The sequence below is a fragment of the Pseudomonas cedrina subsp. cedrina genome (assembly GCF_001983175.1).
Classification (GTDB): domain Bacteria; phylum Pseudomonadota; class Gammaproteobacteria; order Pseudomonadales; family Pseudomonadaceae; genus Aquipseudomonas; species Aquipseudomonas cedrina.
Genome location: NZ_MNPW01000003.1, coordinates 170,975 through 227,165 on the forward strand (window position 1 = coordinate 170,975; position 56,191 = coordinate 227,165).

Genomic DNA, 56,191 nt, shown 5'->3' on the forward strand with positions numbered 1-56,191 from the left:
TGGTGGTGTCGGCCCTGGGCCAGCCGCAGTGGCTGATGGAAATTGATGTGATCGCCGTTATTCCCGAGTAAGGAGTTGCACATGACCTTTTCAATTGTCGGCCGTTGCGCCGAAACCGGCCAATTGGGCATCGCCATCAGTTCCTCGAGCATTGCCGTGGGCGCCCGTTGCCCGTGGCTGCGGCCCGGTGTGGGTGCGGTGTCGACGCAGAACATCACGCTGCCGACGCTGGGCCCGGATGTGCTGGATTTGCTGGAACAGGGCCTCGCGCCCGCCGACGCTATCGACAAGGCCCTGACCCGCAACGGCTACAGCCAGTACCGGCAACTGACGGCGATCGATCACTTGGGCCGCAGCGTGCATTTCAGTGGCAGCGAAACCCTCGGCACCCACAACGCGGTGTCGGGCGAACAGTGCGTGGCGGCGGGCAATATGCTTGCCGACCGCGCGGTAGTCGAGGCGATGGTCGCGGCTTTTGAAAAAGGCGAAGGCCAATTGGCGGATCGCCTGCTGGCCGCGATGCACGCCGCCATCGCCGCCGGCGGCGAAGCCGGCCCGGTGCATTCCGCCGCGCTGGTGGTGGTGGGCGAGCTGACGTGGCCGATCATCAACCTGCGCGTGGACTGGGCCGATGACCAGCCTATCCGTGAACTGCAAAAACTCTGGGACGCCTACCGCCCGCAAGTGCAGGACTACGTCGACCGCGCGCTCGCCCCGGACCGCTCGCCCGGCTACGGCGTGGCCGGAGACGAGCGATGAGCAGCAGCCGCGAACTGCTGCGCATGCTGGTGGGGTTTGACACCACCAGCCGCGAATCCAACCTGCAATTGATCGAGTTTGTGCGCGATTATCTGGCGGAGTTCGGGGTGGCCAGCGAGTTGGTGTTCAACGCCGAACGCAGCAAGGCCAACCTGTTTGCCAGCGTGGGCCCGGTGCAGGTGCCGGGCATTGTGCTGTCGGGGCATACCGATGTGGTGCCGGTGGATGGGCAGCCGTGGACAGTGCCGCCGTTCGCACTGACCGAGCGCGACGGCAAGCTGTTCGGCCGCGGCACGGCGGACATGAAGGGCTATATCGCCTGCGTATTGGCGCTGGTGCCGGCGCTGGTTGAGGCCCCCTTGCGCATGCCGGTGCACATCGCCCTGTCTTACGACGAAGAGGTGGGCTGCCTGGGCGTACGCTCGTTGCTCAAGGTGCTGGAAGACCGCCCCGTGAAGCCGCTGCTGTGCATCATCGGCGAACCGACCGAACTCAAGCCGGTGCTCGGCCACAAGGGCAAGTTGGCGATGCGCTGTGATGTGCAGGGCGAGGCGTGCCATTCGGCGTATGCGCCGTATGGGGTGAATGCGATTGAACAGGCCGCAGAGTTGATTGGTGAGCTGGGACGGATCGGGCAGCGGTTGCGGCAGACTCAGGACGCACGCTTTGACCCGCCCTTCAGCACGGTGCAGACCGGCGTGATCAGCGGCGGCAAGGCACTGAATATCGTCCCCGCCGATTGCCGGTTTGATTTTGAGGTGCGCGCATTACCGGCCCAGGACCCCGGCGCGGTGGCGGACGAACTGAAGGCCTACGCCGAGCAGCACGTGCTGCCGCGCATGCGGGCGGTGAGTGCGCAGAGCGCGATTCGTTTTACCGAGTTGTCGGCGTATCCCGGGTTGGTTACGGATGAGCGCAGCCAGGCGGCGGAGTTGATCGCAGCGTTTTGCGGCTCGCGGGCATTCGGCACGGTGGCGTTTGGCACTGAAGGCGGGTTGTTCGATGCGGTGGGCATTCCCACGGTGGTGTGCGGGCCGGGCAGCATGGATCAGGGGCATAAGCCGGATGAGTTTGTGGAACTGGAGCAGTTGGCGGGGTGTGATGCGATGTTGCGGCGGATGCTGGATTGGGTTCGCGCCTGAACTGAACACTTAACCTGTGGGAGCCGGGCTTGCCCGCGATGGCGGTGGGTCAGTTGCCAAAGAGGTTGACTGATACGCCGCCATCGCAGGCAAGCCAGCTCCCACAGATGATCTTTATTGGCTGTGCGATTGCATTCCAGCCTCAGCCCAGCAGGCGGGCCAGCTCTTCGCGGCAATAATCCACAAACAATTGCACCGGCTTGGTCAGCGGCGCACGCCGCAGCCAGACCGCCGACAAGCCTGAACCGGTCACGGTCTCGGCCAACGGCACACACACCACTGTCTGCCCATCATAGGTGTACTCGCTGAACGGCTTGGTCACCAAAATCGAGAACCCGAACCCGCGCCCCACCATCCCTCGCACCATCTCGATCGACGGCGAGCTGAACACAATGTTCGGCGTCAACCCACGCTCTTCAAAGATGCTCACGAAGTAAGTCCGGCTGGGCAGCACATCCAGCAAAATCATCGGTTCCAGCACCAGGTCCGCCAAGGACACTTTGGCTTGCTGCGCAAAGCGGTGGTCCGCCGGCAGCAACGCGTAAGGCTGCTGCGGCGGCATCAACGGCGTGGTCTCGATGGTGCCGCCCAGGTCGTGCTCGAACAGCATCGCCACATCGATGCTGCCCGCCGTCAGCGCCTGCACCAGTTCCTGCTGCTCGCCATCGCGAATACGGATCTCCACACCCGGCCAGCGCGCCTTGAAGCCGGCGATCAAACGCGGCAGGTACAACGGCGCGACCGTCTCAAAGCAGCCGATATCGATCTGCCCCGCCACCACGTCATTGTCCGCCAGGGCATTTTGTTCGAATTCATGGGCGACCCGCAGCAGCTCCAGCGCCTTGCGATAGAACCGCGCGCCGCTGGGCGTCAGCGAGACACCCTGGGCGTGATGGCGGATAAACAGTTGCACGCCAAAGCTGTCCTCCAACTGCTTGATGGCCGTGGACACCGACGGCTGCGCGATATACAGCTTGCGCGAGGCCTCGGCGACGCTGCCGCACTCGGCCGTGGTGACGAAATATCTGAGTTGGCGCAGGTTGTAGGCAGCCATCAAGGTCTCCGTAAACGCGGGAATTCGCCCCATGCCGGTGCGAAAAACGCCGACTTCTTTTATCAATTCAGGCCCCTGCAACATACCGGAGCAAAAACTCGGACGAGCGATATTTTTTAAGGTCTGTAGCAACAAACTTACTAATTTACCTGCCCGCGTCCATTGCAGATGATCGCTGCAACAACAAAGCGTCGCCCACGCGCCGCACAGCGAAGTACGTCCACGTACTCACTTGCCTTGGAGCTCGTCATGGTTACCACTGCAACATCCTCCGCCCCGCTCATCGAAAAACACACCATCGGCTACGTGCCCCCGGAAGATCGTCATGGAAAGGTCAGAGACCTGTTCACCCTGTGGTTCGGCGGCAACATCGCGCCGTTGCCGATCGTCACTGGCGCGCTGGGTGTGCAACTGTTCCACCTCAACCTGATCTGGGGCATCGTCGCCATCCTCGTCGGCCACCTGGTCGGCGGCGTGCTGATGGCGCTGCACTCGGCCCAGGGCCCGCAGATGGGCATCCCGCAAATGATCCAGAGCCGCGCGCAGTTCGGCTCACTCGGTGCGTTGCTGGTGGTGGTGATCGCCGGCGTCATGTACATCGGCTTCTTCGCTTCCAACATAGTACTGGCGGGTAAATCCCTGCACGGCGTGGTCGATGCAGTCCCCGTGCCGGTGGGCATCGTGATCGGCGCGATCGGCTCCGGGATCATCGGCATCATCGGCTACCGCTTTATCCACGTGCTCAACCGCATCGGCACCTGGGTGCTGGGCGCGGGGATCGTGCTGGGGTTTGGCTACATCTTCACCCACGTACAGACCACCGACTTCCTGACGCGCGGCAGCTTCAACATCTCCGGGTGGCTGGCGACGGTTTCCCTGGCCGCGCTGTGGCAGATCGCATTCGCGCCCTACGTTTCCGACTACTCGCGTTACCTGCCCGCCGACGTACCCGTCGCGTCGACCTTTTGGACCACCTACCTCGGCTCGGCCCTGGGCTCGAGCCTATCGTTCATCTTCGGCGCCGTCGCCGTGCTCGCCACGCCGGTGGGCATGGATACCATGGAAGCGGTCAAGCTCGCCACCGGCGCGATCGGGCCGTTGATGCTGGTGCTGTTCCTGCTCAGCGTGATCAGCCACAACGCCCTCAACCTGTACGGCGCGGTGCTGTCGATCATCACCCTGGTGCAGACCTTTGCGTACCGCTGGATTCCCACGGCGAAAAGCCGCGCGGTCATCTCGATCATCGTGCTGGCGGCCTGCGCGGTGGCGGCGGTGTTCGCTTCCAAAGACTTCATTGGCCACTTTGTCGACATGGTACTGGTGCTGCTCGTGGTGCTGGTGCCGTGGACGGCGATCAACCTGATCGACTTCTATGTGATCCATAAGGGCCAGTACGACATCGCCTCGATATTCCGCGTGGATGGTGGGATCTACGGCCGCTACAACCCGCAGGCCTTGTTGGCGTACGCGATGGGGATCGCGGTGCAGATTCCGTTCATGAACACGCCGCTGTATGTGGGGCCGATTTCGGAGCACATCAACGGCGCGGACCTGTCGTGGGTGGTGGGGTTGGTGGTGACGTCGCCGTTGTATTTCTGGTTGGCGAGTCGGGACAGTGCGTATAAGCGTCGGATGGAGGGAGGGAAGTTGGTGGGTGGGGTTTGATACATCCTCTCGGTTGCGCCTGTGCGAAGGTCACTTTATAGTTCGCCGCGTCGCTGGCATTGGCCGGCGATGGGGTTTCGCAGCCCTCAAGACTATTACCAGTACCGTCAAACATGACGCAGCAGATTCCCAGCTGCCTCTCGTTTTATGGCGGTTGTGCGTGGGAGACCTTATGGTCTGCCGGGTTATGGTAATAGTCCCCCGGTCTGCGAACCCGCGCACAGCTGCCACCCATTTGTTTCGCAGCAAAGGTGGCAATTTTTCTTCTTTAAGGACTATTACCATGACAACTCAACACCCGCCCCGCCGCTTTACCCCCATGTCCCAAACCGCAACCGACTACCCCGTGTTGCTGATCGACAGCGACGCACCGCTCGGCGAGTTGCACGCCTGCGCCAGCGAGCGCTTGAACGCCGCCTTGGCCTATCTGCACCTGATGGCCTGTTCCAACGTGTCCGACTATGCCGAGCACGACATCAATACCGTCGCCAACACCGCCCGGATCATGGTGCAGGATGTGGCGGATGTGTTTGCCGTGATCGAGCGGCGGGGGTTTGGTTCGCCTGCTGTGATCTGATGTGATGTGAGCTGTGAGAGAACCCGCTTAGGCGGGTTTTCTGGTTTCCGGGGGGCTGAAAATTGCGGATTAACCGGGGAATTTAGGGCGTCTTTGCGGCCGCCTTCGCAGCCTCGCTAAAGCTCGACAGCTCCCACATTTGATCTTCATGGCTGCCGAAATGTTAGCCATAGCTCAGATTCCTGTGGGAGCTCCAGGCCTCGCTGTTCTGGCAGGTTTATGTATCGAGACGTTTGTAGCGTCATGCGCAGCTCAAGGCGCCAATGTATTTCAACAAGCAAAAACCTGAGGTGCGTCTTCGCTATCTGACAGCCCGTCTGCGCTTACACAACAAAGATCAAAGACAGGCCTGACAGCCACGCAAGCGTTTCTGTGAATGCAGTGCGAGGCGGTTTTAAGCGGTTACATACGCTTGAATCCGCCTGATTGATATGGCCCAGAAGGCCGCTGTAGCCTGCGATGCGCCCCGTCAGTTCAGGCTCCGGCGGGCGCCTATTTATCCATCAGAGAGGTAACGCCATGTCTTCAGTCACCGGTTTCAACCCCCACCTGTCCGCGTATCAAGCATTTGCAACCCGCATCGATAACGACCGGCCACGCCACAACCCGCTGGATCACACCGCAGGCGATGATGCCGAAGTCTTCGACCCCAATACGCAAAGCTGGCAACCCACCCAGGCCGCGGGTAATGGCCGATCTACCGCCCTCGGCGATCCTTACCGCGAGGCGATAGATGTCGAGATGAGGCATCCCTATTAACTCGGGAAATCCCCCTGATAACACACCGGCGAACTGCCCGCTGCACGCCGATCCAGCTCTGCTCCAACCACTGCGCCAGCACCACCGCGTTGTTGGCTTGTGGGTCATGGGCGGCATAAATCAGCGTGAGCGTGCCGGCCTCGGCGAGGTCCAGCAGTTTCCACCAGTGGGCTGGCTGGGCGCTCAGCTCCTGGCGGTAGGCGCGGGTGAACTGTGCAAAGTTCAATGCGCCCGACTTGAATGCCTTGCGCAGTTCGGTGGATGGCGCGACGTCCTTGACCCATTCATCCAGCACCAAGGCGTCCTTGCGGCAGTTACGCGGCCACAGGCGGTCGACCAGGATGCGTTTGCCGTCGTCCGGGCTGGCAGGGTCGTAGGCCCGTTTGCATTGGATCATGTCACCAACTCCCCGACGCTCCGCCGCCGCCACTGGAACCACCACCGCCCGATGAGCTGCTGCTGGAACTTGAGCTGGAACGGCTGGAGCTTGAACCAGACCCGCCCGAACCGGAGCCCGACTCGGCGATGCTCTGCACAAAAATAATAAACGCCACAACGGTGGCCAGCGGTATCGCCACCAGCCAGCCCTGGTAACCGTGCCCGAACAACATGCCTGCCGCGACGTAAATAACCACCACCGCCAGCGCACGCAGGATAAAAAAGCGCGGGCGCTTTTTCCACGAGGCCTTGATGATCAGGAACAAGCCAAAATACAGGCCCAGCACCAGCGCCACACCGAACGGCCACGCCAGCCAATGGATATAACTGACCGCCACAAACCGATTGGCCACCACCACCGCGAGAATGTAGGCCAGCAGCGCCATCACGCAATAGAACGCGGTGCGCGCCAGCCACAAGGCGCCGAAGATAGCGCCGCCCACCAGCATGGTCAGGGGCAGCACCAGCAGGTACACAGCCCATTCGTGGCCACCGGCAAACACCACCAGCGCTACCGTGCCCACCGCCGTGGTAATCAACGCGCCGCGCCAACCCAGCTTGCGCGCGACGATCAGCACGCCGCCGACAGCGCCGAGGATAAACGCCAGTAATACCGCGAGCGCCTGCAAATGCCCCTGCGACGCGCCGACCGCGGGCAAGTCACCGCCGTCCACCAGCAGCACCAGGGCATTCACGCCCTGGGACACACCGCCCGCGTAATCCCCTTGGCGAAACGCCGGCGTGATGTGCTCTTCAATGATTCGATGCGCCAACAGATCGGTGACGGTGCCCTCCAGGCCATACCCCACCTCAATGCGCACCTTGCGATCACCTTTGGCCACCACCAGCAGAATGCCGTCGTCGACGTCCTTGCGCCCCAGCTTCCAGGCGCGGAACAGTTGGTTGGCGTAGTCCTCGATGCTGGCCTCGCCCGTGGTGGGCACCAGCAACACTGCAACCTGTGCGCCTTTGCGCTGCTCAAGATCGGCGAGCTGACTTTTGAGCCGCTCGGTGGTGCCGCTGTCGAGGGTGCCGGTGAGGTCGATCACCCGCTGGTCGAGGGCGACCCCGAGGGGCGAAGTGTCAGCCTGGGCGGTCATCAACAGACCGGCGCACATCGCGATCAACAGACTCAAAGCCACTTGCCGGGACCAACGCAGCATATTTGTTACCTGAAGTTTCTTCCTGAAGCCGTGGACTGTAACCTATCCGCGCTGTAACACGTGACCCCACGCGTTTGACTATTTAAACTGTCGCAATTATGGCAATGCGCCACCCCTTCAGGAACCCCATGGATTTACGTCACCGCAATAACATTACCGTGATGGGAAACGGGGCCTGCACCCTGGTGTTTTCCCACGGTTTCGGCTGCAACCAAGCCATGTGGAACGCCCTGGCGCCGCAATTTCTGGATAGCTTTCGCGTGGTGATGTATGACTTGGTGGGCGCCGGTCTCTCCGACCTCAGTGCCTTCGACAAGGCCAAGTACGCCACCCTGGACGGATACGCCCGTGACTTGAACGAGATCATCGAGGCCTATGCCGAAGGCCCGGTGATCCTGGTCGGCCATTCGGTCAGCGCTATGATTGGCACCCTTGCCGACCGTCTGGCGCCGGGGCGTATCGCCGCCCATGTGATGATTGGCCCGTCGCCGCGCTACATCGATGCCGACGGCTACGTGGGTGGCTTCCAGCGCGGCGATATCGACGACCTGCTCGACACCCTCGACAGCAACTACCTGGGCTGGTCCAGCAGCATGGCCCCGGTGATCATGGGCGCGCCCGATCAACCGGCGCTGAGCGAAGAGCTCACCCAGAGTTTCTGCCGCACCGAGCCGGACATCGCCAAGCATTTCGCACGCGTGACCTTCCTGTCGGACAACCGCCAGGACGTGATCGGCCTGACCACGCCCGTGCTGATCCTGCAATCGAGCGACGACCTGATCGCCCCCGTGGCCGTGGGTGAATACCTGCACAGCGTGTTGCCCAACAGCACGTATTGCCTGGTGGACAACGTCGGCCATTGCCCGCACATGAGCGCACCGCAGGCCTGTGCCGCAGCCATGCAGCGCTTCCTGGCACCCTGGGCGGCCGCGCGTGCCGGCTGACGTATTCGACAGCGCCGCCTGCGCCCTGGCCGTCACCGCGCAGGACGGCACCCTCCTCAAAGTCAACGCGCGCTTCAGCGAATGGCTGGGGTTCAGCACGGCCGAACTGTGCGGCAAGCGTTTCCAGGATCTGCTGACCATGGGCGGGCGCATCTTCCACCAGACCCACTTGGCGCCGATGCTGCGCATGCATGGCAGCATTACCGAGGTCAAACTCGACATGCTGCACCGTGACGGTCACAAGCTGACCGTGCTGCTCAACGGCAACCAGCGCGAACAGGCCGACGCCGTGGTGTACGACCTGGCACTGTTCGGCACCACAGACCGCGACAAGTACGAGCGCGAGCTGCTCAACGCAAGGCACCTGGCCGAAGCGCTGTTGCAGGAAAAGACCGCCACCGAACTGGCCCTCAAGCAGGCCCAGGCCGAACTGAACGAGGCCTACGCCATCGCCCAGCGCCGCGCGCTATTTGCCGAGCAGATGGTGGCGATCGTCAGCCATGATTTGAAAAATCCGCTGACGGCGATCCGCATGGCCTCGGACTTTCTCAGCCGCGGCCAACGCTCGGCCAAGGAACAGCAACTGCTGGGGCACATCGGCCAGTCGTCCGAACGCGCCCAACGCATGATCGCCGACCTGCTGGACTTCACCCAGGCACGGGTGGGCCAAGGCATCAGCATCAAAGTGGCGCCGCTGGACTTGCATGCGGTCATCCACCGCGCCGTCGATGAGCTGCGCGTGGCCTTCCCCGAGGCCATCCTCGAACATCGGGCCGAAGGCCACGGCGATGCCTGCCTGGACGGCGACCGCGTGCAGCAGATCATCGGCAACCTGGTGGCCAACAGCGTGGCCTATGGCGACCTGCGGCGGCCTATCACCGTGACGTCGCGGCTGGGCGTCGGCGCTGCTGAAATCAGCGTGCACAACCATGGCCAGGCGATCCCCGAAGCGCTGCTGGCCGGGCTGTTCGAACCCATGACCCGTGGCACCGCCCAGGGCAGCGATGTACGCAGCGTGGGCCTGGGCCTGTATATTGTGCGCGAACTGGCCAAGGTGCATGGTGGCGATGTGGCGGTGACGTCCTGCGCCAGCGAGGGCACTACGTTTACCGTGACGTTTCAAAGTCCGTAGGCGCGGCCCTGCATCACCGGCTCGACACTGCCGCTCAACACCACCTCACCCGGCCAGCACCATTTTTGGGGCCGCGAAAACCTTGTGGCGAGGGAGCTTGCTCCCGTGCTGGTCTGACAGGCGAAAAGTATTCAACTGGCCTATCGCAATATAACTAATGTGGGAGCGGGCTTGCTCGCGAAAGCGGTGGATCAGTTAAGCATGCATTGCCTGACACTCCCCTTTCGCGAGCAAGCCCGCTCCCACATTTGGCCCCAGTTTCGCCAGTTCAAATATCTGTCGGCCTTGAGACCGGCCGGGCCGTTTTCAGTAGTAGCTGGGCGCTCTCGTCGAATGAGGAGGTCCGGCCCGTTCGGCGCTTTCAAGCAGGATCCCGAATCGCTCAGCCAGCGCCTTGCGACCCGTGGAGGTCAAGGCAAGCGCCCGACTGTCGAGGTCCTGGATCACCCAGCCGCGGCGGATGACGGCCCGCAGAACAGCCGCGCCGAGCGCGCCGGCAAGATGGGGGCGCCGCATGCTCCAGTCCAGGCACGAGCAGGCGAAACGACGTCGCTGCGCCCTGACCTTGTCTGTGTCGATACCGAGTTCGGCCATGACTGTTTCGCCGGTCACTGTCAGTGTGTAGGCGCCCTCCCCGGCAACGGTCGGTGCCAACCAACCCGACACCATGAAATGGTCGTGAAGCCGCACCGCCAAGGTACCTGCCATGTGGTCATAACAGGTACGCGCGAACTGCAACCGGGTAGGCGTTGCGCACACAAAGCGTGAGTCCACGTTCTGGCCGATGACCATCAGCGTCTCGATAGCCTGGGCCACTTGCGCGTCCGCCAGGCTGTAGTAGCGATGCCGGCCCTGCGTATGCAGCCTGATCAACCCATCCTCTTTGAGTCTTGCCAGGTGCGCGCTGGCCGTGGAGGCACTCACCTCGGCAATCACGGCCATTTCGGTACTGGTGCGGGCGTGACCGTCCATCAGCGAACAGAGCATTTTCGTTCTTGCAGGTTCGGCGATGGCGCCGGCTACCCGAGAAACTGCGCTGTCGTTACCGAGGGCATCCATATTTCGTTCCTGAGCGAATCATCGGGTTCAAAGGTGTTCGATAGTAGCGGTTCTTCGTCGACAGGACCTACGCAATGACGCCTTTTGAAGCGGTTACACAGGCTGATCCCTACGTTTATTACGCGGGTCTCAGGCAGCAGAACGGTCTGCTATTCGATACGTCTCTGCGCTTATGGATTGCGAGCAGTGCCAACGCGGTCGAAGCCGTGCTGAGGCATCCCGACTGCCGGGTACGCCCCTTGAACGAGCCTGTGCCAGCGGCCATTGCGCAAAGCGCCGCAGGCAGGGTTTTCGGCCGGTTGATGCGTATGAACGAGGGCGCGCGGCACCTGTGCCCGAGAATGGCGATCGAACCGGCCCTGGCGGCCGTCGACCCGCAAGGCCTTGCAGGCACTGTGTCACGCGTGGTCGAGGGCCTCGATAATGCGGGCGATAATCTTGATGAGCTGATGTTCACGTTACCGGTGTGCGTCATTGCATCCCTGATCGGCGTACCGCCTCGCCAGCTACGTGAGGTTGCCAAGCTGACCCGGGATTTCGTCGCCTGCCTGTCGCCGCTGAGCGACGGCGTTCAGCTCGACAAGGCCAATGGCGCGGCCACTCGGCTCAGCCAGGTATTCAGTGAGCTGCTTAATCACGAGGCTGAAGGTAGCTGCTTGTTGAGCGCGCTGCGCAACAGCGGTGAAACCAGTGCCTGGGAAGATCCCGCTGCGTTGATCGCTAATCTGATCGGCCTGTTGTCACAGACCTGCGAGGCCACCGCCGGCCTGATCGGCAATAGCCTGGTTGCGCTCCAACGTCAGCCTGACCTGCTGGAAACCCTGCGAGCCACGCCACTGCTGGCTGCGGAGTTAGTAGCAGAGGTGGCGCGTTTCGACCCGGCGGTGCAGAACACGCGGCGGTTCGTGGCCAAGCGATGCACGGTCGAGGGCCGCGTCCTGGAAGCGGGCGATAGCGTTCTGGTGTTGCTCGCTTCAGCCAACAGAGACCCCGGCACGAACCCGGACCCCGATAGTTTCTTGCTCAATCGCCCTGGACGGCGCACCTTCGGTTTCGGCTCGGGAAGACATGAATGTCCCGGCCGGCAACTGGCAGTGAGCATCGCCGCCGAGGCGATTCTGGCATGGCTGCATCGGCAGCCGGCCGCTTCTGCTCGTGTCTATCGATGGCGCTACCTGCCCTCCCTGAATGGGCGCATCCCGCAGTTCGAGCAGGACCGGCGCACCCAACCCTGATCGCCGCCATTGTTCAAGCATGACCAAACACGCCACAATCCCAGCGCTGCGTTGACACTGCCACCTGCCCAGACTCAATTGAACACTCACCCGGAGTGCCCCATGCTCATCGTCTTCAGCGGCCTGCCCGGCACCGGCAAAACCACGATTGCCCGAGCACTGGCACAGCAGATCAGCGCCGTCTACCTGCGTATCGACCTGATAGAACAGGCCATTCGCGATGCCGGCGTGCTGGCGGGCGATGTGGGTACCAGCGGCTACGGCATGGCGAATGCGTTGGCGCTGAGTAACCTGCGCTTGGGCCATACGGTGGTCGCCGATTGCGTGAACCCGGTCAGGGAGAGCCGCGAAGCGTGGAAGCGCGTGGCGGCAACGGCAGGCGTGGCGTTGCTGGATGTCCAGGTGATTTGCTCGGACCGGCAGGCGCATCAACGGCGAGTCGAGACCCGCGCGGGCGATATTCCCGGCCTGGTCCCGCCCACGTGGCCGTCCGTTCTGGCGCATGAGTACGAGGAGTGGGATGAGGTGCCGGTCACGCTCGATACCGCCCTGCTCACACCGGACCAGGCTGTCGCACTAATCCTGAAGAAGCTTCTGTAGTGAGCGGGCTTGTCCCGCGCTGGGTGGCGAAGCCGCCCCAAACCAGGCGACTCGGTTTTTTTCTGGAACTCAGCGGTGTCTTTATTGGGGCGGCTTCGCCACCCAGCGCGGGGCTAGCCCGCTCACTACAAGAGTCAGAGCACACTCCCCATCGCCTTCATCAACACCAGATCCCGCGCGTAAATATCCGGCGCATACACCAGGCCTCCCTGGCGATCGACCTCCACCGTCCAGTAACCCAACAACACCGGCACCGGGGTCGCCAGCCTGAATTCATGGGTCACGCCGGTGGCCAGCAGTTCATCGGTGCGCGCGCGTTCGGCCGGGCTCACCAGCAAATCCCTTAATAACAAGGGCTGCTCGACCCGCACACAGCCCGAGCTGAACGCCCGTGGCCCTTTGGTGAACAGCGGCTGGCTCGGCGTGTCGTGCAGGTACACCGAATACGGGTTGGGGAAACGCATCACGATCTTGCCCAGCGGGTTGCGCGGGCCGGCTTCCTGGCGCAGCAGGATATTGCCGGGGCGCGCCCAGTCGATCAGTTCGGGCGCCAGCGGGTGGCCTTCGGCGTCAAGCACTTGCAGGTTTTGCTGGCGCAGGTATTCCGGGTTCAGACGGATGGCCGGGAGCTTGTCCTCGCGCATGATGGTGGGCGGGATGGTCCAGGTCGGGTTGAGGGTCAGCCGGGTGATCCGGGATTTGAGCAGGGGTGTCTGGCGTTCGGCGCGCCCCACTTGCAGGCGGGTTTGCCACACAGGGATGCCGCTCTGGTAGACGCTCAGTTGCGCGGCGGCCACGTTGACCAGCACGCCTTCGGGCTCCAGGTCCTGGGCCAGCCAGCGGAAGCGTTCGAGGTTGATGCGCAGTTGCTCGCGGCGGATCGACGGGCTGATGTTGAGTTCGGCCACGGTGCCAGCGCCAATCACGCCGTCGGCCTGCAACGAGTGGCTGAGCTGGAAGGCCTTGACCGCCTTGACCAGTTCGTCGCGGTATTGCTGGCCGCTGGGCGCCTCGGCGAGGTAGCCACCGTTGACCAGGCGCTGTGCCAGTTCCGGCACGCGTGGGTCTTCCATGCCGGGGCGCAACAGCGGGCCGCTGGCGACCGGGCCCCAATGCGGCAGCGGCTGCTGGCGCACACTGGAATAGGCGTTGCGCAGGCTGCGGTACAAATCGGCACTGGGCCTTGCCTGGTCGAATGCCTGGACCATGTCCTGCAGGCCCAGCGCGGCGAAGGCCAGCACCTCGGTGTCGGGGTCGCGCTCCGGCGGCCGGGAATGCCACAGCGGCTCGAAGCGCGATTGCTGCAGGCGTCCGTAATGCAAGTCGTGCAGGGCTTGCAGGTAGCGCTGGCTGATGCCGATATCGCTGCACAGCACATTGGCCGCGCCATCCACGGCGGGCAGGCTATAGTGGGTGGGGTCCAGGCCGTCGTCGGCAAGCATCAGCAACTGGGATTGCAGGGCTTGGCGGCGTTCATCGGCAGACCACAGCGGCGCATCGCCCTGCTGTTGGTAGAAAGCTTGCAGACGCAATTGGCCGGCCGCGTCAATTTGCGCAGCCAGGCCGGGGCAGACACTGGGCAACTGCGCCAGGGCCTGTTGCACAGGGGCCAGGTCCACCGGCGCAGGCATGGCGACCGGCAACGGTTCTGCCGGCAGCGCTGCGGCTGTGGCGACCAATGGTGCAACGAGCAGGCAAATGCTCAAGTAACATGCGTGTTTTTTGAACAAGACTTGCTCCAATCCACAGTGGGGGGTTGTACTGTAGATGCTGACTTTCATGTGCCGGGTCGCGATGTCCGCCCTGGGCCTGTTCACCCTGAGCCTGGCTATGTTGAGCAATTCTGCGCTCGCCGCCAATGGCACCCCTCCTTCCTTGTATAGCAGCCTGGCGCGATCGGCTCCAGAACTCAATCCCACGGTGCTCAAAAGCGCACTGAGCGCGGTGCAATGCGCGGTCAACAATGGCGAAGAACGCTCCGAGCGCCTGGCCGTGATTGATTATTCCCAGCCTTCGACCGCCCGTCGCCTGTGGATTTTCGACCTGCGCAAGAAAACCCTGGTCCTGCGTGACCTGGTGGCCCATGGCGCCAAGTCCGGGGAAAACTTCGCCACCGAGTTTTCCAATCTCGAAGGCAGTCACCAATCCAGCCTGGGCCTGTTCCGCACCCAGGAAAGTTACCTGGGCACCCACGGTTACTCGCTGCGCATGGACGGCCTGGAACCGGGCTTCAACGACCTGGCCCGCGACCGCGCGATTGTGATCCATGCCGCCGATTACGTCAGCCCGCTGTGGAGCAAACGCGAAGGCCGCATCGGCCGCAGCCAGGGTTGCCCGGCCGTGCGCCCGCAAGTCGCGCGCCAAGTGGTGGACAAGCTCAAGGATGGGCAGTTCATGTTCTCGTGGTACCCGGACCAGCGCTGGCTGAAGTCGTCGACCTACCTCAATTGCAAACCCCAGCAGGTGGCGAGTAGTCGTACAATCCGTGGCGGTTAGCCTGTCTTCATCGATAAAAGAGAGCGTCGAATGCTTCTACACACGTCCACCTGGGTTGAGATCGGTCAGTTCCTGGAGCGCAGCCGCACGGTGGTGATCCCCATCGGCTCCAACGAGCAGCATGGCCCCACCGGCCTGTTGGGCACCGACTGGATGTGCCCGGAAATCATCGCCCATGAGGCGCAGAAGAACGCCGACATCCTGATCGGCCCGACCTTCAATATCGGCATGGCCCAGCATCACCTGGGCTTTCCCGGCACCATTTCGCTGCGCCCTTCCACCTTTATCGCCGCCATTGGTGATTGGGTGCGCTCGCTGGCCGGGCATGGTTTCGACAAGATCCTGTTTCTGAACGGCCATGGCGGCAATATCGCCACCATCGAAGCGGCGTTCTCCGAGCTGTACGCCGAAGCGAGCTTCGCCCGTCGCCCGGCCGGGTTTGCGCTGAAACTGGTGAACTGGTGGGACCTGGAAGGCGTGACCGACCTGGCCCAGCGCCAATTCCCGGTCGGCCATGGCAGCCATGCCACGCCGTCCGAGATCGCGGTGACGCAGTGGGCGTACCCGGATTCGATCAAGACCGCCGACTACTCGCCGCGAATCGCCAATACCGGGCCGATCCGTGAAGCGCTGGACTTTCGCGCACGGTTTCCTGATGGGCGCATGGGGTCCGATCCGGCGTTGGCGACGGTGGAGAAAGGTGGAGAGTTGGTGGCGCTGGCTGCGCAAGGGCTGATCAAAACGGTCAACAACTTCAGCAACGAAACAAAACCCTAAGCCCCACACAAATCCAACTGTGGGAGCTGGCTTGTCGGATCGCCGCACCGCTGCGATGCAGACACCTCGATACATCAGGCATACCCAGGTGATGCCATCGCAGGCAAGCCAGCTCCCACAGGGAAGCCCGCTCCCACATTTGGGGCTATGCGGCGTCGGCAGCTATATGCATTCCTGCGCAGCAAGCTCCAGCCGCGACGGCTTGATCGCCGACGCCAACGGCTTGCGCTCATACAGGAACACCTTGCCGCCCTCCTGGGACTTGTAGGCTTCCAGGACATCATCGGCGGCAAACTTGCTGGTCAACAGCACTTTGGCGTGGCGCGAGTTCTGCGTCACGGTGGAGGTGATGCCATGCTTTTCCAGCTTGGGCAGCACACATTTCACATAGGCCTCGGGGTCCTTGGCGGTCTGCAGGGTCAGTGTCGGAGCGTTGGGGGCGGACACACACCCCGCCAGCAACAGGGAACCAAAGGCCAAGCCCGGGGCGAAAAAAGCGCGCATGAAAAATTCCTGACTATAAAAAATAAAAGTTCACATCAACCCGCACGTTGCCCAGCGTGAAGCAGCGCCTTGAGCGACGCATCGAACTGCTTCAAGGCGTCGAGCTGCACATCCCGCTGCTGCTCGATCTGCGCGGCAACTTCCGGCGCGGCCTTGTCATGCACCCACACCGACGGCACCTGCTTGTGCACCGCGCCCTCGGCCTTGGCGATGTACTGCAGGTTCGCGTCGTAGAACCGCGCAATGAACCGCGCCTCGACCTGATCGTTACGCTGGGTCAGCAGTTGGTTATGGGTATCGAGCATCACCACCACGTCGGGGTGAGCCTGCATCAGGGCGTCCAGGTTGTCGTACACGGTGACCGACAAAAAAGTGCCTTGCAGCGAGCTCATCAACCAATCGATGGCCAGTTCCGGGTCGGAGCTGTTGACGAACGCCTGGCGGATACGCCCGTCGAGGGCATCCTTGGCGCCATTCAAGGCCATGTCGTGGTAGCGTTCAAGGTAGCTGAGGTTATCGCGGGTATTATCGCTCAACAACACACCCAGCGATTGCGCGTGCTGCAGGGAGTTTACGCTACCGACGATAGGTAGCAAATGGCCTGCATGCAAATCATCGGCGATCGCCGCGTTGTTGATCACGACAGTGCCCAGCATCACCATCATTAAAGCCAGCTGAATAAACGTCCTCATCGCGCATTTCCTTGAAAGCGTCTCGATGGGGCGATTTTGCGCTTTTGCTGCAAAAACAGAACTTGCGATCCGTGATGGTGACTATTATCTGAACCGATAGTGCACCTATAAAACCTATAAGGACCACGCCATGAAGCCCCACCAGAAAACCTTCGACCGCATCCGCGAAGCCGTCCTGCCGGAATTTCGTGAGCGGGTCGCCGATTATCTGGCCGACTATGAAGGCGTGCTGCAAGACACCGCCGTTGACGCTGCCCGGTTCCAGGCCAGCGCCCAGCAGTTGCGCGGTTACCTGCGCGGCTTGAACACCACGCGGGTGCTGGGCATGGCGGATTGGGAAGACCTGGACCGGCGCGTCGCGCAAATGGCCCAAAGCCCTACAGCGCAGGGCGTTGCAGGTTGACCCACGCCTGCACGGACGGGCGCTGCCACTGGCGTTGCGCGTAATCCACCAGTTCGGCCGGTACCCGGTCGCCATTGAGAATCAGGCGGTTGAGCATCACCGCCAGGTCCACGTCGACAATCGACCACTCGCCGAACAGATACGCCGCATTACCCGCCAACAGTGTCTGCGCGGCGCTGATCAACTTGGCGGCTGCCGCTTCGGCCGCGGGTGACAACGGCGGCATTTTCTGCCCGTAGAACACCACCAGCGTCGAGCGCTCCTGGCGGATCGGCAGCAAATCGCTGCGCAGCCACGCCTGCACCTGCCGCGCCCTCGCCCGCTGACGGGTGTCAGCCGGGTACACCGGCGTCTGCGGGTGAACCTCTTCCAGATACTCCGTGATCGCCGACGACTCCGACAACGCGAAGTCACCGTCCACCAGCGTCGGCACACGCCGGGTCAGGGACAGGTGGGCAAAGTCAGGTGCCTGCTGCTGCGCGGCGTCCAGGTCCAGGGTGAGCGTGTCGAAAGCCAGGCCTTTTTCCCGCAGGGTGACGAACACCGACAGGGCGTAGGGGCTGGTGAACACATGATCAACATACAGACGTAACGCACGCTGGCTCATAACGAATCTCCTTGAGTGAGCCACCACGCTACGAGATGTGCGATGAGAAAGACAATGCGCTGTTTTTATGGGGGCATTCCTTGGTGGAATACCGGTTAACCCGCGAACCCGCCCTCGTCCAGAAACGCTTGCTCGTCAGCGGTGGTGGCCCTGGCCAGCACGTCATTACGGTGGGGGAAGCGACCGAACCGCTGGATAATTTCGGCATGTTGCTTGGCCCAGCGGTAGGTGTTGGCATCCAGTGGCTGGTTGAGGGTCAGCGACCGCTGCTGGTCGGCCGGGTCTTCCGAATGTTCGAACGGCAGGTAGCAGAACGCACGCAATGACGGCTCGATCTGCTGGTCCAGGCCGGCGTCGACCATGCGCTGGGCATACAGCCGTGCCAGTGGGTCGGTGGCGAACATATGGGCGGTGCCACGAAATGCATTGCGCGGGTATTGGTCGAGCAGGATCAGCAACGCCAGCGCACCTTGGGCCGAATCCAGCCAGCTTTCCAGCTCACGCCGGGCGGCTTGCAGATGGGCGGTGTGGAAGGTGTCGCGGAACGTGGCGTCGAAGGCTGCGCTCTTGGCGAACCAGCGTTTGGGGCCGGCTTGTTTCCAGAAGTCGATGACGGCGTGTGGGGTGGTCATGGTCAGGGCCTGCGCAGACGATTTGGTCTGACGGTATCAGGAATCCCGGGCGTGGCGAAGATCGATGTGGGAGCGGGCTTGCTCGCGAATGCGGTGTGTCAGATAACGACTTACTGACTGATACACCGCTTTCGCGAGCAAGCCCGCTCACATTTTTGGACGGCGTTGCGCTTTAGAAGTCCAGGGTGGCCGACAGTTTGACTGTACGCGGCTCACCCTGGGTCAGGTAGTTGTTGGCCGTCGACGCCGACGCCCAATACGCCTTGTTCGCCACGTTCTCCACGTTGGCGCGCAAGGTGATGTACTTGTCGTCAGCCTTGAAGCCATAGCGCGCGCCGAGGTCGACGCGGGTCCAGGCGGGGATGCTCAGTGTGTTGCTGGCGTTGACGTATTCGCCACCGGTGCGCAGCAGCCGCGCGTTGACGGCGGCGCCCTGCAGGCCGGGAACGTCCCAGTCGGCGCCGACGTTGTACTGGAAGCGCGGCACGCCGGCGGCGCGGTTGCCATCACTGAGACCGTTGGAGGTATTGTTCAACTCAGTGTTCATCCAGGTCGCACCGGCCAGCAGGCGCAGGCCGTCAAGCGGTTCGCCGAAGACGTTCAGCTCAACGCCCTTGTTGATTTGCTCACCGTCGACGCTGAAGGTGCTGGTGCCATTGGCATTGGTGTTGGTGGCGCTGCTCGGCTGCTCGATGCGGTAGACGCCCAAGGTCGCGCCAAAGGCATCCCAATCCAGCTTGACCCCCGCCTCCGTCTGTTTGCTGCGGTTAGGCGCAAACACCTCGCCGGGGTTGGTGACGTTGGTCAACGGCGCAGTCGGCCCCTGGGCCAGCCCTTCGATACGGTTGGCATAGAACGACACGTGCTGCCACGGCTTGACCACCAGGCCATACACTGGCGTGGTGATGGTCTCGGCATAGCTGGCATTGCGCACACCGGTGGTGGTGTTCCAGCCATCCACTTCGATGGTCTGGCGCCGCACGCCGAGTGTCAGCAACACGCGGTCATCGATAAAGCCCAGGGTGTCGGACACAGCGGCGCTTTTGATGCGGTTCTTGCCGACGATGCGCGGGTCATGGATATCGCTGCCGAAGTAAGTGACCGAAGGACGCGGAATCTGCACCGGGTTGTACAGATTGCCCGGCTGACGATTGGCCTGGGTGATCGCCTCGAACGCTGAACGCTGCTCTCCCCAGGTGCCGGACAAGCCGACGTTGACTTGGTGGGTCACCGGCCCGGTATTGAAGTGCCCGTTCAGGCCGGCCATGGCGCTCTTGTTATCTTCGTCATGGGGCGAGTACAAAAAGCCCACGCGGCCACTGCCATCGTTGCCCACATACAGCGACGAATACTGACCATTCTCCCGCGTATGCTTGGCACCGCCGCCCACGTAGGCGGTCCAGCTTTCATTCAAGTCGTACTCGGCATTGAACATGCCGTAGGTGTCTTCCAGCTCGGACCAGCTCCAGTCCTGAGCGTAGTTGTGCCTGGCCGATGGCGCCTGCGGCACCTTGCTGCCATTGGGATACACCACGGAACGGCCATTGTTGATGCGCTCTTTCTGGTAGCCGAAATCGGTGGACACGCGCAGGCGATCACCTCGGTAATCCAGGGCGACCGCCACCAGTTGCGAGCTTTTGAATTCGTCTTCGATGGCCGTGTCGCCGCCATGCCTGGCCAGGTTGACGCGCGCGCCGAAGCGGTTGTCTTCACCGAACCGCTGGCCCAGGTCGAGGTGGCCGCCGCGCTGGCCATCGGTGGTGGTGTCGAGGGTAATGCTGCGGGTTGGTGTGTCTTCGGCGCGCTTGGGCACCAGGTTGACGCTGCCGCCAATGCCGCTGCCCGCCGGCGACACACCGTTGACGAACGCATTGGGACCCTTGAACAATTCGACCCGCTCCAATGCTTCGGTGGTGATGATCTGCCGTGGCAGTACGCCGTACAGGCCGTTGAAGGCAATGTCATCGGTATTCAGCGGCAGCCCGCGAATGGTAAATACCTGGGAAAAATTGCCGAAGCCTGACGACTGGCGCACCGACGCGTCATTGAGCAGCACATCCCCCACGGTGCGCGCCTGCTGGTCAGCGATGGTCTTGGCGGTGTAGCTGACCACACTGAACGGCACGTCGTTGATCGAGCGATTGCCCAGCACGCCCAGACGCGCCGAACGCGCGACCTGGCCACCGGCATAGGTATCCGCCTGCGCGCCGCTGTCGCCGCTGATGGTGGTCGCACCCAGTTGCAGCGCATCGCCCGTTGCTTCGGGCACCAGGGTGTAACCGTTCGCACCGGTGCTTTGCAGCGTATAACCGCTGCCTTGCAGCAACTGCATGAAGCCCGACTGCGCAGTGAAGCTGCCCTGCAAACCGGCGCTTTGCTGACCGTTGAGCAGCGTGGAATCAAATGAAAGCGGCACGCCGGACATCGCCGCGAACTGCGCCAGCACATTGCCCAACGGCCCCGGCGCAATGCTGTAGCCGCGCGCCGCGCTGGCCGACCCCGTGTCCGCCGCCACGGCGCTGTGCAACGGTGCGATGGCCGCAAGGGCGATGGCCAGGCTCAAGGCCTTCAAAGGGCGGATGGGGTGCGGTGTGAAGGTCATGGGCATTCCTGTCGGCGCGGTGCGATGTTGAGGGTTCTTCCCTTACACCGGGCGACAACGAAAAAGGTATCAGCAACGGTCAAAAATAATCTCAGCGCGGCTCGAGGGTCACCCAGTAACCGGTCAAGCTGCTGACCTTGACCGGCAAGGTGTCCTGCAGCAGGCGCAGGCTGGCGTCGGTGTCGCGCAGGGGAAACGCCCCGGACACGGTCAGCCCGGCCACACTGGCGTGGCAACGCAGCATGCCGTGACGGTAACGCCCCAGCTCATCGAGCAGATCGGCCAGACGCATGTGCTGGGCCAGCAGCATGCCGTTTTCCCAAGTCGTCGCACTGATATCCAATGGCTGCACCGCTGCCATGGCATCGCTGCCAAATGCACTTTGTTCACCGGCCTTGAGCACCCGCCCACCGCCGGCGTGCTGCGGCACCATCTCCACCGCGCCCTCGAGCACCGCGACGCGGCTGCTCTGCTCGTCCACCCGTACGCTGAAATGTGTGCCCAGGGCGCGGGCGGTGCCGTGGCGGGTCTGCACGATAAACGGGCGATGGGTCGGTGCGGGGTCTTTGGCGGTGGTGACCATCACTTCGCCCTGCAACAGGTCGATGCGTCGCACCTGATCGGTGAAGGCAATATTCAGCGAGCTTGCGGTGTTGATCAGCAGGTGCGTGCCGTCGGGCAAGGTGACGTTGCGTTGCTCGCCCACTGCGGTGCGCTGGTCGGCGGTCCATGGCTGCCACGGTTTTTGCCGGTACGCCAGCCAGCTCGCCGGCCCCGCCAGCAGCAACAGCCCGAGCGCTTGCCGCCGGCCCAGGGATTTATTGCGGCCGATGCGCTTGAGGGTATCGCCGGCAATCGCGGCCGGCACGCTGTCGAAATCCTCCAGGATCGCCTGCGCGCGTTGCCAGGCCAGGGCGTGCTGGGCGCTGCGGCCCTGCCATTGGGCGATGGCGCGGCGGTCGTCGTCGGTGGCGCTGCCGGATTGCAGCTGCACCATCCAATCGGCGGCTTCGCCGAGAATCTGCGGGTCGATGGAGGGGCTCATGCCACGCTCAGGCACGCAAGGAATGCGTCGCGCATGTAGCGTTTGACCGAGACCAGCGACACCGCGAGCTCATCGGCGATCTGTTGGTAGGTGAGGCCATCGATCTGCGACATCAGAAAGGCTTGGCGGGTTTTCGCCGGCAAGTCGCGCAGCATGGCTTCGATGCGGTACAGCGCTTCGAGGATCAGCCAGCGGGTTTCCGGCGACGGAACCTCCTGCTCGGGCAGGTGCGCGATGGTCTCCAGGTAGGCGCGCTCGACTTCCTGGCGGCGCCAGCTGTCGATCATCAAGCCCTTGGCGATATGGGTAAGCAACGCGCGCGGCTCGCTGCCGAAACCGGCGCCGTTCTGGCGGGTGAGCAAGCGCATGAACGTATCGTGGGCCAGGTCGGCCGCATCGCTGGCATTGCCCAACTTGCGGTCGAGCCAGCGGTACAACCACCCGTGGTGTTCGCAGTACAAATCCTGGATAGGCCGATTGAGGGAGGACGACATGCAAATCACCGGCGCGGTGGCCAAGGAGTAATTAAGAATTGATCGCATTCTAATCCGAGCAACGAATCGCGGCAACGCGCAAATTAATGTTATAGGATAACGCCCCACTTCCACCCTGCCCTGCGAATCTCGCCCATGACTGACGCTGTTCCCTTGCGCCAACGCCTGCTTTCCATCGACGCCCTGCGCGGCCTGGTGATCCTGTTCATGCTGCTGGACCACGTGCGCGAAACCTTCCTGCTGCACCGCCAGGTCAGCGACCCGATGAACATCGACAGCACCGAGCCGGCGCTGTTTATCAGCCGTACCCTGGCCCACCTGTGCGCGCCGGTGTTTGTGTTGCTCACCGGTTTGTCGGCCTGGCTGTACGGCCAGAAATACCAGGGCCGGCGCGATGTGTCGGCGTTCCTGTTCAAGCGCGGGTTGTTCCTGGTGGTGCTGGAATTTACCCTGGTCAACTTCGCCTGGACCTTCCAGTTGCCGCCCAGCGTGATCTACATGCAGGTGATCTGGGCGATCGGCGTGAGCATGATCGCCCTCGCCGCGCTGGTGTGGCTGCCGCGTCCGCTGTTGATCGGCGTGGCGCTGGTGATCATTGGCGGGCATAACCTGCTGGATGGGCTGCATGTGGGCGCGGGGTCGGCGTTGCAGGTGCCGTGGTCGATCCTGCATGAGCGCAGTTGGATCGAGGTGGGCGACGCCCTGCGCCTGCGCGTGACCTACCCGGTGTTGCCGTGGATCGGCGTGATTGCCCTGGGTTACGGCCTCGGTCCGTGGTTCGCCAATAGCCTGGAACCGGCGTTGCGCCAGCGTTACCTGTTGCTCGGTGGCGTGGGCGCGTTGGTGGGGTTTGTGCTGTTGCGGGCGGTCAACGGGTATGGCGAGAAACCCTGGCAAGCGTATGACAACGGCGCGCAAACTTGGATGAGCTTTTTTAACGTGACCAAGTACCCGCCTTCGCTGTTGTTCCTGGCGTTGACCTTGGGGATTGGCTTGCTGCTGTTGCTGGCGTTTGAACGGGCCGGGCACAAGCGCTGGATAGGCATCTTGGCCACGTTCGGCGCAGCGCCGATGTTCTTTTACCTGCTGCATTTGTATGTGCTGAAAATGCTCTACGTCGCCTGTGTGGCGCTATTTGGCCTCAATCACGGCAACTATTTCGGCTTCGACAACATCGGTGCCATTTGGCTGGTGTCGCTGTTGTTGCCCTTGGCGCTTTACCTGCCAGTGCGCTGGTTTGCCGGCCTCAAGGCGCGGCGTCGCGACCTGGCCTGGCTCAAATACCTGTAGAAACCGGGTAGCTGTTCTGTGGGAGCTGGCTTGCCTGCGATTGCCATAGGTATCTACACATCTTTGTAGTGAGCGGGCTTGCCCCGCGCTGGGTGGCGAAGCCGCCCCAATAAAGACACCGCCGAGTTCCAGATAGAACCGAGTCGCCTGGTTTGGGGCCGCTTCGCAGCCCAACGCGGGGCAAGCCCGCTCACTACAGAGAGATTTTTCAACCTTTGAAAGTTGTGTAGATGTCTATGCTGCGATTGCAGTGGGTCAGCTCCACATGTATTGGCTGACAGGCCGCTATCGCAGGCAAGCCAGCTCCCACAGGAACCCGTTCCTACATTTAGATTGCGTCAGGCCAGTTCGGCCCGCAGTTGCCGCGCTGCCGTCACCATGTGGATCAACGCCGCTTCCGTCTCCGGCCAACCCCGTGTCTTCAACCCGCAATCCGGGTTCACCCACAACCGCTCGGCCGGTATCCGCTTGGCCGCCTTGCGCAGCAGGTTGGCCATTTCCGAGGCCTGCGGCACACGCGGCGAGTGAATATCGTAGACCCCCGGCCCGATGTCATTCGGGTAAGCGAAGGCTTCAAACGCTTCAAGCAACTCCATGTCCGAACGTGACGTCTCGATAGTGATCACGTCGGCATCCATGGCCGCGATGGACTCGATCACATCGTTGAATTCGCTGTAGCACATGTGGGTGTGGATCTGGGTCTCATCCCGCACACCCGAGGCGCACAGGCGGAACACCTCGGTGGCCCAGTCGAGGTAGGGCTGCCACTGCGCCTGGCGCAACGGCAGGCCTTCGCGGAAGGCGGCTTCGTCGATCTGCACGATCTTGATGCCGGCGGCTTCCAGGTCCACCACTTCATCACGAATCGCCAGGGCGAGTTGACGGGCCTGCGCTTCACGGCTCACGTCTTCGCGGGGGAACGACCACATCAGCATCGTTACGGGGCCGGTCAGCATGCCTTTCATGACTTTATCGGTGAGGCCCTGGGCGTAGCGGATCCACTCCACCGTCATGGCTTTGGGGCGGCTCAGGTCGCCGAAGATCACCGCTGGTTTCACGCAACGCGAACCGTAACTCTGCACCCAACCGAAACGGGTGAACGCATAACCGTCCAACTGTTCGGCAAAGTACTCGACCATGTCATTGCGTTCGGCTTCGCCGTGCACCAGCACATCCAGGCCGAGGTTTTCCTGCACCTCAACGGCATGCTTGATCTCGCTGTGCATGGCTTCGACGTATTCGGCTTCGCTCAACTTGCCCGCTTTGTAGGACTGACGCGCCAGGCGGATCGTGGCGGTCTGCGGGAACGAACCGATGGTAGTGGTCGGAAACAACGGCAGGTTGAGGCCGGCACGTTGCTTTGCGATGCGTTGGGCAAACGGCGACTGGCGCTGGCTGTCCTTGGCAGTGATGGCCGCGACACGGGCCTGCACCGCAGGTTTGTGGATACGCGGCGAAGCGGCACGGGCCGTTTGCACGGCGCGGCTTTGCGCCAGGGCAGCGAGTACGTTTGGCGCTTGCGGCGCGTTGACCGCTTGCGCCAGCACGGCGACTTCAGCGCACTTCTGTACGGCAAATGCCAGCCAGCCTTCGAGCTCGGCATCCAGCGCGTCTTCACGACCCAGGTCCACCGGGCTGTGCAGCAAGGAACAGGATGGCGCCACCCACAGGCGGTCGCCCAGTTTCTCATGGGCATGCTGCAAGGTCGCCAGGGCGTTTTCCAGGTCGCAACGCCACACGTTACGGCCGTTGACCACGCCCAGGGACAGCACCTTATAGGCTGGCAGACGGTCGAGGATCGTGGGGTACTGGTCCGGCGCACGCACAAGATCGATGTGCAGGCCATCCACCGGCAGGTTGGCGGCCAGGCCCAGGTTCTCTTCCAGGCCGCCGAAATAGGTAGCCAGCAGCTTTTTCAGCGGGTCGCGCTGGATCTGGTTGTAGGCACGCTCAAAGGCGTTTTTCCAGTCTTGAGGCAGGTCCAGTACCAGGATGGGCTCGTCGATCTGCACCCACTCCACGCCCAGTTCCGCCAGGCGCTGGAAGATCTGGCCGTACAGCGGCAACAAGCGGTCAAGCAGGTCGAGCTTGTCGAAGTCGCCGCCCTTGGCCTTGCCCAGCCACAGGTAAGTCAGCGGGCCGATCACCACGGGCTTGACCGCGTGGCCCAGGTCACGGGCTTCCTGCACTTCTTCGAACAACTGATCCCAACCCAGGTGGAAGTGCTGGTCGGCGCGAAATTCAGGGACCAGGTAGTGGTAGTTGGTGTCGAACCACTTGGTCATTTCCTGGGCATGGGCACCGCCGCAGCCACCGTCGCTGACGCCACGGGCCATGCCGAACAGCGTGTGCAGGGTGGCCTTGCCATCGGCGGGACGGAAACGCTCCGGGATAACGCCGAACATTAATGAGTGGGTCAGCACCTGGTCGTACCAGGCAAAATCGCCGGCCGGCAGCAGCTCGATGCCAGCCTGTTTCTGCAGGTCCCAATGGGTCTTGCGCAATTCACGGCCAACGGCGCGCAGGCCGGCTTCGTCGAGCTCGCCCTTCCAGAACGCTTCCTGCGCCTTTTTCAGTTCACGATCGCGTCCGATGCGCGGGAATCCGAGGGAATGAGCGACTGCCATGACTTACAACTCCAATGTTGATATGAATGGAAGGCATTGTCGGCAGACGCACTTAATGAGACAAACTCATTCTATTCCAGATGATCACAAGATCCATTCATGTTGAATGTTGTAGTGAGCGGGCTTGCCCCGCGCTGGGCTGCGGAGCGGCCCCAAACCACGCGACCTGGTTCTATCTGGAGCACTGCGGTGTCTTTATTGGGGCGGCTTCGCCACCCAGCGCGGGGCAAGCCCGCTCACTACAAGTATCGGGTCAGCAGGTACAGACGGGAGAATTCCAATAATGGATGCAACGACTTGCGCAGACTTCTCGATACATAAACTGAGCGATCTGCCGGAACAGATCCGCGAATTGGAAGCGCAGGCCGTCGCCGAAGGGTTCAGGTTCGTCACGCGGCTGATCAAGGAATGGGAAGAGCGCTCCAATCAGTTTGATCAACCGGGTGAATGTCTGCTTGGTGTTTATTGTCGAGGGCAATTGATTGCAATCGGAGGGGTTTCCCGCGACCCCAACATGGGCCCGGCAGTCGGTCGGCTGAGGCGGATTTATGTTGCCCCGCCAATAAGGGGGCGTAAGGTCGGCAAGGCTCTGGTGCAAGCGCTCCTGGAATACGCCGCGCCGAGCTTTCAAGTTGTGCGATTGTCCACCGACACACCTGGGGCGGCAGCGTTTTACCGGTGCTGCGGTTTCATCCAGGTGAGCGAGGGTAATGCGACCCATGCAAAGTCACTGACGCCTTCAAATAAGAAGTGAATAAAGGAAAGGATGCAGGTGATAAACGACGACGGGCCAGCCTGCATACTGGGGTACCGCAGCGATTAAGCGGACCTCTGACAAGACTGAGGTCCGCCCCCATCAACGCCCTACATCAACGGAATCGAATAACTCACAAACACCCGGTTCTGATCCTGATCCCGCGCCACTTCACTGCGCGACATCCCGTTTCGCCAGCCAAACCCGACGTTCTTGAACGTGCCGCTCTGCACCACGTAGTCCAGGGAGATGTCCCGCTCCCATTCGCTGGCATCGTTGCCGCTGGCGGTGAGGATATGCTCGCCCTTGAGGTACATCACCGAGGCCTTCAAGCCCGGTACGCCCAACGACGCGAAGTCGTAGGCGTACTGGGCGAATGCGGTGCGCTCGCCCGCCTGGATGAAGGTCTGCACGGTGCGGTCGGTGTAGAGGTACAGGCTGGCACCGCCCTCGCCCTTGTTGGCCAGGCCACCCTGGTTGAGTTGGGCGAAGTTGCTGTCGTCGGAAACTTGCTGGTAGCCGGCGGTAATCGCGTGTGGGCCCAGGGAGTAGATGAACGCGGCGCTCCAGGTATTGTTGTCGATTTCACCGTTGCCGTTCTTGGTAAAACCACCGAGTTTGTAGCCTTCGGCACGGCCTGCGACCGTGCTGTTCTTGCCGTCGGATGTGGTCTTGAAGTAGCGCAGGTCAGTCTTCAGCGAGCCGTATTCGCCCAGCGGCAACACGTGGATCAACCCCGCGAAGTGCTGTTGGTAATAGTCTTCGAGGTTGGCGTAGTAGTACTGGACCATCAGGTCCTTGGTCAGTTGATAGTCGGCACCGGCGTAGGTGAATTTATTGCTTTCGCGGGTGCCGCCCGCCGCGGCCAGGCCGCTGCGATCACTGGAGCCGCGGCCGGTGGTGTGTTGCAGCTGGCCGCCGGTCAGGGTCAGGTTATCGATGTCTTTGCTGGTGACCTGCCCGCCTTCGAACGACTGCGGCAACAGGCGGCCGTCGTTGCTCACCAGGATCGGCAGGTTCGGGCGCAGATAACCGTAGCGCGCCTCGGTCTTGGCGAAACGGGCCTTGGCGGTAGCGCCGCCACGGGTCCAGTTGTCGGTGGCCTTGCCGTCGTCGTTGGGGATCATGGAACTGCCCACATGGCGGCCGGCGCCGCTGTCGAGGGTCAAGCCGAACATGCCGATGGCGTCGAGGCCAAAGCCCACAGTGCCGTCGGTGAATCCCGACTGGTAGTTGAGGATAAAGGCCTGGCCCCACTCTTCGGTTTTCGACGGTGCGGCCGCGCCGTCACGGTTGTCGTTGTTGAAATAGAAGTTACGCAGGCTCAAGTTGGCCTTGCTGTCGCTCAGGAAATCAGCCGAGGCCAAGGGGCTCAGGGCAATGCCCAGGCCGCCGGTCAACAGGCTCAATACATTCAATGTGGCTTTCATCAGGACGAACTCCGGCGCGGAATCCAGGTTCCGGGCGCAAAAAGTGGGCAACAGGAAGCACACGGCCAAACTCGGGTTGGCCGGTGCATTAACGAACGTTTAACGCCTTAGTTGAGCGAGTGAACCTCCGCAAACCTTCAGTCAATCAATCCCTGAGCGTCATAAAACGGATACGGCCCCGGGTACTCCCCGAACACGCCGTTGTGGCTGATCAAACCTTGTTGCGCTTCCCAGCGATGCAACAAATAGCCCGCCGGCTCCAGGTTGAAATGCGCGGGCGCCGCGTCTTGCAAATCCAGCACGATCTGGTGGGACGTGCCGGGGCAGACACAACTGAGGCTGCCGCCGAAACGGCGCTGCATTGGCCGGTGCAAATGCCCGCACAACAGGCGCTCCACTTGCGGATGGCGTGCCACCACCCGCTCCAGGCCGGCGGCGTTGATGAAGGGTTCGCGGTCCATATGGCCGATGCCGCTGATGAACGGCGGGTGATGCAGGATCAGCAAAGTCGGTGCCTGCGGGCGCAGCGCCAGTTGCTCATCGAGCCACTGCAATTGGCTGTCCAGCAACTGCCCGCCATGGCCGCCGGGGATGGTGGAGTCGAGGCCGATCAGGCGCAGCGGATGGGTGTCTACCACCCAGTCCAACGGGCCCTCTGCCGATAACGGCAAGTAGGCATGATCGCGGAACGCATCCAGCAATGGTCCGCGCGTGTCGTGGTTGCCGGGCACCAGGTAGCACGGCATCTGCAGCCGGGCCAATTCAGGGTGCAGCACGGCGTATTCATCGGCACGGCCGAAGTCCACGAGGTCGCCGCTGATCACCACGATGTCAGGCCGTGGGTGGCTGGCGTTCAGATGGTCGACGGCGCGGCGCAGCGCGCCCAGGGTGTCCACCACGCCATAAGTGAGGCGCTGGCCGGCTTTGAGGTGCAGGTCGCTGATCTGTGCGACGAGAAACGGACGATTCACAGTGGATTCTCACGCATTCAGGGTGAACAACATGTGCGGCGCAATCGCCAGAGCGATCGGCGCGCCGACGGCGTACAGCTGGTTGTCGCTGCTGTCGACCAGCAACGGTTGCGGGCCGCCCACGTCCACCAGCAAACGGCTTTGCGCGCCCTGGAAGAACTGCGCCAGCAGACGCCCGTGCAAGTGCCCTTCGCTCTCCATCACGCGCAGATGTTCGGGCCGGCAATACAGGGTGTCGGGCTGGTCGGTGCCATGCCACGGCAGTTCGCCGCCGCAGACTTTCAAGCCCTTGGGCGACGACCCGCTCACCACGAAGGCGTTGAGGTTGCCGACAAAGCCTGCGACGAAGGCGTTGGCCGGTTTCTGGTAGATATCCCGTGGGCTGGCCAGTTGCGCGATCCGCCCGTGTTCCATCACCAGGATGCGGTCGCCCAGGGCCATGGCTTCGCCCTGGTCGTGGGTGACGAACACCGAGGTGATGCCCAGGCCGCGCAACAGTTCGCTCAGCTCACTGCGCAGGCGTTCGCGCAGTTGCGCGTCGAGGGCCGCCAGGGGTTCGTCCAGCAGCAGCACTTTCGGGCGTGGCGCCAGGGCGCGGGCCAGGGCGACACGCTGGCGCTGGCCGCCGGAGAGCTCATGGATGCTGCGCTTGCCATGCTGCTGCAAGCCCACCAACTCCAGCAGCTCTTCGCAGCGCTTGTTGCGTTCCCGCGGCGCCATACCGCGAACCTTCAAGCCGTAGACAATGTTGCCGGCCACATCCAGGTTGGGAAACAGCGCGTAGTTCTGGAACACCATGCCCACATCGCGACGCTCGATGGGCAGGCGAGTCACGTCCTGATCACCGAAAAACACTTGGCCCAGATCCGGGCGTTCCAGGCCGGCGATCAGGCGCAAGGTGGTGGTTTTACCGCAGCCGGACGGGCCGAGGATCGCCAGGGTTTCGCCGCCTTCGACGGTCAAATTCAAGTCATGCACGGCCACGGTGCCGTCGGCGAACGCCTTGCGGCAGCCTTGCAGGCGGATAGTGATAGCGGTCATCGACGCTCTCCACGGGACAAACGGGCACTGATGGCCTGCAACGCGATCAACAGCGGCACGATCATCAGCAAGAAGATAAGGGTGTAGGCGCTGGCGATCTCCAACCGCGCCGAGGCGTAGCTGTCGGCCAGGCCCACCGGCAGGGTCTTGGTCATCGGCGTGTGGAGCATCCAGGTCAGGTTGAATTCACCCAGGCTCAGGGTAACCACCATCAACACGCCGGCCAGGATGCCCGCGCGGCAGTTAGGCACCACCACGCTGAAAAAGCGTTTGACGGGACCCGCGCCCAGGCTTGCCGCCGCCTCCTCCAGCACCGGCAGTTGCTGGCGCTGCATCACCGCCATCACCGGGCGCACCAGGAACGGCAAGGTGAACAGCACATGGCCAACCAGGATGAACAACCAACTGCTGCGAAAACTGCCGAACTGGCCGTACGTCAGCAGCAACGCCAACGCACTGGCCAGGCCCGGCATCGCCACCGGCAGCACCATCAACTCTTCGAAGGCGCGGCTGAAGCGGTTGTTCATGCGCACCAGGGCATAGGCCGCCGGTACGCCGATCACGCAGACGCACACCGCACAAGCCAGGGCCAGTTGCAGCGACAGCCACACGGTGGGCGAGTAGGCCTGCCACACCTGGATCAGCCAGTCGAAGGTCAAGCCGCTGGAAACGCCGACAAAGAAGTTGCGCGTCAGCCCGGCCAGCAGCGACAGCAGCACCGGCACCAACATGAAGGCGCACACCAGCAGGGTAAACAGCAGTTGCGGCACAAACAGCGATGAGCGCTTCACAGCACAGTCCCCGAATTTTTCACCAGACGCCGCGTGAGCAGCAGCACCGCCCAGGTCACCGCGCCAAGCACCACCGACAGCGCAGCGGCGACGGCAAAGTTGGCGTAATTGGTGAACACGTTGTAGATCGCCACCGGCGTGACATTGAGCCGCGTACCCAAGGTAAACGCCGTGCCAAAGGCGCCCATGGACGTGGCAAAACAGATCGATCCGCACGACGCCAGCGCCGGCGCCAGGCCCGGCACGATCACATCGCAGACCACGCGCCAGTGCCCTGCCCCCAGCGAATGCGCGGCCTCCTCCAGGCTGCGGTCGAGGCTTTCGCAGGCCGCCATCACCGTGAGAATCACCCGCGGAATCGAGAAGTACAGGTAGCCCACGAACAGCCCCGCCAGCGAATAGGCAAAAATCCAGCGCTCACCGGCCAATTGCAGGCCCAGCGCGGCAAACAAGCCCTGGCGCCCGGCGAGCAGGATCACCAGGAACCCCACCACCACACCGGGAAACGCCAGCGGAAACGTGAGCAATGCCACCAGCGCCGAGCGCCCGAAGAATTGCTGCCGGGCGAGGAACACGCCGCTGATGCCGCCAATCACCAGCGCGACCAGCGTCACCACCACCGCCAGGATCAGGGTTTGCCCCAGGCTGCCCAGGTACTGCGCGCTGCTGAGCACCTGCCAGTAGCCGCTGCCGGCGCTGTCGCGACTTTCGGCGCCAAGCAGCATCAGGTGCGCCAGCGGCAACAGCCAGAATGCGAGCAGCACCGCAAATGCCGGGGCCAGCGCCCAGGCGGCGTGTCTTGCCGATGTTGCCACTTACTTGACCTCGTTCAGGTAACGGGCGGCGAAGGCTTCCTGCACAGCGGCCATTTTTTGGTAGTCCACCACACCGGCGCGGGCGTAGTCGCTGTCGGGGAGGAACTGTGCGGCCACGTCCGCCGGCATTTTCATCGGCCGCACCGGGCGCAGGTAGGCCTTGGCCCAGAGTGCCTGGCCCTCGTCCGAGAGCACGAAGTCGAGGACCTTTTCCGCGTTGGCGCGGTGTGGCGCGTTGGCGACCAGGCTCATGACGTAGGGCACGCTGATGCTGCCTTCCTGGGGGATCACGAAGGCGACGTTGGCTTGGTCTTTGTAGCGGGCGCGGTAGGCGTTGAAGTCGTAGTCGACCAGGATCGGCAATTCACCGGACAGTACCCGTGCGTAGGCGGTCTGCTTGGGCACGATGGGGCTGTTTTTCGCAAGTTTCTGGAAGTAGTCGATGGCCGGGACGAAGTTGTCCAGGTCACCGCCCATGGCGCGGTTGATCGCCACTGCCGAGACGTAGCCGACGAAGGCGCTGGAGGGGTCGAGGTAACCGACCATGCCTTTGTACTCAGGCTTGAGCAGGTCGGCCCAGCTTTGCGGCACCGGCAAACCACCGAGCGCGTCGACGTTGACCATGATGCCCAACGTGCCGGAATGGATCGCGAACCAATGGCCGTCGGGGTCTTTCAAGCCGGCGGGGATCTGGTCCCAGGCCTTGGGTTTGTAGGTGTCGACCACGTCGGCTTTTTGCGCCTGCAGGCCGAAGGTCACGCCGTAGTAAACGACGTCGGCCACCGGTGCGGCTTTTTCCGCCACCAACTGCGCCAGGGACTGGCCAGAGTTCTTGTTGTCCAGCGGCACCTGCACGCCGGTGCTGGCGGCGATGGCCTTGAGCTGGGTGCCCCAGTCGGCCCAGTCCGGCGGGCAGTTGTAGCAAATCGCGGTGTCGGCGGCCTGGGCCAGGCTGGCCGCACCGCACAGCAGCACGGCTGCCAGGGTTTTACTGAGTGCGCGCATCAAGGATCTCCTCATGGGGCTGGGTACTTTCGCCTGGCCGGATATGGCAAGGCAGGCAATGGGACGTCGGGGCGTTGCCGGCGATTTGCGCCAGCAGTTGGTCGATCACGGTGCTGGCCAGCAGCGCGATGGGCTGCACCACGCTGCACAGGGTCGGGTGCATCTGGGTGCCGAGGCTGATGCCATCAAAACCCATCACTGACAGTTGCCCGGGTACGTTCCAGGCGTTGCGGCGCAGTTCGGCGATCAGGCTGATCGCCAGGAAGTCGTTGGAACACACCAGCGCGGTGGGCGCCTCGAGGCTCTGCAGAAACGGCGCGATGGCCGTGAATTCAGCCTGGGTGTGGGCCGGCATTTCGATCACCGGGCGGCTCTTAAGGCCGTATTCCTTCATGGCATCGCAATAGCCGGCGTAGCGCAGGCGGGCACGGTCCGATTGCAACGCGGGGCCGGCGACCATGCTGACCCGTCGGTGCCCGGCTTCGAGCAGGTAACGCGTGGCCAGGGCCATGCCTGCGCGGTTGTCGACCGACACGGCGCTGTAGTTGGGGTTGCTCGGCTGATGGTAGGCCAGCACGAAGGGCGTCTTCTCGGTGTTGAGGCTGCTGAGCACCGCGTTGCTTTCGGCATCGGTCACCGTCAGCACCAGACCGTCGACGCGCTGGCGCAGCAGTTCCTCCACCACCGTGCTTTCGCGCTCGCTGCTGTAATCGGTGGTGGCCAGCACCAGGCTGTAGCCGCGTAACCGCGCGGCGCGTTCCATGGCCTGGAACTGCTCGGCGAACACCGGGTTGAGCAGGTTGGGCACCACTACACCGATCAGCTGGGTGGTTTGCAGGCGCAACTGGCGGCCCAGCAGGTTCGGCCGAAAGCCCAACTCACGGGCGGCGGCGAACACCTGCTCACGGGTGACCGGGCGCACCTGTTCCGGGGAAGCAAAGGTGCGGGCGGCGGTGGCGCGGGATACGCCAGCCAGGCGTGCTACGTCTTTCAGGTCAGTCATTGTGGCTCGCTTGAGATCGATCTCATTGGCGAGGACAGTAGCGGGGGAATGTGGCAGGACGGTGGTGGGGAGATGACAGTTTGATGTCAGCGAAGCGGATGCACACCGATCAACCTGTGGGAGCTGGCTTGCCTGCGATGGCGGTATATCAGTCGGTTCTGCTGAGCCTGACCCACCGCTATCGCAGGCAAGCCAGCTCCCACAGTGGCCCGGTGTGTACCTTTAGAGAGTCACACTCCATCGCTATGCTTGAAAACCCGGCGCGCAAATTCCGCCCACTAACCTTTCGATCTGATCCAAGTGCGGGCACAATGCGTGTCCTTTTTTGGCAGGCACCGCCCCAGGCTCTCAAAAATGATCAAAACGCCGTACTACCTCATCGATAAACAGAAACTTCTGGTCAACATGCAGAAGATTGCTTACGTGCGCGAGCAGTCCGGCGCCAAGGCGTTGCTGGCGCTCAAGTGCTTTGCCACCTGGTCGGTGTTCGACCTGATGCAGCAATACATGGACGGCACCACCTCCTCGTCGCTGTATGAGTTGAAGCTCGGCCGCCAGAAGTTCGAAGGCGAAGCGCACGCCTACAGCGTGGCCTGGGCCGACGATGAAATCGAAGAGATGCTGGAGAACTGCGACAAGATCATCTTCAACTCCATCAGCCAACTGCAGCGCTTTGCCGAACGCAGCGAGGGCAAGACCCGCGGCCTGCGCGTCAACCCGCAGGTGAGCAGCTCCGACTACCTGCTGGCCGACCCGGCGCGCCCGTTCAGCCGCCTGGGCGAATGGGACCCGGTGAAGATCGAAGGCGTGATCGAGCAGATCTCCGGCTTCATGTTCCACAATAATTGCGAGAACGGCGACTTCAGCCTGTTCGACAAGATGCTCGGCACCATCGAAGAACGCTTCGGCACGCTGCTGCACAAGGTCAAGTGGGTCAGCCTCGGCGGCGGCATCCACTTCACCGGCGAAGGCTATGCGCTGGACGCGTTCTGCGCACGCTTGAAGGCGTTCTCCGAGAAGTACGGCGTGCAGGTGTACCTGGAACCGGGGGAAGCGGCGATCACCAATAGCGCTTCGCTGGAAGTCACCGTGCTCGACACCCTCTACAACGGCAAAAACCTCGCCGTGGTCGACAGCTCCATCGAAGCCCACCTGCTGGACCTGCTGATCTACCGCCTCAACGCCAAGCTGGCGCCGAGCGAGGGTGAGCACACCGTCATGGTGTGCGGCAAATCCTGCCTGGCCGGCGACATTTTCGGCGAGTATCAATTTGATCGTCCGCTGGCCATCGGCGATCGGCTGTCGTTCATCGACACCGCAGGCTACACCATGGTCAAGAAAAACTGGTTCAACGGCCTGAAAATGCCGTCCATCGTAGTGAAACAACTCGACGGTACAGTCGAAGTGGTTCGTGAATTTGGTTACGACGACTACCTGTCCAGCCTTTCGTAAGCTGGCGGATAAAGGAGAGATAAAGCAATTGAAAAAGAACGTTCTTATCATTGGTGCAGGAGGTGTCGCCAAGGTGGTGGCCCACAAGTGCGCGCAGCACAACGACGAACTCGGTCGTATTGCTATCGCGTCGCGCAACATCTCCAAATGCCAGGCCATCATCGACAGCGTCAAGGCCAAGGGTAGCCTCAAGGTGCCCGCCGACATCCAGGCCTTCGCGCTGAACGCCCTTGACGTGGAAGCGACCAAGGCGCTGATCCGCGAGACCGGCTCGCAGATCGTCATCAACGTGGGCTCCGCGTTCCTCAACATGTCGGTCCTGCGCGCCTGCATCGACACCGGCGTGGCGTACCTCGACACCGCCATCCACGAAGAGCCGGGCAAGGTCTGCGAGACCCCGCCGTGGTACGGCAACTACGAGTGGAACCACCTGGAAGAATGCAAACAGAAGAACATCACCGCCATCCTTGGCGTGGGCTTCGACCCGGGTGTCGTCAACGCGTATGCCGCGCTGGCGCAGCAACAGCATTTCGACCGCATTGAGTCGATCGACATTCTCGACGTCAATGCCGGCTCCCATGGCAAATACTTCGCCACCAATTTCGACCCGGAAATCAACTTCCGCGAATTCACCGGGCAGGTGTGGAGCTGGCAGAACAGCCAGTGGACCAGCAACACCATGTTCGAAGTCAAACGCACCGACGACCTACCGGTCGTGGGTTCGCAGAACCTCTACCTCACCGGTCACGATGAAGTGCACTCGCTGTCGAAAAACCTCGACGTGCCCAACGTGCGGTTCTGGATGAGCTTCGGCGAACACTACATCAACGTGTTCACCGTGCTGAAAAACCTCGGCCTGCTCTCCGAGAAGCCGGTCACCACCGCCGAAGGCCTGGAAGTGGTGCCGTTGAAAGTGGTCAAGGCCGTCCTGCCCGACCCGTCGTCGCTCGCCCCCGGCTACACCGGCAAGACCTGCATCGGCGACCTGGTCAAAGGCACCAAGGATGGCCAGCCGCGTGAGATGTTCATCTACAACGTGGCGGATCACGAAGACGCCTTCGCCGAGACCGACAGCCAGGGCATCTCCTACACTGCAGGCGTTCCTCCAGTGGCGGCTGCGCTGCTAGTGGCGCGTGGCGAATGGGATGTGAAACACATGGCCAACGTCGAGGAACTGCCGGCTGAGCCGTTCCTCAAGGCACTGGACGTGATGGGCTTGCCGACTCGGATCAAGGACGAGCACGGTGATCGGGCCTGGGATGCGAAGGCCTGATAGGCCTTAGCTGACCGAACAAAAGAATGCGCCCTCAGGGGCGCATTTTTTGTATGGGCTCACATAAATCCCAAAAAGAATGAAGATCAAAATGTGGGAGCTGGCTTGCCTGCGATAGCCGTAGGTATCTACACATTTTTGTAGTGAGCGGGCTTGTCCCGCGCTGGGCTGCGAAGCGGCCCCAAACCAGACGAATTGGATTTGCCTGAAACTGCGCGGTGTCTTTATTGGGGCGGCTTCGCCACCCAGCGCGGGACAAGCCCGCTCACTACAGGGAGATTTTTCAGCCTTTGAAAGTTGTGTAGATACCTATGCTGCGATAGCGGTGGGTCAGCTACACCATGTTTCACTGAAAGATCGCTATCGCAGGCAAGCCAGCTCCCACAGCGATGGCACTCCGCCCCAGACTCTCAGATATTTCCCACAACCGTTTCAGGTTGTCGCTCGGAACTTCGCTGACTAACCTCTCTGCCGTCGCTGCCCATTCAGTGACCGGGTTTGACCGTCCGAATTGTCGAGGAGCTTTCTAACTACAGGGTCTGACCATGATCAATGACACTACTCGCGTTACTACTGAATCCCCTTCCCATGAACTCGAAAATCTATCCCACGATCGACTTTTCACTGTGCGCGGTGATGTGGGTACGGAAACCTTGCTGGTCAACGCTTCCCAGGATCTTGCATCCATCATCGACATCGCGACTCACCTGGCCTTTGAAATCGATGGAGCCCAACGCAACGTAGCGCTGGGCATCTGTCGAATGCTCGAAGGCGTGCAACTGCTGGTGGACAAGGCGTTGGACACAGCCCACCCGGTGGTTTGAGAAACAGATAGTTCCCGCGTGAAACGTGGGAACTGTCCTAGCTTCTTTTAAATATTAGAGGTCGCAGCACACCCGGCTTGCGAACCAACATTTGCGTACTTCCCGTCCGAGACCTCAAAACACCGACCACCCAATCCGCTCACTCAACAACTCCAACGCCTTCATCCCCGCCAGCGAGTTCCCCGCCGCGTTCAATTCCGGCGACCACACGCACACCGTGAACTGCCCCGGCACCACCGCGACAATCCCGCCGCCGACGCCGCTCTTGCCCGGCAGGCCCACCCGGTAGGCAAAATTGCCCGCTTCGTCATACAGCCCGCTGGTGGCCATGATCGAGTTGACTTGCTTGGTCTGGCGCGCCGTCAATATCTGCTCGCCGCTGTGGGCGCTCGTGCCTTCGTTGGCGAGGAAGCTGAAGGCCTTGGCCAGGTCCATGCAGCTCATCTGCAGGGCGCAGTAGTTGAAGTAGCTGTGCAGCACCCCATCCACATCGTTGTGGAAGTTGCCGAAGGACTTCATCAGGTAAGCCATGGCCGCGTTACGCGCGCCGTGTTGGGCTTCGGAGTCGGCAACCACGCTGTTGACCAGGATCTGCGGGTTGCCCGACAGCCGCCGTACGAAGTCGCGCATCGACAGGATCGGCACGGCGAAGCGTGATTGGTTGATGTCGCAGATCACCAGCGCACCGGCGTTGATGAACGGATTGCGCGGGCGGCCGCGTTCGAATTCCAGTTGCACCAGGGAGTTGAATGGCTGCCCGGAAGGCTCATGGCCCAGGCGTTCCCAGATGGTTTCGCCGCCGTGGTCGATGGCCTGGACCAGGCTGAACACCTTGGAAATGCTCTGTACCGAGAACAGCGTATCGGCGTCGCCGGCGCGGTAGGCCGAGCCGTCGTTGCCATATACCGCGATGCCCAGCTGGTTGGCGGGTACATCGGCCAGCGCTGGGATGTAGTCGGCGACTTTGCCGAGGCCGATCAGTGGGCGCACTTCGTCGAGGATCGACTCGAGCAGCGCCTGCATGTCTTGTCCTGTCATTTGTCTTCGAATCAGTGGAAAGCGAGGGCGCGCAGGATACTTCAAAGGGCCCGGAACCCCCACACAATCTCCACCACTCGCTCGGCCACCACCAGGTAAACCAGGATCAACAACAACTGCAGCGCCAGGTGATAGCGCAACTTGGCCAGCCGGCGAATGCCGTCGCTCACATTCAGCAGCATCAATAGCGCCGACAGCACAATCAGCCCCCACCCTGCCACGCTGGACGCAAACACACCGATAAACAGGTCGCGCTCACCCAGCAGCGCATTGGTGCCAGCTGCAAACAGCAGCGCACACACCAGCAGGTTTTTCACGTTGTCGAAGACCTGGGTGCTCAGGTCATGCTCCAACAGGACCACGTATCGCTTCCATAATGTGCGCATGGGTCGGTACCGGATAGGGATCGCTCGTCAATCAAAGTAGTCCATATGCCCGTACACTGCACCGCTGCGCTAACTCCACGAGGACTTTTGCATGAAATTGATGATCGGCCTGGCCGCCCTGCTGCTGGTATCGGCGTGCTCCACTCACAACCCGCCCGCCCAGGACTCCGCCGCGTCCACGTGCCTGGCGGGCGGCGGGACCATGAAGCAAGTGGGCAAGTTGCAGAGCTGGAAGTGCATTACGCCGTACCGGGATGCGGGCAAGGCGTGCACCGATTCGAGCCAGTGTGAAGGCGAGTGCCAGACCAGCGTCACCACCCAATCCGGCAACGGCCCGGTGGCGGGCACATGTCAGGTGGACAACAGCCATTTCGGCTGCTCGGCGACGGTGGAGAAAGGCCAGCTGGGCCGGGCGATTTGTGTGGACTGAGGTTCATTACCGAGCACCTGTGGGAGCTGGCTTGCCTGCAATGAACATAAATTTTTGAGCACGCAGAAGCACCCTGTAGTGAGCGGGCTTGTCCCGCGCTGGGTGGCGAAGCCGCCCCAAACCGGGCGACCTGATTCTACCTGATGATCGGCGGTGTCTTTATTGGGGCCGCTTCGCAGCCCAGCGCGGGACAAGCCCGCTCACTACAAGAGATTCGTCAGCCTCTGAAAGTGTGTAGATACCCATGCTGCGCGGGCGGTGGTCAGCTTGCATCGTTGTTGGCTGACACTGCGTGATCGCAAGCAAGCCAGCGCCCACATTGACCGCGTTCAGCCTGGGAGATCGGCGAGCCCCAAATGCTCGCGCAGCGTCGACCCTTCATACGCCGTGCGGAACAACCCCTTGCGCTGCAAATGCGGAATCACGCTCTCGACAAATTCGGTGAACGAGCCCGGCAGATACCCCGGCGAAATCACAAACCCATCGCAACCACCCTGTTCGAACAGCTCGGCCAACTGGTCGGCCACCTGCGCCCCGGTGCCCACTAACTGCGGCACGCGTACGCTACTGGCGAAGATGCGCCCGAGTTGTTCCAGGGTGATTTCGGGGCCTTGCATCAGCAGTTTTTCCGCGGCAGCCGGGTGGATCAGCGGCGACTGGGCGACTTCAGCCAGCGTCGCCGACAGCGGGAATGGCGACAGGTCGACATTCAGCTGTGACGCCAGGGTCACCAGCCCCAATTCCGGTCGCGCCAGCGCGTTGTGCTGGTCACGCTTGGCACGGGCTTCGGCCTCGCTGCCGCCAATAAAGGGCATTACGGCGGTGAGCACTTTGCAGCTGTCGGCGTCGCGGCCTTGCTGCACCACCTGCGCGCGCACGTCATCGCGAAACGCGCGCATCGCCGCCAAGTGCGGGTGGATGGTAAAAATCGCCTCGGCCCAGCGCGCGCCGAAGCGGCGTCCACGCCCGGAAGAACCAGCCTGGATCAGCACCGGCCGGCCCTGGGGCGTGCGCGGAATATTCAGCGGGCCTTCGACCTTGAACCATTCCCCCTGGTGCTGCACCGAGTGGATCAACTCAGGGTCCGCCAGCACCCCGCTTTCACGATCCAGCTTCAGTGCGTCCTTGCCCCAACTGTTCCAGAGTTTGAGCGCGACTTCGACGAACTCATCGGCACGGTCGTAGCGCAGGTCGTGTTCAAGGTGCTTGTCCTTGCCGAACAAACGCCCTTCGCTGTCGTTCATCGAGGTGACGATATTCCACGCCGCGCGGCCTTTTGACAGGTGATCGAGGGTGGCGAATTCGCGGGCGATATGCGCCGGTTCGTAATAGGTGGTGGAACGGGTGGCGCCCAGGCCCAATTTGGTGGTCTTGCCGACCAGGTAGGAGAGGATCGGCAGCGGGTCCAGGCGCGTGGCGTCCTGGGCGCCGTAGCGCAGGGCAAACTCGCGGGAGCCGCCCATCTGGTCGCCCACGGCCAGGCGGTCGGCGAAGAACAGGAAATCGAACAGCCCCTCCTCTACCACCTTGGCCACCCGCGTGTAGTACTCGGGGTCGAGGTAATTGCCGACGGTTTCCGGGTGGCGCCACACCGCATGGCTGTGCACCACCGGACCACTCAACAGGAACGCGGATAAATGGATCTGGCGGCTCATGGTTTTGGCGTCCACAGGTTGATGTCGCTGGCCTTCAAGGGCTTGGGGATCAGCTTGGCGGTGTAATAGATGTCGGCGATACGCTGTTGCTCGGCGAGGTTTTCCAGCTTGACCGGGATGATGTCGTAGCTGCGGCGGCTATTGGCACGCTCCACCGTGGCCGGGGCGATATTGCCCCAGAGCGGGCCGAGGATTTCAGCCGCCTGCCGGGGATGGGCCTTCACCCATTGGCCGGTCTCGCGCAGGGTGTCGAAGGTGACCTGCAAGACATCCGGGTGGGCCTTGGCAAACTTGGTGGTTGCCAGATAGAAGCGGTTGTAATCCGCCAGGCCGTCCTTGCCGTCGGCGATCACACGCACATGGTGGTCCAGTTGCTGGCTGGCGAGGAACGGGTCCCAGATTACCCAGGCATCGACGCTGCCATTGGCGAAAGCCGCGCTGCCGTCCGGTGCTTCCAGGTAACGCGGGGTGATATCGGCCAGCGTCAGCCCGGCTTTTTTCAGCGCCGAGATCAGCAGGAAGTGGCTGCCCGACCCCTTGGACACGGCCACGGTCTTGCCCTTGAGGTCGGCGATGCTGCGGATCGGCGACTGATCCTGGACGATGATCGCCTGGGCGCCCGGCGATGAGTTTTCCTGGGCGTAATAGGTCAGCGGCGCGTCGGCGGCCTGGGTGAACAGGGCAAAGGCGTCGGCCACGTCCGCATGCAGGTCAACGCTGCCGGCGTTCAGCGAGCTGAGCAAGCCGGTGCTGAACTCGTGCCAGTTCACCGTGAAGCCCAGGGGTTTGAGACGTTGCTCCAACTGGCCATTTTGCTTGAGCAGGATCCACAAGGTGGAAGAACGTTGGTAGCTGATGTCCAGGGTTTGTTCGGCATGGGCCGCCGCCGTGGCAAGCAGCAAACTGGCGGCGACGATGAGTTTCTTGAAGGTCATGTAAGGCCTTGGCGTGAGAGGAATGGGGAACGCTGCATATGCCAAAAAAACCGCACGGGGCCTGGCAGGAAAGTCACTTCGATTATATTAACGATGGGTAATAATGAAAGAACCCTATAATTCTATGGTTATGCCCGATTCATCGGATGGCGAAGAAAGGCGCCTAAGCTCAGATCAAAACAGTATTTAACGAAGGGGTTTTAAGCACTTTAAGCTCAGCGCTATGCAGTTGAAGATCGAGCCCATCATGTCCCGTCGCCGTCCCCTCGCCGCAGGCTGGGATAAATCCGCTGGCTGACCCACCGCTTTCGCAGGCAAGCCAGCTCCCACAGGGGATTGATGCTGTTCGCCTGTTCTGTGTCTGGCACCGACAAAAACTGTGGGAGCGGGCTTGCTCGCGAATGCGGTGGGTCAGTGGATAAATCCGGTGACTGGCACACTGCTTTCGCAGGCAAGCCCGCTCCCACATTTTTGATTTTCATAAGCCGTTAGAGCAGTGTGCGGGCCAGGGCCTTTTTCCATTCTGCATAACGCCCCGCCATCAGCGGATCAGCGTGGGGCTCGAACCGCTCGCGCTGTCGCTCCAGCTCACCCAACGCCTCATCACTCGCCCACACCCCCAACGCCCGCCCCGCCAGGTGCGCCGCGCCCAGCGCCGACACCTCCGGCGACAGGCTGCGCACCACCGGGCGCTGCAGCAGGTTGGCCAGGAACTGCATCAGCCAGCGGTTGCGCGTTGCGCCGCCATCCACCCACAACTCCTTGAGCGGGTTGCCGATGTCCTGCTGCATCGCATCGAATACATCGCGGATCTGGTAGCCGATGGACTCCAGCGAAGCCCGCAGGATATGCGCGCCGGAGGTGGCTTCCGTCAGCCCGCAGATCAACCCGCGCGCGTTGGCTTGCCAATGCGGCGCCCCCAGCCCGGACAACGCCGGCACAAAATACACGCCGCCGTTATCCGGCAGCTGCGCGGCCTGTTCGGTCAAGGCATCCAGGGATTCCCCGGCCACCAGGCGCGAGGCCCACTGCACGGCGGCGCCGGTGTGGACGATATTGCCTTCCATGCCGAAGGTGGGTTTAACACCGTCATGCCAGGCCAGGGTGGTCGACAATCCATGGGTGGAAGCAATCGGGCCACTCATGGGCGTCATCAGCGATGAGCCGGTGCCAAGGGTGGCCTTGACCAGCCCCGGTGCGAAACCGCCCTGCCCGTAGAGGGCGGCGTGGGAGTCGCCGATCATCGACATCACCGGGATACCGGCAGGTACACCGCCCACTGCGACGGTTTCGGCGAAAAAACCGGCGCTGGGCTGGATCGGCGCCAATGCGGCCAGTGGAATCTGGAACAGCGCCAACAGTTGCGGGTCCCAGGCGCAGGTGTGCAGGTTGAACAGTTGCGTGCGCGCCGCATTGGAATAATCGGTGGCAAACACCTGGCCACCGCTGAGTTTCCAAAGCAGCCAGCTATCGACGGTCCCCAGGCAGATATCCCCGGCCGTCGCGCGGGCGTGGCCGTTATCCAGGTGATCGAGAATCCAGCGGAACTTGCCGGCGGAGAACATCGGGTCAAGGGCCAATCCGGTTTTTTCCAGGACCAGCGCTTCATGACCCTGCGCATGCAGCTCGGCACATAACGCAGTGGAGCGCCGACATTGCCAACTGATGCACGGCGACAGCGCCTCGCCGGTATGCCGGTCCCAGGCCACGACCGATTCACGCTGGTTGCTGATGGCCAACGCAGTGATCGGCCGATCCACCTGGGCCAGGCATTCCTCAATGGCGGCCAGGGTGTTGTGCCAGATCGACAGCGGGTCCTGTTCGGAAAACCCGGGCGCCGGATGGGTGATGCTCAAGGGGCGTGAACCGCGCGCAATCACTTGCCCGAGTTCGTTGACCAGCACCGCCTTGGCGTTGCTGGTGCCTTCGTCTATCGCCAGGATCAGCGGCGTGTTGTTGTTCATGGACTTCACCGCAACCGAGTGGCAGCCGCCACGATCCCAGCCGCGTCGATGTTATGCAAGGCGCGCGTCGGTTCGCGCGCACCGGCGGCGGCGTATTCGCCATCGCCGATGCCCAGGCGCGTCAACCCGATGCCCAGGCCGGCTTCGGCCAGCACTTCGGCGACCAGGCTGCCGACGCCACCATTGATGTTGTGTTCTTCGACGGTGATTACCGCACGCGTACCGCTCAAGGCGCTGAGCAACACGTCACGCTGCAATGGCCGGATCGACGACAGGTTGATCACCTGGGCCTCAATGCCCTGCTCCGCCAGCAATGCCGCCGCGTCGACCGCTTCGTGCACCACCGAGCCCAGGGCCACGATGCTTACGTCCGCGCCCTGGCGCAGGATATCCACCTGGCCGGGTTTGAATTGGTAGCCAGCACCATGCACGTCGGGCAACGCCTTGCCGTCGAGACGGATGTACACCGGCCCTTCATACCGCAGCGCGTAATCGACGATTTGCCGGCACTCGATGGCATCGGCCGGGGCGAAGATCTGCACGTGGCCAAAGCCACGCATTACCGAAATATCGTCGAGGCTGTGGTGGGTGCTGGCCAACGGGCCGTAGCTGGTGCCGGCGTTCAGGCCGAACATTTTGACGTTGGCCTGGTTGTAGCAAACGTCGACCTTGATCTGTTCGTTGGCCCGCGAAATCAAAAATGGCGCCGCATTGCAGGTCGCGGCGATCTTGCCGCCCAAGGCCAGCCCCGCCGCCACACTGACCAGCGACTGTTCGGCAATGCCGACGTTGATCAGCCGCTCGGGGAAACGCTGGGCGAATGGCCCGATCTTGGCCGTGGACGTGGAGTCGCTGACCACCGGCACCACGTCGAGCCCGGCGTCGACCGCGTCTATAAAGGCCTGCACCATGACGCTCGCCAAATGTTCACTCGCCATGGTTCAACTCCTCCAGTGCCGCGTTGATTTCGTCACCCTTGGGCACGCGGTGGTGCCATTCGGGACGGGCTTCGATAAACGACACGCCCTTGCCTTTGATGGTGTGGGCGATCAGCACCTGGGGCGCGCCGCTCTTGGCCTGCATGCTTTCCAGGGCCTGGATCAATTGGCCCACATCGTTGCCATCGCATTCGCTGACGCTGAAGCCGAAGGCGGCCCATTTCACGTCCAGCGGGTCGAGCGGCATGATGTCGGCCGTCAACCCCGCCAGTTGCAGTTTGTTCTTGTCGACGATCACGAACAGGTTATCCAGGCCGTACTTGGCCGCCGCCATCGCCGCTTCCCAGTTGGAGCCTTCGGCCAGTTCGCCGTCGCCGGTCAAGACATAGATGCGCTTTTTGCTGCCGGACATTTTCGCCGCCAGCGCCAACCCCACCGCCACCGGCAAGCCGTGGCCGAGGGCGCCGGTGTTGAGTTCGATGCCAGGGGTTTTCTGGCGCACCGGGTGGCCGGGCAAATGGGAATTGAAGTGTTGGTAGGTCGCCAGCCAATCGGTGGGAATGTAGCCCGCCTGCGCCAGGCAGCAATACAAGCCACCCACGCCGTGGCCCTTGCTCTGGATGTAGATATCGCGCTCAGGGTCTTCGGTGCGTTCCGGGCCGGTATTGAGGATACGGAAATACAGCGTGGCGAGGATGTCGGTTTCCGACAGGTCCGCCCCGGTGTGGCCGCCGGCCGGTGAGTCGGCATTCAGGCGGATCACGTGGCGCCGGATCAGGCGGGCCTGTTCTTTGATCTGGTGGGCGTCGTACTGGAAGGCATTCATGCAGCGGCTCCTGTGGGTGACCACGCGAGGTGAGGCATTTGCGGTAAACGTGTCGAAAGCTGTTTTGAATATTTATTCAGCGGTGACAATATATTTCTATTTAGACGCCGATCCAGCGCGCGGTCAAGTGAGCGATCCATGAAAAAACAAATAAATAGGCGAAATATCCCTCGGACAAACGGGCAAAATCCCACACGGGCGGGTCTATCACGTGGCTTTGCTCGCAGTGAAAACGAGGTTTTAGAGGCCTGCCAGAAAAATTAAGCGCTTGACTTTGCCACGGTGTCACTGGAATCTGAATTAACAGTCAGGCACGCATAAATATTCAGGCGACCTGAAAGCACTCCAAAAAAAACAACTCAGGAGAACACTGTGGACGCCAAAGCTATTGTCCAGCACCCGGCCGAACTCAAGCCGCCGCCCCGCCCACGCCTGGTGAAACTGCTGCCCAGTAACATCGGCGGCCCGCTGATCGGGCTGGTATTGCTGGTGCTGGTCTTCTCCTTCAGTTCCGAATTCTTCTTTTCCTTGCGCAATGGCCTGAACATCCTTGATCAGGTCACGGTGTTGGGCATCCTGGCGATCGGCATGACCGCCGTGATCGTGATTGGCGGTATCGACCTGTCGGTGGGGTCGGTGCTGGCGTTCTCGATGATGATGCTCGGCTGGCTCTATCAGGATCAGGCCGTGCCGCTGGGCCTGGCGATTCCGATCTCGATCGCCACCGGCATGCTTGCCGGGCTGGTGTCCGGCGGGCTGATCACCTACGCCAAGCTGCCACCCTTCATTGCAACGCTGACCATGATGTCGGTGGCGCGCGGTCTGGCGAACATCCTCACCGAAGGCCGGCAGGTCGTCGGCTACCCGGAATGGTTCACCAGCCTGGCCACGGTGCGGCATTTCGGCTTTCTCTCGGCCACCGTCGGGCTGTTCCTGGTGATGCTGGTGCTGGCCTGGGTGTTCCTGCGCTTTCGGGCCGGTGGGCGCAACCTGTATGCCATGGGCGGCAGCCCGGAAGTGGCGCGCCTGTCAGGCATCAAGGTGCGCGCGATCACCCTGTGGGTGTACGCCATCAGCGGCGCCCTTGCCGGTATCGCTGCCGTCACCCTGGCCGCGCGCCTCGACTCTTCCCAACCCAGCGCCGGCCTGAGCCTGGAACTGGACGCCATCGCCGCCGTGGTGATTGGCGGCGCCAGCCTCAACGGTGGCGTCGGCAGCATCGGCGGCACCTTGGTCGGCGTATTGATCATTGGCGTGTTGCGCAATGGCCTCAACCTGCTGGGCGTCTCGCCCTTTATCCAACAAGTGGTGATCGGCGTGGTCATCGCCCTCGCCGTCACCATCGACACCCTGCGACGCCGCTCCAGCAGTGCCCGTTAAACCTGTTCGACAGTTGACACCCTCCAACAATAAAACCAGGAGTCACCGACATGTTCAGCCCCAAGAAACTGCTCATCGCCACCGCTCTGGCGGCCGCTACCCTCTCTGCCGCCGGCACCACCTGGGCCAAGGACCTGACCATCGGCCTGGCCGTGGCCAACCTACAGGCCGATTTCTTCAACCAGATCAAGCAATCGGTGGAAGCCGAGGGCAAGGCCAAGGGGATCAAGGTGATCACCGTGGATGCCCAGGGCAACTCCTCGACCCAGGTCAGCCAGATTGAAGACTTGATCACCCGCCAGATCGACGTGCTGATCTACATCCCGGCGGGCGCCACCGCCGCCGGCGTACCGGTAAAAGCCGCCAAGGCCGCCGGCATCCCGGTGATCGCCGTCGACCGCAACGCCCCCGACGCACCCGGCGATACCTTCATCGCCAGCGACAGCGTGGCCGGCGCCAAGACCCTGGCCGAATACGTCGGCAAGATCACCGACGGCAAGGGCCGCATCGCGATCCTGCAAGGCCAGATCGGTACCACGCCGGAGAACGATCGCGCCAAGGGTTTTGAAGAAGGCCTCAAAGCCTTCCCGGACCTCAAGGTGGTCGCCCAGCAACCAGCCGAATGGGCCCAGGACAAAGGCTTCGCCGTGGCCCAGGACCTGCTCCAGCGTGACCCGAACATCACCGTGTTCTTCGGCCGTGCCGATGCCATGGCCCTGGGTGCTGCGCAGGCGGTGAAAATCGGCAACCTCGATCACAAGGTCGTGGTAGTCGGTTTTGACGGTGACATCGCCGGGCTCAAGGCCGTGCAAAGTGGTGTGCTGAACGCAACCATGACCCAGCAGACGCAGAAAATGGGGCGCCTGGCCGTGGCCTCCGCCATCGACCTCAAAGCCGGCAAAGACGTGCCCAAGGAACAACTGCTGCCCACCGTGCTGACCACCAAAGACAACGTCGCGCCGTTCCTGCAACAGCACCCGTAAGCCTTGGAGATCGTGATGAAAGCAGCAGCGTTGCAGACGTCCACGGACGCGGTGTTGTGCCTGCGCAATATCAGCAAGGCCTACGGGCCGGTGCAGGTCCTGTCGCAGGTCAACGTCGACATTCGCCCCGGCGAAGTGTTGGCCCTGCTCGGTGAAAACGGCGCGGGCAAGTCGACCTTGTCGTCGATCATCGCAGGCCTGGTGCAACCGGAGGCCGGGGGCAGCATGACCTGGCTCGGCGAGCCTTACGCCCCAGGTTCGCCAGGGGCCGCGTTGAGCGCCGGGATCGGCCTGATCCACCAGGAAATCCGCCTGCTGCCGCAATTGTCGATCGCGGAGAATATCTTCGTCGGTCGCCTGCCCATGCGTTACGGGCGGGTGGACCGCGAGTACATGGAGGCCCAGGCGCAGATCCAGCTGGAACGCCTGGGGCTCAAGGTGCCGGCGTCGCGCAAGGTCGAAGGCCTCAGCGTGGCGGCCCAGCAGCTGGTGGAAATCGCCAAGGCGTTGACCCTCAAGGCCAGCCTGTTGATTCTCGATGAACCCACCGCTGCGTTGGGCGGGGACGAAACCGAGCTGCTGTTCAAGCAGGTGGAACGACTCAAGGCCGAGGGCGTGTCGTTTATCTACATCAGCCATCGCCTCGAAGAAATCGCGCGCATCGCCGACCGCGTGCTGGTGCTGCGCGACGGTCGGCAGATCGCCCTGCACGCCACAGCGCAAGTACCGGTGCGCGAATTGGTCGAGCAGATGGTCGGGCGCAGCCTGGAGCGGATTTTCCCCGCGCTTGCGCCTCCCCAGGCCCAGGTGATGCTGCAGGTCAAGGATTTGAGTTGTCGCGAATTCGCCTTGCACGGCATCGATTTCAGCGTGCGGGCCGGTGAAGTGTTCGGCATTGCCGGTGTCGTCGGCGCCGGGCGGACCGAACTGGTGCGCACCATTGCCGGCGCGGCCCAGGATATCCGCGGGCATATGGTGCTCGATGGCGAAGTGCGTCAACTGCGCTCGCCGTTCGAGGCCATCCAGGCCGGTGTGGTGCTGGTGCCCGAAGACCGCAAGCAGCAAGGCGTGGTGGTGGAACATCGCATCGAAGACAACCTGATCTACGGCAACACCGACCTGATGGATAGACGCGGCTGGGTGTTCCCCGCCCCGCTGCGCGAGTTTGCGCGCACGGCGGTGGCGCGCCTGGGGGTCAAAGGCGCGCCACAGTCACGGATCTCCAGCTTGTCCGGCGGTAATCAGCAGAAAGTGATCATTGCCAAATGGCTGGCGCGCAATCCCAAGGTGTTCATCCTCGATGAGCCAACGCGCGGCATCGACGTGGGCGCGCGGGCGGCGATTTATGAGGTGATCGCGGATCTGGCGGCCAAGGGCATGGCGGTGATCGTGGTGAGCTCGGACCTGGATGAAGTGCTGGGTTTGTCCCATCGGGTGATGGTGATGAGCCGGGGGCGGCAGATGGGGATTCTGGAGCGTGGCGAGGCTACGCCGGTTTCGGTGATGGAGATGGCTACGGCGTAACCGCCAACAATGAAGATCTTTTTGTAGTGAGCGGGCTTGTCCCGCGCTGGGCTGCGAAGCGGCCCCAAACCAGACGACCGGGGTTCTATCTGGAACTCGGCGGTGGCTTTAATAGGGCCGCTTCGCAGCCCAGCGCGGGACAAGCCCGCTCACTACAGGGTTCACTGTGATTTCAAAAATGGAGTCGTTCATGCAACTTTTCAGTCTTCAAGGCCAAGTGGCCTTCGTCACCGGTGCCGGCAGCGGCATCGGCCAGGCCATCGCCGTCGGCCTGGCGGAAGCCGGGGCGGATGTGGCGTGTTTTGATTTGCCCGGCAGTCCGGGAATTGGCAGCACCGTCGAACGCATCCAGGCTCTGGGCCGTCGTGCCCTGGCCCTCAGCGGCACGGTCACCGAGCGCGCCGCCCTGGACGCCGCCGTCGCCCGCACCGAGGCAGAACTGGGCGAGCTCAGCGTGGCGGTCAACTGCGCCGGCATCGCCAATGCCCAGGCCGCCGAAGACCTGGAGCTGCAACGCTGGCAGACCATGCTGGACATCAACCTCACCGGCATCTTCCTCAGTTGCCAGGCGCAGGCTGCGGTGATGCTGCCGCGTGGCAAGGGCGCCATCGTCAATATCGCCTCCATGTCCGGCAGCATCGTCAACCGTGGCCTGTTGCAGGCGCACTACAACACCTCCAAGGCCGGGGTGATCCACCTGAGCAAAAGCCTGGCGATGGAATGGGCCGACAAGGGCCTGCGCGTCAATTGCATCAGCCCCGGCTACACCGCCACGCCGATGAACTCACGGCCGGAAGTGGCCGACCAGGTGAAGATCTTTGAACAGACCACGCCCATGGGCCGCATGGCCAGCGTGGAAGAAATGGTCGGGCCGGCGATCTTTCTGGTCAGCCAGGCGTCGTCTTTCTGCACCGGTGTCGACCTGTTGGTCGATGGCGGCTTCGTGTGCTGGTAGGAGTTACTCATGTCGCAACGTTTCAGCGGTAAAACCGTAGTCATCACTGGCGCCTGCCGTGGCATCGGCGCCGGCATTGCCGAGCGTTTCGCCCAGGAAGGCGCCAACCTGGTACTGGCCTCCAACGACCTGGAGCGGGTGACGTTCACTGCCGACCAGTTGGCCCAGGCGTACAACGTCGACGTGCTGGCCCTGGGCATCGACGTCACGGACGAAGGCGATATCGAAAAACTCTACCGCGAAGGCCACGCGCGCTTTGGCAGCATCGACGTGTCGGTGCAGAACGCCGGCATCATCACCATCGACCACTACGACAAAATGCCCCGCGCCGACTTCGACAAGGTGCTGCAGGTCAACACCACCGGCGTGTGGCTGGGCTGCCGGGAAGCGGCCAAGTACATGGTCAAGCAAAACAGCGGCCGCTTGATCAACACCTCGTCCGGCCAGGGCCGCCAAGGTTTCATTTACACGCCCCACTACGCCGCGAGCAAAATGGGCGTGATCGGCATCACCCAGAGCCTGGCGCTGGAGTTGGCGCGGCATAACATCACGGTGAATGCGTTCTGCCCCGGCATCATCGAAAGCGAAATGTGGGACTACAACGACCGCGTCTGGGGCGAGATCCTCAGCACCGACGAAAAACGCTACGGCAAGGGTGAACTGATGGCCGAATGGGTCAAGAACATCCCCCTGCGCCGCGCCGGCAAACCTGCGGATGTCGCGGGGCTGGTGGCGTTCCTGGCGTCCGATGACGCGGCGTACCTGACCGGGCAGGCGATCAATATCGACGGCGGCCTGATCATGTCGTAAGGGTTTGGTATCCTCACCCGCATTGATGTCATCACTGAGGCCTTCATGAGCCAGATCGAAGAACAGCGCCTGATCACCAAGATCGCGAGCCTCTATTACGAAGAAGGGCTCAAGCAGTCCGAAATATCGGCGCAACTGGACTTGTCCCAGTCGTTTATCAGCCGCGCCCTGCGCCGGGCGCTGCAGGACGGCGTGGTGAAGATCAGCGTGATGCGCCTGCAAGGCCTGCACCTGGAGCTGGAAACCCAATTGCAACGCCGCTACGGCGTGCGCCGGGTGATCGTGGTGGAAGCCACCGAGCCCGGCAGTGATGAAAGCATCAAGCAGGCCATTGGTTCGGCGGCCGCGCATTACTTGGAAACCAGCCTGTCGCCGCAGGATCATATCGGCATTTCGTCATGGAGCAGCACCATCCGCGCCATGGTCGGCCACCTGCACGCGCAACCGGGCAAACAGGCTGCCCAGGAAGTGGTGCAGCTGTTGGGCGGTGTCGGGCACAAGGGCGCATTTGAAGCCACCCTGCTCACCCAGCGCCTGGCCACCCTGCTCAACTGCCCGGCGTATCTGCTGCCGTCGCAGAGCATCGAGCAATCGGTGCAGAGCAAGCAGCGCATCGTGCAGATGGAAGAGGTCAAGGAAGTGCTGCAGCGCTTTGACAGCATCACCCTGGCGATTGTCGGCATCGGCGAGCTGGAGCCCTCGCAACTGCTGCGCAACAGCGGCAACTACTACACTGAAGACATGCTGCGCCTGTTGGCCGAGCGCGGTGCCGTGGGTGATATCTGCCTGCGCTACTTCGATGCCCAGGGCCAGCCGGTGCTGGAAGAAGACGAAGAATTCGTCGTCTCGGTGGCGCTGCCCAAATTGCGCAATATCCAGCGCGTGCTCGGCCTGGCCGGCGGGTTGAACAAGGTCCAGGCGATTCGCGGTGCGCTCAAGGGCGGCTACCTGGACATCCTGATCACCGACCTGGACACGGCACAGGCGCTGAACCAGTAACCCCATTTCTGGAGAACAACCGCTCATGACATCCAAGCTCGAACAACTCAAGCAATTCACCACCGTAGTCTGCGACACCGGCGACCTGGAGGCCATCAGCCGGCTGAAACCGGTCGATGCCACCACCAACCCGTCGCTGCTGCTCAAAGCCTCGGCGATCGCACACTACGGCGACATCCTGCGCGAAGCGCTCGACCTGTCCAAGGGCGATCTCGGCCTGGCCTGCGACCAGTTTTCGGTGGCGGTCGGTTGCGGGATTCTCAAGGTGATCCCGGGGCGCATCTCCACCGAAGTCGATGCGCGCCTGTCGTTCGACGAAGACGCGCTGTGGGCCAAGGCCAACCAGCTTATCGAGCTGTATGACAAGGCCGGCGTCGGCCGCGATCGCGTGCTGATCAAGCTGGCCTCCACCTGGGAAGGCATCCGCACCGCCGAGCGCCTGGAAAAGGCCGGTATCCAGACCAACCTGACGCTGCTGTTCTCCTTCGCCCAGGCCCAGGCATGCGCCGACGCGGGCGTGTTCCTCATCTCTCCGTTTGTGGGCCGCATCTACGACTGGTACCGCAAGAGCACGGGCCTGGATTACACCGGCGTGGATGACCCGGGCGTGCAGTCGGTGACGCGCATCTACAACTACTACAAGGCCAACGGCATTAAGACCGTGGTCATGGGCGCGAGCTTCCGCACCCTCAGCCAGATCGAACAACTGGCGGGCTGTGACCGCTTGACCATCAGCCCCGAGTTGCTGCAAAAACTCGATGAAGACCAGGGCACCCTGGAACGCAAACTGCTGCCGGGCGCGGCCGGCGAAGCGCGCCAATCCATCAACGAGGCGCAATTTCGCTGGGCCTCCAACGAAGATGCAATGGCCACCGAAAAGCTCGCCGAAGGCATCCGCCAGTTTGCGCGCGACCAGGAAAAACTCGAAGCGGTACTGGCTGCGCTGTGATGCCCCTATCGCCATAGTTACCGACACAACTTCGGTGTTGCACGGGCCCTGTGGCGAGGAAACTTGCCTTGCGCTGTAGGAGCGAGCTTGCTCGCGAAAACGTCAACGATAACGCGTGCATCCTGGATGAACGCGGTGTCTGTGGGTTCTTCGCGAGCAAGCTCGCTCCTACAGTGGAGAGCAACCCACTCGCAACCGTATAAGGCATCAAGCCGGCTTTTGCTCACCCAATGTGCGAGCTGCCAACGCCCCCAACACCCCGCCAACAATCGGCGCCAGCCAGAACACCCAAAGCTGCGAAAGGTACTCAGCCCCGGCAAATACTGCCGGTCCGGTACTGCGTGCCGGGTTGACCGACGTATTGGTCACCGGGATCAGCACCAGGTGAATCAAGGTCAGCGCCAGGCCAATGGCAATTGGCGCAAAGCCCGGAGCAGCCCCCGGTGCAGTCACACGCATAATGATGAATACGAAGAAAAACGTGGCGATCAGCTCGGCCAGCAGTGCGGCCTTCAGATCAAAGAGGCCTGGGCTCAAGGGACCGTAACCGTTGGCGGCAAAACCACCCACGGTGAAACCAGGCTGCCCATTGGCAATCAGGTACAACGCCGCCGCGGCAGCAATCGCCCCAGCAACCTGCGCCGCGATATACGGCAGCACATCACCCGCAGCAACGCGCCGCCCTGCCCACAGGCCAATGGTCACCGCCGGGTTGAAGTGCCCACCGCAAATCCCCCCGACCGCGTAGGCCATGGTCAGCACAGTGAGACCAAACGCCAGCGCAACGCCCACGAAACCGATGCCCAACCCAGGAAAGGCCGCCGCCAGAATGGCGCTGCCACAGCCGCCGAACGTCAGCCAGAAAGTACCGATAAACTCGGCGGTCAAACGCTTTTGCACAATCGACTCCATTGCTGCTCAAGTGCCGTCACCACAGGAGGTGGGCGGTCGCCGGCGACGGTAGCAATAGGTATCAAAATGCTGTGTAGGACCTGTCTGGTTTTAGCTGCGCACTTCGTTAGCGTTGTTCGAGCTCGCCCGCCCCAGCGGACAAACCATCCAAAATCCTGATCTTGCCCATTTCCCGGTTGCTAGGAAGCACCCCGCAGGCTAATCTTCCGGCTCGCAGCAACCGCTGCGATTGGACTTGGCGGTCCGACCAGATATAGGCGCAACAGCGCCCCCAACACGATTGCAGGCGCTTTTTTTGCGCTCGCTATTTCGTGCAATGGCGGGTTGCGCAGGGACTTCTTCGGAAGTGCCGGGTCCTATATCCCCGGTCCGCCAACCTTGCGTAATCCGCCACCCTAATTCTGCTTGGCGGCAGAAGGTGACGGCTCATTCAGATATAGGAGCAAGACCCATGACCGCACAAAATCGGTACATGCCCATCACGGGCCCCGATTGCACTATCCCCACTATGCTTATCGACACCGAAGCACCGCTGGATGCCCTGTACGAAGCGGCGGCATATCGCATCCGTGCCGTCACGCAAATTCTGGAAAATCTCGCTTTACGCGATGGAATCAGCAGTGACGCTGTAGTGCTGCAGGACTTCGCAATGCTGTTGAGTATTCCACTGCGTGACGGCTGCGACCTGCTGGATGTGATGGGGCGCAGGCTGCAAGAGAACGTGGTGTAACTGTAAACGGGCGGCCTTACGGTCGCCCTCTATTCATTCACGGAAGCAGTCATTAAACGTAGGAGCTGACTATGGGTAAGTTCTTTGATGAGCTGATGGAAAGCGTGCAGCAGATGGATGAGATCGTCCGACGTGAGCGTCAACCCTCACGCGAAATTACCGCCGATCAAAGCGCCGACCCGGCTCCCACAACTTGGAAGAAACCCGTAAACGACACGAGCGACTTGGAAAAACCGCATCATCGTTAACGTTTTTCGCGAGCAAGCTCGCTGCTACCTAGGCACACCCTGCCCGAACTTCCTGATCGCCAGGCAATACCCCACCAACGCCAGCGCCGCCAGCAAACCGCCCGCCGCGCCGATCCAGGCGAAGCCGAACTGGCTGCCGACCCAGCTGCCCACCAGGGCGCCGCCGCCGATGCCGATGTTGTAGATGCCGGAGAACATCGCCATGGCCACGTCGGTCGCATCCGGTGCCAGCACCAGCACCTTGGATTGCATGGCCAGGCCGAACCCCATGATCGCCATGCCCCAGAAAACGCTCAGCACCACCAGGTAGGACTGCGCACCGCTCAACGGCAACAGCAGTGCCAGGCAGGCGGCCAGGATAAACACTGCGACGACCACGAACAGGTGAGGATTGATGCGGTGCACCAGGCTGAACAGCAGCGAGCCGATGATGCCTGCGCCGCCAAATACCAGCAGGATCAGGGTCACCGCGCT

Annotated in this window: 55 protein-coding genes and 2 pseudogenes (2 of these 57 cut by a window edge); 28 read left to right on the forward strand and 29 right to left on the reverse strand. The window is 62.3% G+C overall.

The genetic code is table 11. From position 1 onward, the window contains the following. The 3 genes in view from BLL36_RS06575 to argE are tightly spaced (at most 10 nt apart) and all read left to right on the forward strand, a layout consistent with a single transcriptional unit that may run on beyond the window. A protein-coding gene (locus BLL36_RS06575) for a RidA family protein (protein ID WP_076950664.1) crosses the window boundary here: on the forward strand, positions 1–71 show its 3' end. The gene continues 340 nt to the left of window position 1, outside the view; 71 of the gene's 411 nt are visible here — the last part of the coding sequence; its start codon lies off the left edge, out of view; it ends in the stop codon at positions 69–71. 10 nt (positions 72–81) lie between these two features. Continuing rightward, positions 82–759, forward strand: a complete 678-nt coding sequence (locus BLL36_RS06580; RefSeq protein WP_076950665.1) for a DUF1028 domain-containing protein — start codon at positions 82–84, stop codon at positions 757–759. Beyond that, a complete protein-coding gene (argE, locus tag BLL36_RS06585) occupies positions 756–1,901 on the forward strand; it encodes an acetylornithine deacetylase (protein WP_076950666.1) in 1,146 nt (381 codons plus the stop codon). The genes BLL36_RS06580 and argE overlap by 4 nt, the downstream gene beginning before the upstream one ends. A 142-nt stretch (positions 1,902–2,043) precedes the next feature. On the opposite strand, the gene BLL36_RS06590 is transcribed toward argE, so the two are convergent. Continuing rightward, positions 2,044–2,955 (reverse strand): LysR substrate-binding domain-containing protein, encoded by a 912-nt coding sequence (locus BLL36_RS06590; protein WP_076950667.1) that lies wholly within the window; start codon positions 2,953–2,955, stop codon positions 2,044–2,046. 249 nt (positions 2,956–3,204) lie between these two features. Here BLL36_RS06590 and BLL36_RS06595 point away from each other — a divergent pair, with 249 nt between their 5' ends. The 3 genes from BLL36_RS06595 (at position 3,205) to BLL36_RS30345 (ending at position 5,956) form a co-directional block, all read left to right on the forward strand. Continuing rightward, positions 3,205–4,620 (forward strand): purine-cytosine permease family protein, encoded by a 1,416-nt coding sequence (locus BLL36_RS06595; protein ID WP_076950668.1) that lies wholly within the window; start codon positions 3,205–3,207, stop codon positions 4,618–4,620. Positions 4,621–4,903: 283 nt separating this feature from the next. After that, complete coding sequence (locus BLL36_RS06600; protein ID WP_076950669.1) at positions 4,904–5,197, forward strand: fructose-bisphosphate aldolase; 294 nt, start codon at positions 4,904–4,906, stop codon at positions 5,195–5,197. 519 nt (positions 5,198–5,716) lie between these two features. After that, positions 5,717–5,956: a hypothetical protein gene (locus BLL36_RS30345; protein ID WP_130925941.1), complete on the forward strand. Its 240-nt coding sequence runs from the start codon at positions 5,717–5,719 to the stop codon at positions 5,954–5,956. Here BLL36_RS30345 and BLL36_RS06610 read toward each other — a convergent pair. Both BLL36_RS06610 and BLL36_RS06615 read right to left on the reverse strand, forming a co-directional pair. Then, positions 5,953–6,353: pseudogene (locus tag BLL36_RS06610) on the reverse strand (DUF488 domain-containing protein). The gene BLL36_RS30345 and the pseudogene BLL36_RS06610 overlap by 4 nt on opposite strands. A gap of 1 nt (position 6,354) precedes the next feature. Continuing rightward, positions 6,355–7,557 (reverse strand): TPM domain-containing protein, encoded by a 1,203-nt coding sequence (locus tag BLL36_RS06615; RefSeq protein ID WP_076950671.1) that lies wholly within the window; start codon positions 7,555–7,557, stop codon positions 6,355–6,357. Positions 7,558–7,685: 128 nt separating this feature from the next. Between BLL36_RS06615 and BLL36_RS06620 the strand changes: the two genes are divergently transcribed. Both BLL36_RS06620 and BLL36_RS06625 read left to right on the forward strand, forming a co-directional pair. Then, positions 7,686–8,501 (forward strand): alpha/beta fold hydrolase, encoded by an 816-nt coding sequence (locus BLL36_RS06620; RefSeq protein ID WP_076950672.1) that lies wholly within the window; start codon positions 7,686–7,688, stop codon positions 8,499–8,501. Then, positions 8,491–9,633, forward strand: coding sequence for a PAS domain-containing sensor histidine kinase (locus tag BLL36_RS06625; protein ID WP_076950673.1), 1,143 nt, complete (start codon positions 8,491–8,493; stop codon positions 9,631–9,633). Before BLL36_RS06620 ends, BLL36_RS06625 begins: the two co-directional genes overlap by 11 nt. 306 nt (positions 9,634–9,939) lie before the next feature. Here BLL36_RS06625 and BLL36_RS06630 read toward each other — a convergent pair whose 3' ends face one another. Then, positions 9,940–10,692, reverse strand: a complete 753-nt coding sequence (locus tag BLL36_RS06630; protein WP_076950674.1) for an ArsR/SmtB family transcription factor — start codon at positions 10,690–10,692, stop codon at positions 9,940–9,942. A gap of 74 nt (positions 10,693–10,766) precedes the next feature. Here BLL36_RS06630 and BLL36_RS06635 point away from each other — a divergent pair, with 74 nt between their 5' ends. Together BLL36_RS06635 and BLL36_RS06640 are read left to right on the forward strand one after the other, a co-directional pair. Next, positions 10,767–11,927, forward strand: a complete 1,161-nt coding sequence (locus BLL36_RS06635; protein WP_076950675.1) for a cytochrome P450 — start codon at positions 10,767–10,769, stop codon at positions 11,925–11,927. Positions 11,928–12,029: 102 nt separating this feature from the next. Beyond that, on the forward strand, positions 12,030–12,527 hold the full coding sequence (locus tag BLL36_RS06640; RefSeq protein WP_076950676.1) for an AAA family ATPase: 498 nt from the start codon (positions 12,030–12,032) through the stop codon (positions 12,525–12,527). Between the two features lie 134 nt (positions 12,528–12,661). Here the strand turns inward: BLL36_RS06640 and BLL36_RS06645 are convergent, their stop codons facing one another. After that, positions 12,662–14,257 carry a L,D-transpeptidase family protein gene (locus BLL36_RS06645; protein ID WP_076950677.1) on the reverse strand — a complete coding sequence of 532 codons (1,596 nt, stop codon included), beginning with the start codon at positions 14,255–14,257 and terminating at the stop codon, positions 12,662–12,664. Positions 14,258–14,294: 37 nt separating this feature from the next. Here BLL36_RS06645 and BLL36_RS06650 point away from each other — a divergent pair, with 37 nt between their 5' ends. Both BLL36_RS06650 and BLL36_RS06655 read left to right on the forward strand, forming a co-directional pair. Further along, complete coding sequence (locus BLL36_RS06650) at positions 14,295–15,023, forward strand: murein L,D-transpeptidase catalytic domain family protein (RefSeq protein WP_076950678.1); 729 nt, start codon at positions 14,295–14,297, stop codon at positions 15,021–15,023. A gap of 30 nt (positions 15,024–15,053) precedes the next feature. Then, complete coding sequence (locus tag BLL36_RS06655) at positions 15,054–15,800, forward strand: creatininase family protein (protein ID WP_076950679.1); 747 nt, start codon at positions 15,054–15,056, stop codon at positions 15,798–15,800. A gap of 162 nt (positions 15,801–15,962) precedes the next feature. On the opposite strand, the gene BLL36_RS06660 is transcribed toward BLL36_RS06655, so the two are convergent. After that, a complete protein-coding gene (locus BLL36_RS06660; RefSeq protein WP_076950680.1) occupies positions 15,963–16,304 on the reverse strand; it encodes a hypothetical protein in 342 nt (113 codons plus the stop codon). A gap of 35 nt (positions 16,305–16,339) precedes the next feature. Beyond that, the gene (locus BLL36_RS06665; RefSeq protein ID WP_076950681.1) at positions 16,340–16,996 is read right to left on the reverse strand and encodes an ATPase; all 657 of its coding nucleotides are present in this window, start codon (positions 16,994–16,996) and stop codon (positions 16,340–16,342) included. A 130-nt stretch (positions 16,997–17,126) separates the two neighbouring features. Here BLL36_RS06665 and BLL36_RS06670 point away from each other — a divergent pair, with 130 nt between their 5' ends. After that, the gene (locus BLL36_RS06670) at positions 17,127–17,399 is read left to right on the forward strand and encodes a hypothetical protein (RefSeq protein WP_076950682.1); all 273 of its coding nucleotides are present in this window, start codon (positions 17,127–17,129) and stop codon (positions 17,397–17,399) included. Here BLL36_RS06670 and yfcF read toward each other — a convergent pair. From yfcF to BLL36_RS06695, 5 genes are all read right to left on the reverse strand, one after another. Next, positions 17,374–18,006, reverse strand: a complete 633-nt coding sequence (gene yfcF / locus BLL36_RS06675; protein ID WP_076950683.1) for a glutathione transferase — start codon at positions 18,004–18,006, stop codon at positions 17,374–17,376. The genes BLL36_RS06670 and yfcF overlap by 26 nt on opposite strands. A 95-nt stretch (positions 18,007–18,101) precedes the next feature. After that, the gene (locus BLL36_RS06680) at positions 18,102–18,638 is read right to left on the reverse strand and encodes a DUF924 family protein (RefSeq protein WP_076950684.1); all 537 of its coding nucleotides are present in this window, start codon (positions 18,636–18,638) and stop codon (positions 18,102–18,104) included. A gap of 172 nt (positions 18,639–18,810) precedes the next feature. Beyond that, a complete protein-coding gene (locus BLL36_RS06685; protein ID WP_076950685.1) occupies positions 18,811–21,240 on the reverse strand; it encodes a TonB-dependent receptor in 2,430 nt (809 codons plus the stop codon). Positions 21,241–21,331: 91 nt separating this feature from the next. Continuing rightward, positions 21,332–22,285: a FecR domain-containing protein gene (locus BLL36_RS06690; RefSeq protein ID WP_076950686.1), complete on the reverse strand. Its 954-nt coding sequence runs from the start codon at positions 22,283–22,285 to the stop codon at positions 21,332–21,334. Further along, on the reverse strand, positions 22,282–22,779 hold the full coding sequence (locus BLL36_RS06695) for a sigma-70 family RNA polymerase sigma factor (RefSeq protein ID WP_076950687.1): 498 nt from the start codon (positions 22,777–22,779) through the stop codon (positions 22,282–22,284). Before BLL36_RS06695 ends, BLL36_RS06690 begins: the two co-directional genes overlap by 4 nt. A gap of 135 nt (positions 22,780–22,914) precedes the next feature. On the opposite strand from BLL36_RS06695, the gene BLL36_RS06700 reads away from it, so the two are divergent. Continuing rightward, positions 22,915–24,069: a DUF1624 domain-containing protein gene (locus BLL36_RS06700; protein ID WP_076950688.1), complete on the forward strand. Its 1,155-nt coding sequence runs from the start codon at positions 22,915–22,917 to the stop codon at positions 24,067–24,069. Between the two features lie 338 nt (positions 24,070–24,407). Here BLL36_RS06700 and metE read toward each other — a convergent pair whose 3' ends face one another. After that, a complete protein-coding gene (gene metE, locus BLL36_RS06705; protein WP_076950689.1) occupies positions 24,408–26,696 on the reverse strand; it encodes a 5-methyltetrahydropteroyltriglutamate--homocysteine S-methyltransferase in 2,289 nt (762 codons plus the stop codon). 283 nt (positions 26,697–26,979) lie between these two features. On the opposite strand from metE, the gene BLL36_RS06710 reads away from it, so the two are divergent. Next, a complete protein-coding gene (locus BLL36_RS06710; RefSeq protein WP_076950690.1) occupies positions 26,980–27,450 on the forward strand; it encodes a GNAT family N-acetyltransferase in 471 nt (156 codons plus the stop codon). A 110-nt stretch (positions 27,451–27,560) separates the two neighbouring features. Here BLL36_RS06710 and BLL36_RS06715 read toward each other — a convergent pair whose 3' ends face one another. From BLL36_RS06715 to BLL36_RS06745, 7 genes are all read right to left on the reverse strand, one after another. After that, positions 27,561–28,880 carry an OprD family porin gene (locus tag BLL36_RS06715; RefSeq protein ID WP_076950691.1) on the reverse strand — a complete coding sequence of 440 codons (1,320 nt, stop codon included), beginning with the start codon at positions 28,878–28,880 and terminating at the stop codon, positions 27,561–27,563. A 137-nt stretch (positions 28,881–29,017) separates the two neighbouring features. After that, positions 29,018–29,851, reverse strand: a complete 834-nt coding sequence (locus BLL36_RS06720) for a phosphodiesterase (RefSeq protein WP_076950692.1) — start codon at positions 29,849–29,851, stop codon at positions 29,018–29,020. A gap of 9 nt (positions 29,852–29,860) precedes the next feature. Next, on the reverse strand, positions 29,861–30,892 hold the full coding sequence (locus BLL36_RS06725) for an ABC transporter ATP-binding protein (protein WP_076950693.1): 1,032 nt from the start codon (positions 30,890–30,892) through the stop codon (positions 29,861–29,863). Next, positions 30,889–31,683, reverse strand: a complete 795-nt coding sequence (locus BLL36_RS06730) for an ABC transporter permease (RefSeq protein WP_076950694.1) — start codon at positions 31,681–31,683, stop codon at positions 30,889–30,891. The genes BLL36_RS06725 and BLL36_RS06730 overlap by 4 nt, the downstream gene beginning before the upstream one ends. Further along, positions 31,680–32,498, reverse strand: coding sequence for an ABC transporter permease (locus BLL36_RS06735; RefSeq protein ID WP_076950695.1), 819 nt, complete (start codon positions 32,496–32,498; stop codon positions 31,680–31,682). Before BLL36_RS06735 ends, BLL36_RS06730 begins: the two co-directional genes overlap by 4 nt. Next, on the reverse strand, positions 32,499–33,503 hold the full coding sequence (locus BLL36_RS06740) for an ABC transporter substrate-binding protein (protein WP_076950696.1): 1,005 nt from the start codon (positions 33,501–33,503) through the stop codon (positions 32,499–32,501). Then, a complete protein-coding gene (locus tag BLL36_RS06745; RefSeq protein ID WP_076950697.1) occupies positions 33,487–34,506 on the reverse strand; it encodes a LacI family DNA-binding transcriptional regulator in 1,020 nt (339 codons plus the stop codon). The genes BLL36_RS06740 and BLL36_RS06745 overlap by 17 nt, the downstream gene beginning before the upstream one ends. Positions 34,507–34,860: 354 nt before the next feature. Between BLL36_RS06745 and BLL36_RS06750 the strand changes: the two genes are divergently transcribed. From BLL36_RS06750 to BLL36_RS06760, 3 genes are all read left to right on the forward strand, one after another. Continuing rightward, positions 34,861–35,958 (forward strand): carboxynorspermidine decarboxylase, encoded by a 1,098-nt coding sequence (locus BLL36_RS06750; protein ID WP_076950698.1) that lies wholly within the window; start codon positions 34,861–34,863, stop codon positions 35,956–35,958. 28 nt (positions 35,959–35,986) lie between these two features. Then, positions 35,987–37,231, forward strand: a complete 1,245-nt coding sequence (locus BLL36_RS06755) for a saccharopine dehydrogenase family protein (RefSeq protein WP_076950699.1) — start codon at positions 35,987–35,989, stop codon at positions 37,229–37,231. 545 nt (positions 37,232–37,776) lie between these two features. Continuing rightward, positions 37,777–38,055 (forward strand): DUF6124 family protein, encoded by a 279-nt coding sequence (locus BLL36_RS06760; RefSeq protein ID WP_231998984.1) that lies wholly within the window; start codon positions 37,777–37,779, stop codon positions 38,053–38,055. Between the two features lie 114 nt (positions 38,056–38,169). Here the strand turns inward: BLL36_RS06760 and glsB are convergent, their stop codons facing one another. Together glsB and BLL36_RS06770 are read right to left on the reverse strand one after the other, a co-directional pair. Beyond that, positions 38,170–39,078, reverse strand: coding sequence for a glutaminase B (glsB, locus tag BLL36_RS06765; protein WP_076950701.1), 909 nt, complete (start codon positions 39,076–39,078; stop codon positions 38,170–38,172). 56 nt (positions 39,079–39,134) lie between these two features. Further along, a complete protein-coding gene (locus tag BLL36_RS06770) occupies positions 39,135–39,479 on the reverse strand; it encodes a hypothetical protein (RefSeq protein WP_076950702.1) in 345 nt (114 codons plus the stop codon). A gap of 91 nt (positions 39,480–39,570) precedes the next feature. Between BLL36_RS06770 and BLL36_RS06775 the strand changes: the two genes are divergently transcribed. Continuing rightward, the gene (locus BLL36_RS06775) at positions 39,571–39,909 is read left to right on the forward strand and encodes a hypothetical protein (protein WP_076950703.1); all 339 of its coding nucleotides are present in this window, start codon (positions 39,571–39,573) and stop codon (positions 39,907–39,909) included. A 329-nt stretch (positions 39,910–40,238) separates the two neighbouring features. Here BLL36_RS06775 and BLL36_RS06780 read toward each other — a convergent pair whose 3' ends face one another. The 5 genes from BLL36_RS06780 to BLL36_RS06800 all read right to left on the reverse strand — a co-directional run bounded on the left by BLL36_RS06780 (position 40,239) and on the right by BLL36_RS06800 (position 46,227). Beyond that, the gene (locus tag BLL36_RS06780) at positions 40,239–41,564 is read right to left on the reverse strand and encodes an LLM class flavin-dependent oxidoreductase (protein WP_076950704.1); all 1,326 of its coding nucleotides are present in this window, start codon (positions 41,562–41,564) and stop codon (positions 40,239–40,241) included. Beyond that, complete coding sequence (locus tag BLL36_RS06785) at positions 41,561–42,499, reverse strand: aliphatic sulfonate ABC transporter substrate-binding protein (protein ID WP_076950705.1); 939 nt, start codon at positions 42,497–42,499, stop codon at positions 41,561–41,563. The genes BLL36_RS06780 and BLL36_RS06785 overlap by 4 nt, the downstream gene beginning before the upstream one ends. A gap of 488 nt (positions 42,500–42,987) precedes the next feature. Further along, entirely contained in the window at positions 42,988–44,463 is a 1,476-nt protein-coding gene (locus BLL36_RS06790; protein ID WP_076950706.1) for an FGGY family carbohydrate kinase, read from the reverse strand. Between the two features lie 5 nt (positions 44,464–44,468). Beyond that, entirely contained in the window at positions 44,469–45,401 is a 933-nt protein-coding gene (locus tag BLL36_RS06795; RefSeq protein ID WP_076950707.1) for a transketolase family protein, read from the reverse strand. After that, positions 45,391–46,227, reverse strand: coding sequence for a transketolase (locus tag BLL36_RS06800; RefSeq protein ID WP_076950708.1), 837 nt, complete (start codon positions 46,225–46,227; stop codon positions 45,391–45,393). Before BLL36_RS06800 ends, BLL36_RS06795 begins: the two co-directional genes overlap by 11 nt. Before the next feature lie 372 nt (positions 46,228–46,599). On the opposite strand from BLL36_RS06800, the gene BLL36_RS06805 reads away from it, so the two are divergent. The 7 genes from BLL36_RS06805 (at position 46,600) to tal (ending at position 53,827) form a co-directional block, all read left to right on the forward strand. Continuing rightward, entirely contained in the window at positions 46,600–47,607 is a 1,008-nt protein-coding gene (locus tag BLL36_RS06805) for an ABC transporter permease (protein ID WP_076950709.1), read from the forward strand. Between the two features lie 50 nt (positions 47,608–47,657). After that, positions 47,658–48,590: a sugar ABC transporter substrate-binding protein gene (locus BLL36_RS06810; RefSeq protein WP_076950710.1), complete on the forward strand. Its 933-nt coding sequence runs from the start codon at positions 47,658–47,660 to the stop codon at positions 48,588–48,590. A 15-nt stretch (positions 48,591–48,605) separates the two neighbouring features. Further along, entirely contained in the window at positions 48,606–50,114 is a 1,509-nt protein-coding gene (locus tag BLL36_RS06815) for a sugar ABC transporter ATP-binding protein (protein ID WP_076950711.1), read from the forward strand. A 190-nt stretch (positions 50,115–50,304) separates the two neighbouring features. After that, positions 50,305–51,069 carry an SDR family oxidoreductase gene (locus tag BLL36_RS06820; RefSeq protein ID WP_076950712.1) on the forward strand — a complete coding sequence of 255 codons (765 nt, stop codon included), beginning with the start codon at positions 50,305–50,307 and terminating at the stop codon, positions 51,067–51,069. Between the two features lie 9 nt (positions 51,070–51,078). Further along, a complete protein-coding gene (locus tag BLL36_RS06825) occupies positions 51,079–51,879 on the forward strand; it encodes an SDR family oxidoreductase (protein ID WP_076950713.1) in 801 nt (266 codons plus the stop codon). A gap of 45 nt (positions 51,880–51,924) precedes the next feature. Next, positions 51,925–52,878, forward strand: a complete 954-nt coding sequence (locus BLL36_RS06830; RefSeq protein WP_076950714.1) for a sugar-binding transcriptional regulator — start codon at positions 51,925–51,927, stop codon at positions 52,876–52,878. A 25-nt stretch (positions 52,879–52,903) separates the two neighbouring features. Continuing rightward, positions 52,904–53,827, forward strand: a complete 924-nt coding sequence (gene tal, locus BLL36_RS06835; RefSeq protein WP_076950715.1) for a transaldolase — start codon at positions 52,904–52,906, stop codon at positions 53,825–53,827. A 207-nt stretch (positions 53,828–54,034) separates the two neighbouring features. On the opposite strand, the gene aqpZ is transcribed toward tal, so the two are convergent. After that, on the reverse strand, positions 54,035–54,739 hold the full coding sequence (gene aqpZ, locus BLL36_RS06840) for an aquaporin Z (protein ID WP_076950716.1): 705 nt from the start codon (positions 54,737–54,739) through the stop codon (positions 54,035–54,037). Positions 54,740–55,211: 472 nt separating this feature from the next. Between aqpZ and BLL36_RS06845 the strand changes: the two genes are divergently transcribed. Continuing rightward, complete coding sequence (locus BLL36_RS06845; protein ID WP_076951007.1) at positions 55,212–55,469, forward strand: hypothetical protein; 258 nt, start codon at positions 55,212–55,214, stop codon at positions 55,467–55,469. Between the two features lie 71 nt (positions 55,470–55,540). Continuing rightward, a pseudogene (locus tag BLL36_RS06850) lies at positions 55,541–55,636 on the forward strand (transcriptional regulator); the annotation flags it as partial. A 105-nt stretch (positions 55,637–55,741) separates the two neighbouring features. Here the strand turns inward: BLL36_RS06850 and BLL36_RS06855 are convergent. Beyond that, a protein-coding gene (locus tag BLL36_RS06855) for a sugar transporter (RefSeq protein WP_076950717.1) crosses the window boundary here: on the reverse strand, positions 55,742–56,191 show its final stretch. It continues 732 nt past the right edge of the window; 450 of the gene's 1,182 nt are visible here — the last part of the coding sequence; its start codon lies beyond the right edge, outside the window — the gene reads right to left on this strand; the stop codon is at positions 55,742–55,744.

Coding starts and splice junctions, on each gene's coding strand:
- BLL36_RS06690 (WP_076950686.1), bottom strand. CDS start 22,285: ATGAGCCCCTCCATCGACCCGCAGATTCTCGGCGAAGCCGCCGATTGG.
- BLL36_RS06825 (WP_076950713.1), top strand. CDS start 51,079: ATGTCGCAACGTTTCAGCGGTAAAACCGTAGTCATCACTGGCGCCTGC.
- BLL36_RS06760 (WP_231998984.1), top strand. CDS start 37,777: ATGATCAATGACACTACTCGCGTTACTACTGAATCCCCTTCCCATGAA.
- BLL36_RS06595 (WP_076950668.1), top strand. CDS start 3,205: ATGGTTACCACTGCAACATCCTCCGCCCCGCTCATCGAAAAACACACC.
- BLL36_RS06750 (WP_076950698.1), top strand. CDS start 34,861: ATGATCAAAACGCCGTACTACCTCATCGATAAACAGAAACTTCTGGTC.
- BLL36_RS06680 (WP_076950684.1), bottom strand. CDS start 18,638: ATGACCACCCCACACGCCGTCATCGACTTCTGGAAACAAGCCGGCCCC.
- BLL36_RS06780 (WP_076950704.1), bottom strand. CDS start 41,564: ATGAGCCGCCAGATCCATTTATCCGCGTTCCTGTTGAGTGGTCCGGTG.
- BLL36_RS06590 (WP_076950667.1), bottom strand. CDS start 2,955: ATGGCTGCCTACAACCTGCGCCAACTCAGATATTTCGTCACCACGGCC.
- BLL36_RS06695 (WP_076950687.1), bottom strand. CDS start 22,779: ATGTCGTCCTCCCTCAATCGGCCTATCCAGGATTTGTACTGCGAACAC.
- BLL36_RS06845 (WP_076951007.1), top strand. CDS start 55,212: ATGCCCATCACGGGCCCCGATTGCACTATCCCCACTATGCTTATCGAC.
- BLL36_RS06785 (WP_076950705.1), bottom strand. CDS start 42,499: ATGACCTTCAAGAAACTCATCGTCGCCGCCAGTTTGCTGCTTGCCACG.
- BLL36_RS06725 (WP_076950693.1), bottom strand. CDS start 30,892: ATGACCGCTATCACTATCCGCCTGCAAGGCTGCCGCAAGGCGTTCGCC.
- BLL36_RS30345 (WP_130925941.1), top strand. CDS start 5,717: ATGTCTTCAGTCACCGGTTTCAACCCCCACCTGTCCGCGTATCAAGCA.
- BLL36_RS06685 (WP_076950685.1), bottom strand. CDS start 21,240: ATGACCTTCACACCGCACCCCATCCGCCCTTTGAAGGCCTTGAGCCTG.
- BLL36_RS06580 (WP_076950665.1), top strand. CDS start 82: ATGACCTTTTCAATTGTCGGCCGTTGCGCCGAAACCGGCCAATTGGGC.
- tal (WP_076950715.1), top strand. CDS start 52,904: ATGACATCCAAGCTCGAACAACTCAAGCAATTCACCACCGTAGTCTGC.
- argE (WP_076950666.1), top strand. CDS start 756: ATGAGCAGCAGCCGCGAACTGCTGCGCATGCTGGTGGGGTTTGACACC.
- BLL36_RS06770 (WP_076950702.1), bottom strand. CDS start 39,479: ATGCGCACATTATGGAAGCGATACGTGGTCCTGTTGGAGCATGACCTG.
- BLL36_RS06790 (WP_076950706.1), bottom strand. CDS start 44,463: ATGAACAACAACACGCCGCTGATCCTGGCGATAGACGAAGGCACCAGC.
- BLL36_RS06620 (WP_076950672.1), top strand. CDS start 7,686: ATGGATTTACGTCACCGCAATAACATTACCGTGATGGGAAACGGGGCC.
- BLL36_RS06800 (WP_076950708.1), bottom strand. CDS start 46,227: ATGAATGCCTTCCAGTACGACGCCCACCAGATCAAAGAACAGGCCCGC.
- metE (WP_076950689.1), bottom strand. CDS start 26,696: ATGGCAGTCGCTCATTCCCTCGGATTCCCGCGCATCGGACGCGATCGT.
- yfcF (WP_076950683.1), bottom strand. CDS start 18,006: ATGAGCCAGCGTGCGTTACGTCTGTATGTTGATCATGTGTTCACCAGC.
- BLL36_RS06655 (WP_076950679.1), top strand. CDS start 15,054: ATGCTTCTACACACGTCCACCTGGGTTGAGATCGGTCAGTTCCTGGAG.
- BLL36_RS06600 (WP_076950669.1), top strand. CDS start 4,904: ATGACAACTCAACACCCGCCCCGCCGCTTTACCCCCATGTCCCAAACC.
- BLL36_RS06830 (WP_076950714.1), top strand. CDS start 51,925: ATGAGCCAGATCGAAGAACAGCGCCTGATCACCAAGATCGCGAGCCTC.
- aqpZ (WP_076950716.1), bottom strand. CDS start 54,739: ATGGAGTCGATTGTGCAAAAGCGTTTGACCGCCGAGTTTATCGGTACT.
- BLL36_RS06715 (WP_076950691.1), bottom strand. CDS start 28,880: ATGAAAGCCACATTGAATGTATTGAGCCTGTTGACCGGCGGCCTGGGC.
- BLL36_RS06810 (WP_076950710.1), top strand. CDS start 47,658: ATGTTCAGCCCCAAGAAACTGCTCATCGCCACCGCTCTGGCGGCCGCT.
- BLL36_RS06820 (WP_076950712.1), top strand. CDS start 50,305: ATGCAACTTTTCAGTCTTCAAGGCCAAGTGGCCTTCGTCACCGGTGCC.
- BLL36_RS06740 (WP_076950696.1), bottom strand. CDS start 33,503: ATGCGCGCACTCAGTAAAACCCTGGCAGCCGTGCTGCTGTGCGGTGCG.
- BLL36_RS06650 (WP_076950678.1), top strand. CDS start 14,295: ATGCTGACTTTCATGTGCCGGGTCGCGATGTCCGCCCTGGGCCTGTTC.
- BLL36_RS06700 (WP_076950688.1), top strand. CDS start 22,915: ATGACTGACGCTGTTCCCTTGCGCCAACGCCTGCTTTCCATCGACGCC.
- BLL36_RS06630 (WP_076950674.1), bottom strand. CDS start 10,692: ATGGATGCCCTCGGTAACGACAGCGCAGTTTCTCGGGTAGCCGGCGCC.
- BLL36_RS06635 (WP_076950675.1), top strand. CDS start 10,767: ATGACGCCTTTTGAAGCGGTTACACAGGCTGATCCCTACGTTTATTAC.
- BLL36_RS06670 (WP_076950682.1), top strand. CDS start 17,127: ATGAAGCCCCACCAGAAAACCTTCGACCGCATCCGCGAAGCCGTCCTG.
- BLL36_RS06660 (WP_076950680.1), bottom strand. CDS start 16,304: ATGCGCGCTTTTTTCGCCCCGGGCTTGGCCTTTGGTTCCCTGTTGCTG.
- BLL36_RS06640 (WP_076950676.1), top strand. CDS start 12,030: ATGCTCATCGTCTTCAGCGGCCTGCCCGGCACCGGCAAAACCACGATT.
- BLL36_RS06710 (WP_076950690.1), top strand. CDS start 26,980: ATGGATGCAACGACTTGCGCAGACTTCTCGATACATAAACTGAGCGAT.
- BLL36_RS06795 (WP_076950707.1), bottom strand. CDS start 45,401: ATGGCGAGTGAACATTTGGCGAGCGTCATGGTGCAGGCCTTTATAGAC.
- BLL36_RS06775 (WP_076950703.1), top strand. CDS start 39,571: ATGAAATTGATGATCGGCCTGGCCGCCCTGCTGCTGGTATCGGCGTGC.
- BLL36_RS06815 (WP_076950711.1), top strand. CDS start 48,606: ATGAAAGCAGCAGCGTTGCAGACGTCCACGGACGCGGTGTTGTGCCTG.
- BLL36_RS06745 (WP_076950697.1), bottom strand. CDS start 34,506: ATGACTGACCTGAAAGACGTAGCACGCCTGGCTGGCGTATCCCGCGCC.
- BLL36_RS06615 (WP_076950671.1), bottom strand. CDS start 7,557: ATGCTGCGTTGGTCCCGGCAAGTGGCTTTGAGTCTGTTGATCGCGATG.
- glsB (WP_076950701.1), bottom strand. CDS start 39,078: ATGCAGGCGCTGCTCGAGTCGATCCTCGACGAAGTGCGCCCACTGATC.
- BLL36_RS06665 (WP_076950681.1), bottom strand. CDS start 16,996: ATGAGGACGTTTATTCAGCTGGCTTTAATGATGGTGATGCTGGGCACT.